General features: G+C 55.8%; 54 protein-coding genes (1 of these 54 running past the window's edge). 37 read left to right on the forward strand and 17 right to left on the reverse strand.

Going from position 1 to position 57,020, the window contains the following annotated elements; all coding sequences use genetic code 11:
• Positions 1-110 precede the first annotated feature (110 nt).
• The 15 genes from C5F52_RS24850 (at position 111) to C5F52_RS24920 (ending at position 19,296) form a co-directional block, all read left to right on the forward strand.
• The gene (locus tag C5F52_RS24850) at positions 111-2,585 is read left to right on the forward strand and encodes an adenosylcobalamin-dependent ribonucleoside-diphosphate reductase (protein WP_104801062.1); all 2,475 of its coding nucleotides are present in this window, start codon (positions 111-113) and stop codon (positions 2,583-2,585) included.
• Positions 2,586-2,660: 75 nt separating this feature from the next.
• Entirely contained in the window at positions 2,661-3,146 is a 486-nt protein-coding gene (locus tag C5F52_RS24855; RefSeq protein WP_104801063.1) for an Rrf2 family transcriptional regulator, read from the forward strand.
• Entirely contained in the window at positions 3,143-5,044 is a 1,902-nt protein-coding gene (locus C5F52_RS24860; protein WP_104801064.1) for a type IV pili methyl-accepting chemotaxis transducer N-terminal domain-containing protein, read from the forward strand. The genes C5F52_RS24855 and C5F52_RS24860 overlap by 4 nt, the downstream gene beginning before the upstream one ends.
• Positions 5,044-5,736: a response regulator gene (locus C5F52_RS24865; protein ID WP_104801065.1), complete on the forward strand. Its 693-nt coding sequence runs from the start codon at positions 5,044-5,046 to the stop codon at positions 5,734-5,736. Before C5F52_RS24860 ends, C5F52_RS24865 begins: the two co-directional genes overlap by 1 nt.
• Before the next feature lie 141 nt (positions 5,737-5,877).
• Positions 5,878-7,146, forward strand: a complete 1,269-nt coding sequence (locus tag C5F52_RS24870; RefSeq protein WP_104801066.1) for a nitrate/nitrite transporter — start codon at positions 5,878-5,880, stop codon at positions 7,144-7,146.
• A 23-nt stretch (positions 7,147-7,169) separates the two neighbouring features.
• Entirely contained in the window at positions 7,170-8,810 is a 1,641-nt protein-coding gene (locus tag C5F52_RS24875; protein WP_104801198.1) for an MFS transporter, read from the forward strand.
• Positions 8,811-8,859: 49 nt separating this feature from the next.
• Positions 8,860-12,654 (forward strand): nitrate reductase subunit alpha, encoded by a 3,795-nt coding sequence (locus C5F52_RS24880; RefSeq protein ID WP_104801067.1) that lies wholly within the window; start codon positions 8,860-8,862, stop codon positions 12,652-12,654.
• A gap of 11 nt (positions 12,655-12,665) precedes the next feature.
• A complete protein-coding gene (gene narH, locus C5F52_RS24885; RefSeq protein WP_104801068.1) occupies positions 12,666-14,198 on the forward strand; it encodes a nitrate reductase subunit beta in 1,533 nt (510 codons plus the stop codon).
• A gap of 13 nt (positions 14,199-14,211) precedes the next feature.
• Positions 14,212-14,892, forward strand: a complete 681-nt coding sequence (gene narJ, locus C5F52_RS24890) for a nitrate reductase molybdenum cofactor assembly chaperone (RefSeq protein WP_104801069.1) — start codon at positions 14,212-14,214, stop codon at positions 14,890-14,892.
• Positions 14,889-15,608 carry a respiratory nitrate reductase subunit gamma gene (narI, locus tag C5F52_RS24895; protein ID WP_104801070.1) on the forward strand — a complete coding sequence of 240 codons (720 nt, stop codon included), beginning with the start codon at positions 14,889-14,891 and terminating at the stop codon, positions 15,606-15,608. Before narJ ends, narI begins: the two co-directional genes overlap by 4 nt.
• Before the next feature lie 32 nt (positions 15,609-15,640).
• The gene (locus tag C5F52_RS24900) at positions 15,641-16,504 is read left to right on the forward strand and encodes a peptidylprolyl isomerase (RefSeq protein WP_104801071.1); all 864 of its coding nucleotides are present in this window, start codon (positions 15,641-15,643) and stop codon (positions 16,502-16,504) included.
• A complete protein-coding gene (locus C5F52_RS24905; RefSeq protein WP_104801199.1) occupies positions 16,504-17,187 on the forward strand; it encodes a carbonic anhydrase in 684 nt (227 codons plus the stop codon). The genes C5F52_RS24900 and C5F52_RS24905 overlap by 1 nt, the downstream gene beginning before the upstream one ends.
• Complete coding sequence (locus tag C5F52_RS24910; RefSeq protein ID WP_104801072.1) at positions 17,180-17,779, forward strand: nitroreductase; 600 nt, start codon at positions 17,180-17,182, stop codon at positions 17,777-17,779. The genes C5F52_RS24905 and C5F52_RS24910 overlap by 8 nt, the downstream gene beginning before the upstream one ends.
• Positions 17,780-17,859: 80 nt before the next feature.
• Positions 17,860-18,411: a hemerythrin domain-containing protein gene (locus C5F52_RS24915; RefSeq protein ID WP_255416398.1), complete on the forward strand. Its 552-nt coding sequence runs from the start codon at positions 17,860-17,862 to the stop codon at positions 18,409-18,411.
• 147 nt (positions 18,412-18,558) lie between these two features.
• Positions 18,559-19,296, forward strand: coding sequence for a Fic family protein (locus tag C5F52_RS24920; protein WP_104801074.1), 738 nt, complete (start codon positions 18,559-18,561; stop codon positions 19,294-19,296).
• A 222-nt stretch (positions 19,297-19,518) separates the two neighbouring features.
• Here the strand turns inward: C5F52_RS24920 and C5F52_RS24925 are convergent, their stop codons facing one another.
• Positions 19,519-20,001 carry an Lrp/AsnC family transcriptional regulator gene (locus C5F52_RS24925; RefSeq protein WP_104801075.1) on the reverse strand — a complete coding sequence of 161 codons (483 nt, stop codon included), beginning with the start codon at positions 19,999-20,001 and terminating at the stop codon, positions 19,519-19,521.
• A gap of 104 nt (positions 20,002-20,105) precedes the next feature.
• Here C5F52_RS24925 and mdeB point away from each other — a divergent pair, with 104 nt between their 5' ends.
• Entirely contained in the window at positions 20,106-22,712 is a 2,607-nt protein-coding gene (gene mdeB / locus C5F52_RS24930; protein WP_104801076.1) for an alpha-ketoglutarate dehydrogenase, read from the forward strand.
• 16 nt (positions 22,713-22,728) lie between these two features.
• Here the strand turns inward: mdeB and C5F52_RS24935 are convergent, their stop codons facing one another.
• Positions 22,729-23,637: a LysR family transcriptional regulator gene (locus tag C5F52_RS24935; protein ID WP_104801077.1), complete on the reverse strand. Its 909-nt coding sequence runs from the start codon at positions 23,635-23,637 to the stop codon at positions 22,729-22,731.
• A 109-nt stretch (positions 23,638-23,746) separates the two neighbouring features.
• On the opposite strand from C5F52_RS24935, the gene C5F52_RS24940 reads away from it, so the two are divergent.
• Entirely contained in the window at positions 23,747-25,099 is a 1,353-nt protein-coding gene (locus tag C5F52_RS24940; protein ID WP_104801078.1) for an NAD(P)H-dependent oxidoreductase, read from the forward strand.
• A gap of 144 nt (positions 25,100-25,243) precedes the next feature.
• Positions 25,244-26,080 carry a 2-oxo-tetronate isomerase gene (gene otnI, locus C5F52_RS24945; protein WP_104801079.1) on the forward strand — a complete coding sequence of 279 codons (837 nt, stop codon included), beginning with the start codon at positions 25,244-25,246 and terminating at the stop codon, positions 26,078-26,080.
• Here otnI and C5F52_RS24950 read toward each other — a convergent pair.
• A complete protein-coding gene (locus tag C5F52_RS24950; protein WP_104801080.1) occupies positions 26,064-26,846 on the reverse strand; it encodes an IclR family transcriptional regulator C-terminal domain-containing protein in 783 nt (260 codons plus the stop codon). The genes otnI and C5F52_RS24950 overlap by 17 nt on opposite strands.
• Before the next feature lie 137 nt (positions 26,847-26,983).
• On the opposite strand from C5F52_RS24950, the gene pobA reads away from it, so the two are divergent.
• Positions 26,984-28,168 (forward strand): 4-hydroxybenzoate 3-monooxygenase, encoded by a 1,185-nt coding sequence (gene pobA / locus C5F52_RS24955; RefSeq protein WP_104801081.1) that lies wholly within the window; start codon positions 26,984-26,986, stop codon positions 28,166-28,168.
• Between the two features lie 78 nt (positions 28,169-28,246).
• Here the strand turns inward: pobA and C5F52_RS24960 are convergent, their stop codons facing one another.
• Entirely contained in the window at positions 28,247-30,142 is a 1,896-nt protein-coding gene (locus C5F52_RS24960) for an FAD-dependent monooxygenase (RefSeq protein ID WP_104801082.1), read from the reverse strand.
• 100 nt (positions 30,143-30,242) lie between these two features.
• Between C5F52_RS24960 and C5F52_RS24965 the strand changes: the two genes are divergently transcribed.
• Entirely contained in the window at positions 30,243-30,926 is a 684-nt protein-coding gene (locus tag C5F52_RS24965; RefSeq protein ID WP_104801200.1) for a helix-turn-helix domain-containing protein, read from the forward strand.
• A gap of 3 nt (positions 30,927-30,929) precedes the next feature.
• Here the strand turns inward: C5F52_RS24965 and hpaR are convergent, their stop codons facing one another.
• Positions 30,930-31,379: a homoprotocatechuate degradation operon regulator HpaR gene (hpaR, locus tag C5F52_RS24970; RefSeq protein ID WP_104801083.1), complete on the reverse strand. Its 450-nt coding sequence runs from the start codon at positions 31,377-31,379 to the stop codon at positions 30,930-30,932.
• A 181-nt stretch (positions 31,380-31,560) separates the two neighbouring features.
• On the opposite strand from hpaR, the gene C5F52_RS24975 reads away from it, so the two are divergent.
• From C5F52_RS24975 to C5F52_RS25030, 12 genes are all read left to right on the forward strand, one after another.
• A complete protein-coding gene (locus C5F52_RS24975; protein WP_201747089.1) occupies positions 31,561-32,226 on the forward strand; it encodes a fumarylacetoacetate hydrolase family protein in 666 nt (221 codons plus the stop codon).
• Entirely contained in the window at positions 32,223-32,990 is a 768-nt protein-coding gene (locus C5F52_RS24980) for a fumarylacetoacetate hydrolase family protein (RefSeq protein WP_104801085.1), read from the forward strand. Before C5F52_RS24975 ends, C5F52_RS24980 begins: the two co-directional genes overlap by 4 nt.
• Positions 32,991-33,013: 23 nt before the next feature.
• The gene (hpaE, locus tag C5F52_RS24985) at positions 33,014-34,471 is read left to right on the forward strand and encodes a 5-carboxymethyl-2-hydroxymuconate semialdehyde dehydrogenase (protein WP_104801086.1); all 1,458 of its coding nucleotides are present in this window, start codon (positions 33,014-33,016) and stop codon (positions 34,469-34,471) included.
• Positions 34,472-34,473: 2 nt separating this feature from the next.
• Positions 34,474-35,400 carry a 3,4-dihydroxyphenylacetate 2,3-dioxygenase gene (gene hpaD / locus C5F52_RS24990; protein WP_104801087.1) on the forward strand — a complete coding sequence of 309 codons (927 nt, stop codon included), beginning with the start codon at positions 34,474-34,476 and terminating at the stop codon, positions 35,398-35,400.
• A gap of 16 nt (positions 35,401-35,416) precedes the next feature.
• A complete protein-coding gene (locus tag C5F52_RS24995; RefSeq protein WP_104801088.1) occupies positions 35,417-35,872 on the forward strand; it encodes a 5-carboxymethyl-2-hydroxymuconate Delta-isomerase in 456 nt (151 codons plus the stop codon).
• A 3-nt stretch (positions 35,873-35,875) separates the two neighbouring features.
• The gene (gene hpaH / locus C5F52_RS25000) at positions 35,876-36,697 is read left to right on the forward strand and encodes a 2-oxo-hept-4-ene-1,7-dioate hydratase (protein ID WP_104801089.1); all 822 of its coding nucleotides are present in this window, start codon (positions 35,876-35,878) and stop codon (positions 36,695-36,697) included.
• A gap of 11 nt (positions 36,698-36,708) precedes the next feature.
• Positions 36,709-37,515, forward strand: a complete 807-nt coding sequence (gene hpaI, locus C5F52_RS25005) for a 4-hydroxy-2-oxoheptanedioate aldolase (RefSeq protein WP_104801090.1) — start codon at positions 36,709-36,711, stop codon at positions 37,513-37,515.
• 16 nt (positions 37,516-37,531) lie between these two features.
• Complete coding sequence (locus C5F52_RS25010; RefSeq protein ID WP_104801091.1) at positions 37,532-39,001, forward strand: NAD-dependent succinate-semialdehyde dehydrogenase; 1,470 nt, start codon at positions 37,532-37,534, stop codon at positions 38,999-39,001.
• Positions 39,002-39,034: 33 nt separating this feature from the next.
• A complete protein-coding gene (locus tag C5F52_RS25015) occupies positions 39,035-39,805 on the forward strand; it encodes a class II aldolase/adducin family protein (protein WP_104801092.1) in 771 nt (256 codons plus the stop codon).
• A gap of 141 nt (positions 39,806-39,946) precedes the next feature.
• On the forward strand, positions 39,947-40,462 hold the full coding sequence (locus tag C5F52_RS25020; protein WP_104801093.1) for a TRAP transporter small permease: 516 nt from the start codon (positions 39,947-39,949) through the stop codon (positions 40,460-40,462).
• Complete coding sequence (locus C5F52_RS25025) at positions 40,459-41,781, forward strand: TRAP transporter large permease (protein ID WP_104801094.1); 1,323 nt, start codon at positions 40,459-40,461, stop codon at positions 41,779-41,781. Before C5F52_RS25020 ends, C5F52_RS25025 begins: the two co-directional genes overlap by 4 nt.
• Positions 41,782-41,804: 23 nt before the next feature.
• Positions 41,805-42,842 (forward strand): TRAP transporter substrate-binding protein, encoded by a 1,038-nt coding sequence (locus C5F52_RS25030; protein WP_104801095.1) that lies wholly within the window; start codon positions 41,805-41,807, stop codon positions 42,840-42,842.
• A 65-nt stretch (positions 42,843-42,907) separates the two neighbouring features.
• Here C5F52_RS25030 and C5F52_RS25035 read toward each other — a convergent pair whose 3' ends face one another.
• Genes C5F52_RS25035 through queE form a run of 6 tightly spaced genes read right to left on the reverse strand, consistent with a single transcriptional unit; the run spans position 42,908 to position 47,029 of the window.
• Positions 42,908-44,173, reverse strand: a complete 1,266-nt coding sequence (locus C5F52_RS25035) for an Hsp70 family protein (protein ID WP_104801096.1) — start codon at positions 44,171-44,173, stop codon at positions 42,908-42,910.
• Between the two features lie 8 nt (positions 44,174-44,181).
• Positions 44,182-44,892, reverse strand: coding sequence for a YebC/PmpR family DNA-binding transcriptional regulator (locus C5F52_RS25040; RefSeq protein WP_104801097.1), 711 nt, complete (start codon positions 44,890-44,892; stop codon positions 44,182-44,184).
• Between the two features lie 31 nt (positions 44,893-44,923).
• On the reverse strand, positions 44,924-45,328 hold the full coding sequence (locus C5F52_RS25045; RefSeq protein WP_104801098.1) for an RNA-binding S4 domain-containing protein: 405 nt from the start codon (positions 45,326-45,328) through the stop codon (positions 44,924-44,926).
• Positions 45,328-46,023, reverse strand: a complete 696-nt coding sequence (locus tag C5F52_RS25050) for a haloacid dehalogenase type II (RefSeq protein WP_104801099.1) — start codon at positions 46,021-46,023, stop codon at positions 45,328-45,330. The genes C5F52_RS25045 and C5F52_RS25050 overlap by 1 nt, the downstream gene beginning before the upstream one ends.
• Before the next feature lie 2 nt (positions 46,024-46,025).
• Positions 46,026-46,397: a 6-carboxytetrahydropterin synthase gene (locus C5F52_RS25055; RefSeq protein WP_104801100.1), complete on the reverse strand. Its 372-nt coding sequence runs from the start codon at positions 46,395-46,397 to the stop codon at positions 46,026-46,028.
• A complete protein-coding gene (queE, locus tag C5F52_RS25060; RefSeq protein ID WP_104801101.1) occupies positions 46,394-47,029 on the reverse strand; it encodes a 7-carboxy-7-deazaguanine synthase in 636 nt (211 codons plus the stop codon). The genes C5F52_RS25055 and queE overlap by 4 nt, the downstream gene beginning before the upstream one ends.
• Positions 47,030-47,082: 53 nt before the next feature.
• On the opposite strand from queE, the gene C5F52_RS25065 reads away from it, so the two are divergent.
• On the forward strand, positions 47,083-47,811 hold the full coding sequence (locus tag C5F52_RS25065) for an ABC transporter substrate-binding protein (protein ID WP_104801102.1): 729 nt from the start codon (positions 47,083-47,085) through the stop codon (positions 47,809-47,811).
• Between the two features lie 15 nt (positions 47,812-47,826).
• On the forward strand, positions 47,827-48,474 hold the full coding sequence (locus tag C5F52_RS25070; RefSeq protein ID WP_104801103.1) for a trimeric intracellular cation channel family protein: 648 nt from the start codon (positions 47,827-47,829) through the stop codon (positions 48,472-48,474).
• Positions 48,475-48,538: 64 nt separating this feature from the next.
• Here the strand turns inward: C5F52_RS25070 and C5F52_RS25075 are convergent, their stop codons facing one another.
• The 5 genes from C5F52_RS25075 to C5F52_RS25095 form a co-directional block, all read right to left on the reverse strand.
• Positions 48,539-49,417, reverse strand: a complete 879-nt coding sequence (locus C5F52_RS25075) for a 2-hydroxy-3-oxopropionate reductase (RefSeq protein ID WP_104801104.1) — start codon at positions 49,415-49,417, stop codon at positions 48,539-48,541.
• A 19-nt stretch (positions 49,418-49,436) separates the two neighbouring features.
• Positions 49,437-50,225, reverse strand: coding sequence for an HpcH/HpaI aldolase/citrate lyase family protein (locus C5F52_RS25080; protein WP_104801105.1), 789 nt, complete (start codon positions 50,223-50,225; stop codon positions 49,437-49,439).
• Positions 50,226-50,249: 24 nt separating this feature from the next.
• The gene (gene gudD, locus C5F52_RS25085; protein ID WP_104801106.1) at positions 50,250-51,581 is read right to left on the reverse strand and encodes a glucarate dehydratase; all 1,332 of its coding nucleotides are present in this window, start codon (positions 51,579-51,581) and stop codon (positions 50,250-50,252) included.
• A gap of 25 nt (positions 51,582-51,606) precedes the next feature.
• Positions 51,607-52,572, reverse strand: a complete 966-nt coding sequence (locus C5F52_RS25090) for a tripartite tricarboxylate transporter substrate binding protein (protein WP_104801107.1) — start codon at positions 52,570-52,572, stop codon at positions 51,607-51,609.
• A gap of 100 nt (positions 52,573-52,672) precedes the next feature.
• Positions 52,673-53,707, reverse strand: coding sequence for a LacI family DNA-binding transcriptional regulator (locus C5F52_RS25095; protein ID WP_104801108.1), 1,035 nt, complete (start codon positions 53,705-53,707; stop codon positions 52,673-52,675).
• A 99-nt stretch (positions 53,708-53,806) separates the two neighbouring features.
• Here C5F52_RS25095 and garD point away from each other — a divergent pair, with 99 nt between their 5' ends.
• Both garD and C5F52_RS25105 read left to right on the forward strand, forming a co-directional pair.
• The gene (gene garD / locus C5F52_RS25100) at positions 53,807-55,351 is read left to right on the forward strand and encodes a galactarate dehydratase (RefSeq protein ID WP_201747090.1); all 1,545 of its coding nucleotides are present in this window, start codon (positions 53,807-53,809) and stop codon (positions 55,349-55,351) included.
• 27 nt (positions 55,352-55,378) lie between these two features.
• Complete coding sequence (locus C5F52_RS25105; RefSeq protein ID WP_104801110.1) at positions 55,379-56,011, forward strand: glutathione S-transferase; 633 nt, start codon at positions 55,379-55,381, stop codon at positions 56,009-56,011.
• Here the strand turns inward: C5F52_RS25105 and C5F52_RS25110 are convergent.
• The gene (locus C5F52_RS25110; protein WP_104801111.1) at positions 56,008-56,874 is read right to left on the reverse strand and encodes an alpha/beta fold hydrolase; all 867 of its coding nucleotides are present in this window, start codon (positions 56,872-56,874) and stop codon (positions 56,008-56,010) included. The genes C5F52_RS25105 and C5F52_RS25110 overlap by 4 nt on opposite strands.
• A gap of 72 nt (positions 56,875-56,946) precedes the next feature.
• Here C5F52_RS25110 and C5F52_RS25115 point away from each other — a divergent pair, with 72 nt between their 5' ends.
• Positions 56,947-57,020 carry the beginning of a pseudouridine synthase gene (locus tag C5F52_RS25115; protein WP_104801112.1) on the forward strand. It continues 670 nt past the right edge of the window, so 74 of the gene's 744 nt are visible here — the first part of the coding sequence; its start codon is at positions 56,947-56,949; its stop codon lies beyond the right edge, outside the window.

Below are 57,020 nucleotides of genomic sequence, written 5' to 3' on the forward strand. Positions count from 1 at the left end.
TGGTTGCTTGATCAATGGCAAGCCAAGATCAACGATGTCCCGTTAGTCTTGTGCGCAGGATGCCTATTTCAACTGATTACCCGTTATATAACTCTGAAGGGAGTGGACGCATGAACCGTCACGTCGATCACCAAGTTTTGTTGGATGCAATTTCTACCATGCCGATACAGCCGATCAGCAAGGATGTGCTTCGAGAAAAATATCTCAAGCCAGGAGAGGACAACGTCAGTCAACTCTTTGACCGAGTGGCCCGCGCGTTGGCCAGCGTAGAACCGGTGGAACTCCGTGCCGAATTTGAAGTCTTATTCCGTCAAAATCTAGAAGCAGGGGCCATTGGTGCTGGCCGGATCATGAGTGCGGCCGGTACAGGAATTCAAGCCACACTGATTAACTGTTTTGTACAGCCAGTGGGCGATTGCATCCAAGGCGTGGACGGCGGCGGCTATCCCGGAATTTATGAAGCACTGCGAGAGGCGGCAGAGACCATGCGGCGTGGCGGGGGTGTGGGGTATGACTTTTCTCGCATCCGACCCCGTGGGGCGTGCGTCAAGGGAACGGCGTCAACGGCATCTGGGCCGTGCAGCTATATCAATGTTTTTGACCACTCATGCGCCACTGTAGAGAGTGCGGGCGCGAGGCGCGGCGCGCAAATGGGTGTGCTGCGCATTGACCACCCAGATGTGATGGAGTTCATCACGGCCAAGCGGACGCCGGGTCGTTGGAACAACTTCAACGTGTCCGTCGCGGTGAGCGATACCTTCATGGACGCCGTGCTGCATGACGGCCCTTGGGACTTGGTGCACATTGCAGACCCCGGCGCAGAGTTGTGCCAACACGGCGCACATCAACGTGAAGATGGGATGTGGGTCTACCAGACCTTAAGAGCGACTGAGCTTTGGGACACGATCATGTGCTCGGCCTACGACTTTGCGGAGCCTGGCATCTTGTTTCTTGATCAGATCAACCGAGATAACAACCTGCGAGCGATTGAGTCCATCAGCGCCACCAATCCTTGTGGTGAGCAACCGTTGCCGCCCTACGGTTGTTGCGACCTCGGCCCCGTCATTCTGCCGCGGTTTGTTCGACGTCCATTCGGACACGGCGGCAAAGCAGAATTTGACTTTGAAGCTTTTGCAAATAGCGTGGCCTTGCAAGTGCGGGCTTTGGACAATGTCTTGGACCTGACCCACTGGCCCTTGCCGCAACAACAGCAAGAGGCGCAGGACAAGCGCCGCATCGGCGTGGGTTTTACTGGCTTGGGTGATGCGTTGGTGATGTTGGGCTTGCGCTACAACGCCGATGAAGGGCGTGACATGGCGCGACGTATCGCTGAGTGCATGCGCGATGCGGCCTACATAGCGTCTGTGGCCTTGGCGCGGGAGAAGGGTGCCTTCGCCTTGTTTGATGCGCCAACTTATTTGGCCAAAGGGACATTTGCGAGTCGATTGCCCGATGCGTTGAAAGCCAGTATCCGCAAGCATGGTATTCGCAACAGCCACTTGTTGTCGATTGCCCCCACCGGCTCCGTGAGTTTGGCTTTCGCCGACAACGCATCGAATGGGATTGAGCCAGCGTTTTCATGGATGTACACACGAAAAAAACGTGAAGCCGATGGCTCGCGCACGGAATACGAGGTGCAGGATCATGCTTGGCGCTTGTACTGTGCGCTGGGCGGTGATACGGATAACTTACCGGCACAGTTCGTCGGTGCGCTGGAGATGACTGCCCATGAACACATCGCCATGATGGAAGCGGTTCAACCTTTTGTAGACACTGCGATTTCTAAGACGGTGAATGTGCCGGCCAATTACCTCTATGAAGATTTCAAGGACTTGTATCTGCAAGCTTGGCGCGCTGGGCTCAAAGGATTAGCCACGTATCGACCCAATGCCATCTTAGGTTCTGTGCTTGAACTCACGCCAGCGCCAGAAGCTAGCAAGCCCGTTGCATCTGTTGATGCCCTGGGCGCCGATCCGATGCGCACCGTGATCGAAAGCCGTCCCAAAGGGGCGTTGAGTGCGGTGGCTGAGAAAATCGAGTATTGGACCCATGAGGGGCACAAGACGCTGTATCTCATCGTGTCCTTTCTACCGGTCAAGCGGGCAGACGGCCATGGCACCGTGGACCGCGCGATTGAGTTTTTTATGCCTGTGGGTCAGAGCGGTGAATCGCAACAGTGGATCACAGCAAGCATGCGCCTTTTGTCTCTTGCCGCACGTGGTGGTTTTCTAGAGCGCGCGTTGAGTGACATGTGCAAGGTGGCATGGGACAGAGGGCCGGTACGTCATGGACACAAAACGCGTGAAGATGGCGCCCGTATTCCGCTTTGGCACGACTCTGAAGTGGCCGCCATTGCCTTCGCCGTACAGAACATTTTGGCGCTGAGAGTGTCCCACCCTGAAATGTCCACGTTGCCTGCGGCACTGGGCGAAGTTGGGGCGACCTCGTCGACCGTGTTTGCGTCAGAGGCACCCCAAACCGTCATGAAAGGTAAAAAGTGTTCCGATTGTGGTGCGCACGCAGTGATTCGAAAGGATGGCTGTGACTATTGCACGCAGTGTGGCTACTTGGGTTCGTGTGGTTAAAAACGGGTCACAGCATAAAATTCATTAAGAATGAATATTTGAGGGGTCATCCTCAAGAACTAGGACTATTGAACGATGCGACTTACCCAATGGACCGACTACAGTCTTCGTGTGCTGATGTTCTGCGCACAAAGCGAATCGCGGCAAACCGCCGCAACCATTCAGGAGATCGCAGAGCAACATGACATATCAAAAAGTCATCTGACCAAAATTGTGATGACGCTTGCGGCGGATGGCTATTTAATCACCAGTCGGGGGCGAGGCGGTGGCCTTCGATTGGGGCGGCCTGCGTCAGAGATCGTGATTGGCGAAGTTGTTCGAAAAACAGAGAGTGATTTTTCGATCGTTGAGTGCATTCAAGATGGGGTAAGTCACTGTGCATTGATGCCCAGTTGTCGTTTGAAAAATGTTCTCGCAGATGCTTTGAAAGTTTTTTTTGAAAAACTGGACAGCGTGACCCTGGCAGATTTGATGGCCGATGCACAGGATCCACCAGCGGTGATTCGCACCGTGGGATTTTCATTAAGCAAAAAAAAGGGCGCTTCGGTTAAAACTGCATGAAAAACACCGCATCACTGTCAACCAAACTCGTGCGTATAGGCACGGGCTTGTTGGTGATTGCCTTGATCTCCATCGGGCTTACGCTGTGGGTGACTTGGAAGCTGGGCGGGGGCGCAGCAGCGCTGAACGAAGCAGGGCGCATGCGCATGCAAACTTGGCGGCTGACCAGTGCTGTGCAAGCTCAATTGCCAGAACAAGAGATTCAGTTACTGACCGGTGAATTTGACCAAAGCATGGCGGTGCTCAAAAACGGTGATGCCGCTCGGCCGTTGTTTGTTCCGTGGGATAGCGTTGTGCATGCGCGTTACGCAGAAGTAGCGCATCTGTGGTCCGATCAAAAGATGCGCTTTACCGTGCATCCGCCCTTGGAACACCAACGCTTGGTCGAACATTCTGTCAATTTTTTGAATGCGATTGATCGCTTTGTGTTGTCGATCGAAAGTCAGATGTCAAGCTTGACCGCGATTTTGAATTTGTTTCAGATTGTGATGATGGCGTTGGCGATTGCTGGGGCGGTTGTCATGCTCTACACGGGTTATTTGTACGTCATCAACCCTTTGAGCCATTTGCGTGATGGCTTGCGAAAGCTTGAATCTGCACAATTTTCAGTGCGACTGGATGTGGTTTCCAACGACGAATTTGGACAAGTCACCTCTGGCTTTAACCGCATGGCTGCCACTTTGCAATCCTTGTATGGCAACCTCGAAGCCCAAGTGATCGCCAAAACCCAACGCATCGCGGCGCAGAAAGAACGGCTGGAAGGGCTGTATGGGGTCAGTGCTTTTCTTGCACAAACCAACGACCTCAGTGAATTAACACAAGGCTTTGCGCAGCGCGTGCGACGATTGATGAAGGCGGATGCGATTGCTCTGCGCTGGTCGGATGAAGATGCTTCTAAATTTTTCCTCTTAGCTTCTGATCAATTCCCTCAGGTTATGCAAGAGGAAGAGAAATGTTTGAGGGCCGGCGCCTGTGCCTGTGGCAATCCAAAACTAGACGCCCGTACCCGGGTGATCCCGATCACCAACAGTGACATCGCACCCTTTCAACACTGCGCCCGCATCGGTTATGAAAGTTTGATCTCTGTGCCTGTGCGCATGCACCACAAGGTGTTGGGTGAAATCAATTTGTTCTATAAAAGCCAGGTCAGTTTGGCGGCAGAGGAGTTCGAGTTGATGGACACGCTGGCCAGTCACTTGGCCACGGCTGTCGAAGGGATGCGCGCGGTGGCCTTGGACCGCGAGGCCGCGATTGCAGGTGAGCGGTCATTGCTGGCAAGGGAGTTGCATGACTCGATTGCACAGTCCTTGGCATTTTTGAAGATTCAGGCTCAATTGCTCCGTTCCGCTATTTCGAAAAACAACAGTGACAAAACAGATTTTGCGTTGAACGAACTCGACAGTGGCTTAAAGGAAAGCATTGCGGATGTGCGGGAGTTGCTCTTGCATTTCCGCACGCGTACCCAAGCCGATGACATCGACCGCGCCGTTCAGGAGACCTTGCAAAAATTTCATCACCAAACCGGTCTTCAGGTGAGCCGTACGGTGTCTGGAGACGGGCTACCACTGCCACAAGATGTACAGATTCATGTGTTGCATGTGTTGCAAGAAGCCTTGTCGAACGTCCGTAAGCATGCCAACGCTCAAGCCGTTGTGATTGAAATTCACAAAGGTGATCCATGGCGTTTTGTGGTGCGAGACGATGGCATTGGATTTGATGAACGTAACAACCGGTCTGAACTCCAGGTGGGTTTAAAAATCATGCGTGAACGTGCCGAGCAGATTGGCGCCAAAGTGGATGTTGTTTCTGAAGTCGACCAAGGCACCACCGTGACGCTGCGTGTGCCAGCCGCCAAGCCTTCAAAATTAAAAGAGGGACAGACAGCGTCGCTGTCGTGATGTTTATGTCTGAACCCATCCAACTGCTCGTGGTCGATGACCATCCTTTGTTTCGCAGAGGCTTGATCGCATTGCTGTCGCAAGATGATCGTTTTGAAATCGTCGGAGAGGCGGGTGATGTGGGCGAGGCTTTGCGGGTGCTTGCTAAGACGCAACCGGACTTGCTGTTGCTTGACAACCATTTGCCAGGCGTCAAAGGGGTGGACGCCATTGCATCACTCAAATCGGATCGCCCCAATCTACGTATTTTGATGCTCACCGTGAGTGAAGACGAGGAAGATCTGTCCAAGGCTTTGCAAAGTGGTGCCGACGGCTATTTGCTCAAAACATCTGAATCCGACCAATTGTGTGATGCGCTTGTCAAAGTACACGAGGGACATTCGGTCATCAGCCCCTCGATGCTGAATAAATTGGTATCAACGATGCGCCATCCGGCGAATCCAACGGCGGATGCTGTCGGAATCATGTCTTTCAGCAAGGCCGCAGCAATTCAGTCGCTCGACAAACTTTCTCCACGCGAGAAAGATATCTTTTTGTTGATCGCAAAAAGTCTCAGTAACAAACAGATCGCCCGCGATTTAGACATCGCAGAGACCACGGTCAAGATTCATATCCAACACATTTTCAAGAAGCTGGACCTGACATCTCGCGTACAAATCGCAGTCTTCGCAGCGACGCATGGCTTGAGTTGATCTAGATCAATTTCGATACTCCTAAAGGAGGATGAGGGCTTGGCCTTCATCCTCCTTTTGCTTTGCGTGACGTGGTCTTCAGGTGGATACCCAAAACTGCACCAAACAACCACACTGCATGCACGAGTTTGGAGAGTAGTTATGACAAATGAATTGATTCAACAACGCAAAGCATGGTCGGTGCTGATTGTGAGCACCTTGGCTTTTACCGTCTGTTTCATGGTGTGGATGATGTTCGGCGTGATCGGCATCCCGATTAAAAAAATGCTGGACCTCAATGCCACCCAATTCGGCTTGTTAATGGCGATGCCTGTGCTGACCGGTTCGCTGGTGCGGGTGCCATTGGGTATCTGGACCGACCGTTATGGTGGTCGTATCGTCATGGCCTTGTTGATGTCGGCCACAGTCCCTGCGATTTGGTTGATGTCCTACGCTACGGCGTATTGGCAGTTTCTTGTGATTGGGTTGTTTGTCGGATTAGCCGGCGGTTCTTTCTCTGTGGGAACACCGTATGTGGCGCGTTGGTTCCCTAAGAAGCAGCAAGGCATGGCCATGGGTGTGTATGGCGCCGGCAACTCTGGATCCGCTGTTAATAAATTTATTGCTCCCGTCATTCTGGTTGCTTTTGGTTGGACGATGGTTCCGCAGGTGTATGCCGCCATCATGGCTGGTACGGTGGTAGTGTTCTGGTCATTTAGCTACAGCGCACCATCGCATTTGGTGACGAGTCGTGAGTCTTTCAGAGACCAACTCAAAACGCTCAAAGACCCTGTTGTACTCAAGTACTGCCAGTACTACAGCATTGTGTTTGGTGGGTATGTGGCGTTGGCTTTGTGGATGGTGCAGTACTACATCGGCGAATACGGTTTAGACATTCGCGTGGCGGCGTTATTGGCTGCGTGCTTCTCTCTCCCTGGTGGTGTGCTGCGAGCGATGGGGGGTGTGCTCAGCGATAAGTATGGTGCGCACGCTGTGACTTGGTGGGTGCTCTGGGTTAGCTGGATCTGTTTGTTCTTGCTGTCGTATCCACAAACCGAATTCACTATTGCCACCGTCACAGGACCACAGACGTTCGTACTTGGCCTGAACGTCTACATGTTCACCGCGATCATGTTCATTCTCGGAATTGCCTTTGCCTTTGGCAAGGCCAGTGTTTTCAAGTACATCGCCGATGACTATCCACACAACATTGGTGCCATCAGCGGCATCGTGGGCCTGGCCGGTGGTTTGGGTGGCTTCATCCTTCCAATTTTGTTTGGTGCGTTGGTTGATTTGACAGGCATTCGCAGCAGCGCCTTCATGTTGATGTATGGCGTGGTCTGGGTGTCACTCATCTGGATGTATTGGACGGAAGTTCGCAAAACTAGCGTCATGGGTCGTCCCCATCCAGAGTCTGCGTTTCAGGCTTGAGTCTTCATTTATCAAGGATGGACATGAACACAAAACAAAACATCAACGCCGTTCAGGGCACAGATATCAGTGATTGGCGTCCCGAAGACGAGACGTTTTGGGAGAGCACCGGCAAGCGCATTGCTTACCGCAATCTTTGGATTTCGGTGCCTGCGCTCTTGTGCGGATTCGCCATCTGGGGCATGTGGGGCATCATCACGGTGCAGATGCTTAACTTGGGTTTCCCTTTCACGCAGGCTGAGCTATTCAGCCTCACGGCGATTGCAGGTTTGGCAGGTGCCACCATGCGCATTCCAGCGTCGTTCGTGATCCGTCTGTCTGGTGGCCGCAATACTATTTTCTTGACTACTGCCATGTTGTTGGCGCCTGCGTTGGGAACGGGCATGGCCTTGCAGCACCCCGAGTGGCCGTTGTGGGTCTTCCAGCTCATGGCACTTTGGTCTGGCGTCGGTGGTGGCAACTTTGCCAGCTCCATGTCCAACATCGGTACCTTCTTCCCTAAGCGTTTGCAGGGCACGGCACTGGGATTGAACGCCGGCTTGGGCAACTTTGGCGTGACCACCATGCAGATCGTTATTCCGCTGGTCATGACGGTGAGCTTGTTCGGCAGCTTGGGTGGTGAGCCCATGACCTTGGTGAAAGACAGTGGTTGGATCTTGGGCAAGATTGTGGCTGGCACGCCGACTTGGGTGCAAAACGCAGGGTTTGCTTGGGTCTTGACATTGGTTCCGTTGTCGGTGGCTTGCTATTTCGGCATGAACAACCTGACCACGGTGTCGCCCAACATCGGTGGCACCATTCCTGCCTTCTTAAAAATTATCTGGCTCTATACCTTGTCGTTTGTCCCCGCTGGTGTCGGTCTGTATTTGTACCTGCCTGCCCCTAGTGGTTTGGGCATCCTCAACATGTGGCTGGCGATGCCGCTCATCATCGCGAGCACGTTGATGGTGATGAAGCTCACGGCCTTTGGCACGATGAAGGACAACATCGCTGCACAGTTTGCTATTTTTAAGAACAAACACACGTGGTCTATGACGGTGCTCTACATCGTGACCTTTGGTAGTTTCATTGGGTTCTCGATGGCATTGCCTCTTTCCATCACCGTGATTTTCGGCATCAGCCATGTGCCTGATGCCAGCGGCGTGCTGCAGCACACCCTGAAAAACCCCAACGCCCCCTCCGCGCTGACGTATGCCTGGATTGGCCCTTTTGTAGGCGCCTTGGTCAGACCTATTGGTGGTTGGTTGTCAGACAAAACGGGTGGTTCCATCGTCACGCAGATCATCTCGGCCGTGATGGTGGTGGCCTCTGCCAGCGTGGGCTATGTGATGTGGTTGGCCTACCAGTCGGCATCGCCTGAGCAGTACTTTCTGACCTTTATGTTGTTGTTCGTGTTGCTGTTCACGGCCAGTGGCATTGGTAACGGCTCGACGTTTCGCACCATCGCTGTGATCTTTGACCGCCAACAAGCCGGCCCTGTGCTGGGCTGGACATCGGCCATCGCTGCCTATGGCGCCTTCATCGCGCCGGTGGTGATTGGTCAGCAGATCAAAGCGGGCACGCCTGAAGTCGCGATGTACGGCTTCGCTATTTTTTATACGCTGTGCCTTGTCCTGAATTGGTGGTTCTACCTGCGTGCAGGTGCCGAAATTCGTAACCCTTGAAGCTGTTTGAAAAGGGGTCGTTCATGACCCCAATGTATTGGAGAAACCTATGAGTCATTTTCTGGATCGATTGAATTATTTTTCAAACCCCAAGGAAGCTTTTTCTGGTGGACACGGCGTGACCACTGGCGAAGACCGCACATGGGAGGACGCCTACCGTGACCGTTGGGCACATGACAAAATTGTGCGTAGCACCCACGGCGTGAACTGCACCGGTTCGTGTTCGTGGAAGATCTATGTCAAGGGCGGCATCGTCACTTGGGAAACCCAACAGACCGATTACCCACGCACACGCCCAGACCTACCCAATCATGAGCCTCGCGGCTGTGCCCGAGGCGCATCGTATTCTTGGTATTTGTACAGCGCTAACCGCGTTAAGTACCCCATGATCCGTGCCCGCTTACTCAAGCATTGGCGTGCCGCTTTGGCCGTGGCTAAGAGCCCGGTTGATGCGTGGACCAGCATTGTTGAAAACCCCAACGCTCGCCTTGAATGGCAAGAGCAGCGTGGCTTGGGCGGCTTTGTGCGCAGCACGTGGGAAGAGGTCAACCAGATCATCGCGAGCGCCAACGTCTACACCATCAAACAATATGGCGCGGACCGCATCATCGGTTTTTCACCGATCCCAGCTATGTCCATGATCAGCTATGCCGCAGGTAGCCGTTACCTGTCTTTGATCGGTGGCGTTTGCATGAGCTTTTATGATTGGTATTGCGATTTGCCGCCCTCCAGCCCCCAAGTTTGGGGCGAGCAAACCGACGTGCCTGAATCGGCAGATTGGTACAACTCCACTTTCATCATTGCGTGGGGCTCCAACGTGCCGCAAACGCGCACGCCCGATGCTCACTTCTTCACCGAGGTGCGCTACAAAGGTGCCAAGACGGTCGCTATCACTCCCGACTATGCCGAGATCAGCAAATTGGCCGATCTGTGGATGCATCCCAAGCAAGGCACCGACGCTGCCATCGCTATGGCGATGGGCCACGTGATTCTCAAAGAGTTCTACTTTGACAAGCGCAGTGCTTATTTTGACGACTACGTGCGTCGCTACACCGACATGCCCAACCTGGTGCAACTCGAAGAGCGCACGCTGCCAGATGGTCGCAAGGTCACGGTGCCAGGTCGCTATTTGCGAGCCAGTGATTTCAACGGAAAACTCGGACAAGACAATAACCCCGAGTGGAAAACGGTCGCACTCGATCAGGCCGACCGCATGGTTTTGCCGAACGGTTCAATCGGTTTCCGCTGGGGCGCCGAAGGCCGCAGTGATGCAGGTAAATGGAACCTCGAGGACAAAGAGGCGCGCGGTGGCAATGAAGTCAAGCTCAAACTGAGCTTGATGGAAGGTGAGGGCGCTGACTACGAAGTGGGCGAGGTCGCTTTCCCGTATTTCGGCGGCATCGATACCCCCAACTTCAGCGCCAACAAACAAGCCAGCGCGGTAGACGATGTGCTGGTACGCAAGGTGCCCGTGCGTCGCATCAAACTGGGCAAGGCCGGTGAAGAGCGCTATGCCTTGGTCGCCACGGTGTTCGACTTAACGGCGGCCAACTACGGCGTGGGCCGTGGTCTGCCTGGCGAAGATGCAGCTGCCAGCTACGACGACGATACCCCTTACACACCTGCATGGCAGGAAAAAATCACTGGCGTGAAACGCGATCAAGTGATCGCTGTCGCACGCCAGTTTGCCGACAACGCGGACAAGACACGCGGCAAGTCCATGGTCATCATCGGCGCGGCCATGAACCATTGGTACCACAGTGACATGAACTACCGCGGCATCATCAACATGCTGATGATGTGCGGCTGTATCGGTCAAAGTGGTGGCGGTTGGGCGCACTACGTGGGTCAGGAAAAATTGCGTCCTCAAACTGGCTGGACCGCTTTGGCGTTCGCCTTGGATTGGGTGCGTCCACCCCGCCAAATGAACAGCACCAGCTTCTTCTACGCGCACACCGACCAGTGGCGTTATGAACGACTTGGCGTGGAGGAGATTTTGTCGCCCTTGGCAGACAAAACCAAGTTCGGCGGCAGCATGATCGACTACAACGTGCGTGCTGAACGCATGGGCTGGTTGCCCAGTGCACCGCAACTGCAAACCAACCCGATGCAGGTGGTCAAGGATGCCCAAGCCCAAGGCATGGACCCCAAAGAGTACGCAGTCAAATCGCTCAAAGACGGCAGTCTCAAGATGAGCTGCGAAGACCCAGACCACCCCTTGAACTGGCCGCGCAACATGTTTGTGTGGCGTTCCAATATTTTGGGTTCGTCTGGCAAAGGCCATGAGTATTTCCTCAAGCATCTGCTCGGCACCTCACACGGTGTGCAGGGCAAAGACTTGGGCGCTGAAGAGGCTAAACCCACCGAAGTGATTTGGCACGACAAAGCGCCTGAAGGCAAACTCGACTTGCTGGTCACGTTGGACTTCCGCATGAGCACCACCTGTTTGTATTCAGACATCGTGTTGCCCACCGCCACGTGGTACGAAAAGAACGACCTCAACACCAGCGACATGCACCCCTTCATCCACCCCTTGTCGACAGCGGTGGATCCAGCGTGGCAAAGCAAGAGCGATTGGGAGATCTACAAAGGGTTTGCCAAATCTTTCAGCGAAGTGTGCGTCGGTCATTTGGGTGTCGAAAAAGAGCTGCTGCTTACCCCTCTCATGCACGACACGCCTGCCGAATTGGCGCAAGCGTTTGATGTGCAAGAGTGGAGCAAGGGCGATTGCGATCTGATCCCCGGCGTGACGGCGCCACAGATCAATGTCGTCGAACGCGACTACCCCAACACCTACAAGCGCTTCACCGCATTGGGGTCACTGCTGGAGAAGCATGGCAACGGTGGCAAGGGCATTGGTTGGAACACGGACGACGAAGTGCATCAGCTGGGTGAACTCAATGGCAAGGTTCGCGCCGCTGGCGTGACACAGGGTATGCCAAAGATCGAAACCGACATCGATGCCTGTGAGGTGGTGTTGCAACTCGCGCCTGAGACCAATGGCCATGTCGCCGTGAAGGCTTGGGAGGCGTTGGGCAAGATCACAGGGCGTGACCACACGCATTTGGCCTTGCACCGCGAGGACGAAAAAATTCGTTTCCGCGATATCCAAGCGCAGCCGCGCAAGATCATCAGCTCGCCGACTTGGTCGGGACTTGAGAGCGAAAAGGTGTCGTACAACGCGGGTTATACCAACGTGCACGAATACATCCCATGGCGCACGCTGACGGGTCGTCAACAGTTTTATCTTGACCATCCTTGGATGTTGGCCTTTGGTGAAGGCATGACCACCTACCGTCCACCGGTGGACTTGAAAACTGTGGACGAGATGCTCAATCGCCGTCCCAACGGCAACAAGGAAATCTCACTCAACTTCATCACACCGCACCAGAAGTGGGGCATCCACAGCACCTACAGCGACAACCTGCACATGCTGACGCTGAACCGCGGTGGGCCTGTGATTTGGCTGAGTGAAGATGATGCGAAGAGCGCAGGCATCGTCGACAACGACTGGGTGGAATTGTTTAACAGCAACGGTGCGATTGCCGCCCGTGCTGTGGTGAGTCAACGTGTCAATCGTGGCATGGTGATGATGTACCACGCTCAGGAAAAAACGATCAACACCCCGGGCTCGGAAATCACCGGCATCCGGGGCGGTATTCACAACTCAGTGACGCGCATCGTGACCAAGCCAACCCACATGATTGGTGGCTACGCCCAGTTCAGTTACGGCTTCAACTACTACGGAACCATTGGCACCAACCGCGACGAATTTGTCGTGGTTCGCAAGATGCTCAAGGTCGATTGGTTAGATGACGAAGCGCCTGCAACGGTTCAGGCTTGAAGGAGATACATATGAAAATACGCGCACAAATTGCCATGGTCCTGAACCTGGACAAATGCATCGGTTGCCACACCTGTTCGGTCACGTGTAAAAACGTGTGGACCAGCCGTCCCGGCGTGGAATACGCTTGGTTCAACAACGTCGAGACCAAGCCCGGCATTGGCTACCCCAAAGAGTGGGAAAACCAAGACAAATGGAATGGTGGCTGGACCCGTAAGGCCGATGGTTCGATCGAACCCAAGCAGGGTGGCAAGTGGAAGCTGTTGATGCGCATTTTTGCGAATCCAAACATGCCTCAGATCGACGACTACTACGAACCGTTCACTTATGACTACGAGCACCTGCAAAGTGCACCCGAGTCCAGGGCCACCCCCACGGCACGTCCACGCAGCTTGATCACAGGTCAACGCATGCAGAAGATCGAATGGGGTCCTAACTGGGAAGAGATTCTGGGCGGCGAATTTAGCAAGCGTAGCAAAGACGCCAACCTCGCCAACTTCGACCAAGTCCAAAAAGAGATGGTCGGCCAGTTTGAAAACACCTTCATGATGTATTTGCCACGCCTGTGCGAACACTGTTTGAACCCGACCTGTGTGGCCTCGTGCCCGTCAGGATCGATCTACAAGCGTGAAGACGACGGCATCGTTTTGATCGACCAAGACAAGTGTCGCGGTTGGCGCATGTGCGTGAGCGGCTGCCCTTACAAGAAGATTTATTACAACTGGCAAAGTGGCAAAGCAGAGAAGTGCATCTTCTGCTTTCCACGCATCGAAGCGGGTCAACCCACGGTGTGTTCAGAGACTTGCGTGGGGCGTATCCGCTACCTCGGTGTGGTGCTGTATGACGCAGACCGCATCGCTGAAGCCGCTAGCACGGAGAACGAAAAGGACTTGTACCAAGCCCAGCTCGACATCTTCCTCAACCCGCATGATCCCAAGGTGATTGAGCAAGCACGCTTAGACGGCATCCCCGAGTCTTGGCTCGAAGGTGCGCGCAACAGCCCGGTCTACAAAATGGCGATTGATTGGAAAGTCGCGTTGCCACTGCACCCCGAATATCGGACGCTCCCGATGGTTTGGTACGTGCCACCGTTGTCACCCATCACGGCGGCGGCCAATGCCGGCCATGTCGGCATGAACGGCGAGTTGCCTGATGTGTCGCAAATGCGCATCCCCGTCCAGTACTTGGCGAATTTGCTGACAGCTGGCGACATTGCCCCCGTCACCCGTGCCCTCGAACGCATGTTGGCCATGCGCGCCTACCAGCGCGGCAAACATGTGGATGGTGTCGAGAACTATGCCGTGTTGGAGCAAACCGGGTTGACCGTCGCTCAAGTCGAAGAGATGTACCAAATCATGGCCATCGCGAATTACGAAGATCGCTTTGTGATCCCAAGCTCGCACCGTGAATATGCAGAAAACGCCTTTGATGTGCGTGGTGGCTGCGGCTTCTCGTTTGGCAATGGTTGCTCTGATGGGCAGTCCGATGCCAGTTTGTTTGGCGGTGACAAACGCCGCACGATTCCGATTCAACCTGTCGTCTAAATCGAGGTTCCCCATGAAACCCATTCGTTATTCCCTACGCGTGTTGTCGCAGTTGCTGTCGTATCCGGACGCTGAGTTGCGCCAGCAACTCCCCCTGCTGTTGCCGGTGCTCGAAGAAGAGAGCGCGCTTGGCTTGGCCCGTCGCACCGAACTGCAAGCCTTGGTCACGCACCTGTTGCGTCTCGACACATTGGATGCCGAGTCGCGCTACGTCGAGACCTTCGACCGTGGCCGTGCGACTTGTCTGCACTTGTTTGAACATGTGCACGGCGACTCTCGCGACCGTGGTCCGGCCATGATCGATCTCACCAAAACGTATGAGCAATCGGGCTTGCTCCTTGCCCCAGAAGAGTTGCCTGACCATTTGTGCGTGGTGTTGGAGTTCGCTTCAACCCAAACGCCTGAGGTGGCCAAAGCATTCTTGGGTGAAATGGCGCATATCTTGAACGCCATCTTCAGTGCCTTGCTCAAACGTGAAAGCCCCTACGCCGTGGTGGTGGCTGCCGTGCTCGAGCTGGCAGGTCACAAAGCCCAAGCCGTTGCGATAGCCGCGGAAGAGTCACTCGACGACAGCTGGAGCGAGCCCGAAGCCTTTGATGGCTGTAGCACGCGTGGCCAGGCCCGTCCGGGTGATGTCCAACCCATTCATTTCTTGAAAAAGGCATCCAGCCACACGCCGGGAGTTTCAGTATGAGCTACTTTGACCATTTCATTTTTGGCCTCTACCCGTACATTGCACTGAGTGTGTTTTTGCTCGGAAGTCTGATCCGTTTCGACCGCGATCAGTACACATGGAAGAGTGATTCTTCTCAACTCCTGCGCAGCGGTCAGTTGCGTTGGGGTAGCAACTTGTTCCATGTTGGCGTGTTGTTTTTGTTAGGCGGACACAGCGTGGGCATGCTCACGCCCCACTTCATGTATGAACACTTCGTGACTGCTGGCGACAAGCAACTGTTGGCCATGGTTTCTGGCGGTGTGTTTGGCGTGATGGGTTTCATCGGGGTAACGGTGCTGTTGCACCGCCGATTATTTGATGTGCGCATCCGTGTGAACAGCAAGCCGAGCGATATTGTGTTGTTGGTGTTGCTGTGGGTCCAGTTCGCTTTGGGCTTGGCCACGATCCCGCTGTCTGCACAGCATCTGGATGGCGGCATGATGCTCAAGCTCGCTGAATGGGCGCAACGCATCGTCACCTTCCGAGGTGGTGCGGTGGAGTTGTTGTCTGAAGCCAGTTGGATCTTCAAGGCGCACATGTTCTTGGGCATGAGCATCTTCTTCATCTTCCCGTTCACGCGGCTGGTGCACGTCTGGAGTGGCTTTGGTACCTTAGCCTATGTTGTGCGTCCGTACCAGTTGGTGCGCAGCCGTCGTATGGGCATGACGCCCCGCGTGCCATTCAGCCGTCGTTGAAATTTCGCACCCCACACATTCAGGACTCCACCATGACGATCCATACTTCCCATGAGAACCAGAGCAACACGTCAGAGGGCTGCGGCAGTGGCTCTTGCGGTTGTCAGAGCGTTGATGCTGCCGCGATCGCGATCGCCAGCATCAATGGCATTGCTTTGCAAGCGCCCGGCGAAAGCGTGGATCACGAAACCTTACGTGAGCGGGCCTATTCCGAATTGTTGCGTCAAGAGGCGGTCAGGCTCGGGCATTTGCCACCGTACACGGGCTTGATGGCGCCGACGTTGTTGGCTCAACAGCAAGACATCGTGGACCGTATGCTTGAGACCGAAGTCGTCTCGCCGCAACCCACACAAGAAGAAGCCAAACGGTATTACGAGGCACATCAGGCCCAGTTCACCGTGGGTCAGGAACGCTTGGTACGCCACATTTTGTTTGCCGTCACACCAGGTGTGAATGTGCAAGCGTTGGCACAACGCGCAGAGTCTGCCTTGCTTGAGTTATCGCACAAAGACGTGGCCCCTGAGCGCTTTGCCCAGTTGGCTGGCGAGTTGTCAAATTGCCCGACGGGCGCGCAAGGCGGCGCTCTCGGTTGGCTGACCCCTAACGACTGTGCGCCAGAGTTCGCCAAAGAACTGTTCTACCTGCAAGAGTCCAGCCAAGGGACCGGTCTGCGCCCCCGCTTGGTGCACACACGGTTTGGTTTCCATCTTGTCGATGTGCTCGATGTGAACCTAGGGCATCTGCCAGACTTTGAAACCCTGAAGGCGCAAATTGCATCCCGTTTGCAATGGCAGTCCCGCGCCACCGCGCTGGGGCAATACATGCGTCGCTTGGTGGGCTTGGCGCATGTCACAGGGATTGAGCTGGATGGGGACGCCTCGTCCTTGGTGCAATGATGCCACCCGCGCCGCCGGAGTCTTCTGATGAGCTGCTGCATCGCTTGCAGCGTTTTCACGCGGACTATTTCCCGTTGCACCAACAACGGTTTCAGGACTTGGTGGCGCAAGGACAGCATCCCAAAACTTTGTTCATCGGCTGCTCTGATTCCCGGCTGGTGCCCTATCTGCTGACAGGGGCAGGGCCTGGTGAGTTGTTCATCGTGCGCAATGTCGGTGCATTGGTCCCGCCCTATGACGGCTCGCATGGTCTACACGGCACCATGGCAGGGATTGAGTTTGCTGTCCTCATGCTGCACGTGAAAAGTATCATTGTGTGCGGCCACAGCCACTGTGGCGCCATACGCACAGCCTACGAGGGTGCCCCCGAAGAAGCCAAAGCATTGCAAAACTGGTTGCGCTTGGTGGATGAAGCCTTGTTACCTGTGCAACCTTGCCCTGAGGCGCTCTTGCGCACAGAGCAACGGTCGGTGGTGTTGCAGCTGGAGCGGCTGATGGACTACCCGATGGTCAGGCGCGAGGTCGAGGCAGGGAGCTTGAAGCTGCACGGTTGGCACTATGTGATTGAAGAGGGTGAGGTCCATGTGTTCGACGTACAGCGCGGCGACTTTGTGCCCGCATCGCGTTCGACTCACAGCGGAACGGGTCCTTTTACGCCTCATGTGGAGCATTTGAATGAGTGATGTCGAGAAAGAGAATCAGCTGCTCATGGTGAGCCAAGTGATGGCCACGCGACAAACCATCTTGCCAAAACGGCTCATCGAGCCAGGGCCGAGTGCTGTAGAAATAGAAAAATTGTTTTTGGCCGCGTCGACGGCACCAGACCACGACCTCATCAATCCTTGGCGATTCTTGGTTATCCCTGCGCACAAAAGAGAAGACTTGGGTGAGCTGTTCGTGCAAGCGCTCAGTGAGCGCGATCCAAGCGCGACCGATGAACAACTTGAACAAGCCCGCGACAAGGCGCGACGCTCGCCCTTGCTGATGGTGTTGATCGTGGATGCGGCTAAAGGCGACCCAGAGATTGACATGCATGAGCGTGTGTTGAGTGCCGGGTGCGCGGTGCAAAACTTCATGCTGCTGGCCAACGCCATGGGCTACGGCACGGGCCTGACGAGCGGTAAGGCGCTCAAGGCCCAATCGTTCCGATCGGGTTTGCAGCTGAAACGCTCTGAGCATGCGATTTGTTTTTTAAATGTCGGAACCGTGAGCTCGCGCAAGCCTTTCAAGCCACGGCCGGAGGTTCAGCAATTCGTTCAAGTTTGGAGAGATTGACCATGGTTCATTCAGTTGCGGTGGGGGGGGGGCTACCTGGGCATCGATCCCCCAGCGTTGGTTTTGAAGCACCGTTTGAGATGCTCAGCGCTTGCCACGAACGTGTGGAACGCATGTTGGCTTTGCTCGTCAAACTCCGACACCATTTGTCAGAAAACGGCTGGGACACCCACGCATCTAAGGCGGCCACCGACGTCATTCGTTATTTTGATATCGCGGCTCCGCATCACCACTTGGACGAGGAGATGCATGTGTTCCCGGCCGTCCTAGCGCTGCATGACACTACGCTAGATGCTTTGGTGCTTCGACTCAAGCAAGACCATATTGAAATGGAAAAGAGCTGGATCGTTGTGAAGCAATTGCTGGTGTCGGTGGTGAATGCTGATGTCAACTCTTGGGTCGCGTTCAACGATGCCGATAACGGCGCACTAGACTCCTTTGCTGCGGCCTACAACGAACACATCAACCAAGAAGAGTGGGATGTTTATCCCGCGGCCAAGCTTGCGTCTAGCAACGATCAATTAGATGCCATGTCGCATGAAATGATGCGCAGGCGAGGGCATTCTTCAGTCGCTTCCAACCATGGAATCGTCCCATCGCGACTGGGTAAACACAGCTCGCAGATTCGCTGAGGTGCTTGCGCGGTTTCATGCATTGGATATTGTTCGCGCTGAAGGACTGAAAGCTGCCATAGCAGAGCTTCAAGAAGCCTTAGATGAGCGACTTCGGACGTGGGTGTTGAATTGCTCCAATAGTGAGCCACCCCGGGTCAGATTTGGATGCAACTCAACAAGCCAGGGGACCTGCGACGCTCGCAAAATTGGATTGGTGGGACGCGTCCCGGCAACGCTGTTTTTGTTCCACCTCCTGCTTCGAGAGTTCCAGGGCTACTCAGTGACTTGGAAAAATTTATCCATGATCACTCGGTCGGCGGCCCTGCCGTGCAGGGCGAAGAGGGGACATTGCCTGTATTGGTCGTGATTGCATTGGTGCACGCACAGTTCGAAACGATTCACCCATTCTTGGATGGAAACGGACGAATTGGACGGCTGTTGATTTCTGCGTTGTTCGAGGACATGGGCGTATTGCCTGAACCGCTGATGTACGTGAGTGGCTACTTAAAACAGCATCAGATGGAGTACTACCGACTGCTGTCCGGTGTTCGCAACGACGGGGACTGGGAGTCGTGGATTGCGTTTTTCCTTGAAGGTGTGTGCGTTGCTGCAACCGATGCGGAGAAAAGCATTGTTCAGATTGCCAGTTTGGTAACGGCTGACCGTCGCAAGTTGCTTGATTCGCCCAAAGTCAATGCGGCAGCGTATAGGCTGTTTGAGTTGTTGCCGATGATGCCAAGATTTACGGTCGAGAGGGTTCGCAAGGTACTGGAAACAACTTTTCCGACAGCCAACGCGGCGGTCAAAACTCTGGAAGAGTTGGGACTCATTGGTGAGACAACGGGGAATAAAAAGAACCGGAGTTTCAGCTACTCGGCCTATATCACCTTGTTGTCTCAGTGAGTTTCGCGCCGCAGGGGAGCCTAGAAGTCGTATGGCACTGGGTTGGTACAAAAAAATGTGGACGCGGGTTCAAATCCAAACCGCTCATTCACGCTCTAGTACCACCCAGCATGATTGAGTGTGAATAGAAAGTTGCAAAGTCGTCAACCATCCACCACCATACACAAGGGCTCGGAAAATCTCCGAGCCCTTTTTCTTTGCTTCAAAGCCCTGTATTTGAAACTACAAGTTGTGCAAGGGAAGTGCAGTTTTGTAGCGCACCTGCTTGAGCGCAAAACTGGATCGAATCTTTTCAACCTGCGCGATCGGTGAGAGCTGTTCAAGGATGAAGCTCTCTAAGGCGGGCATGTCAGGAACTGCCACGCGCAAGAGGTAATCCTCATCCCCGGTCATCAAGTAGCACTCCATCACCTCATCGCGCAAGGTGATGCGCTCTTCAAACTCTTGAAGTGCCTGGCGACTTTGTTGCTTGAGGCTGATCGAGATAAACACGTTCAGATGCAGCCCTAAATGCTTGGCTTCAAGCAAGGCGACGTATTGCCGGATCAGGCCGCGTTCCTCCAACGCCCGCACACGGGCTAAGCAAGGCGACGGCGATAAATGAACCCGACGGGCAAGCTCGACGTTGGACAGACTTGAATCGGCCTGAAGCTCTTCAAGAATCTTTAAATCGGTGGCGTCAAAGTTTTTTGTGCTTTGATTCATTGCTTATTCAAAATTAAATGCCATATAAATTCGAATAATGCATGAATTCAACATCAACTGCCATGGCGTATTCCCTACAGTCTTCGCACGAGGAGACATTTGGAATGAACGACATGACCGAGCCACACCATTTCACACCATCAGCAGACATAGACAGCGATCCATCAGAAACCCAAGAGTGGCGTGATGCGTTGTTGTCACTTGCCACAAACGAGGGGCCTGTTCGCGTTCGACACATTCTTGATGAGTTGGTTCGCTTTGCCCGTACGAAAGGCATCGGTTGGCAGCCTGAGTTGAACACGCCCTACATCAACACCATCGGTGTAGATGCACAACCGACGTTTCCGGGCGATCTGGCTGTGGAAGAGCGTCTTGCTTCGCTCATGCGTTGGAACGCGCTGGCGATGGTGGTGCGTGCCAACCAAGCCTATGGTGAACTCGGTGGCCACATCGCCAGCTACGCGAGTGCCGCTGATTTGTTTGAGATGGGATTCAACCATTTCTTTCATGCACGCAATGAAACGCACCGCGGCGATTTGGTGTTTTTCCAACCCCACAGCGCACCCGGTGTGTATGCCCGTGCATTTCTTGAAGGCCGTTTGAGCGAAGCTGACTTGCTGCATTACCGCCAAGAAATCACAGCACCTGCCAGCGGTGCGCGCGGTCTGTCCAGCTACCCGCATCCATGGTTGATGCCCGACTTTTGGCAGTTCCCCACCGGCTCGATGGGCATTGGTCCGATCAGCTCGATCTATCACGCACGCTTCATGCGCTATCTCACACATCGTGAATTGCTGGACTGTGACACCCGCAAAGTCTGGGGCGTGTTTGGCGATGGCGAGATGGATGAACCGGAGAGCATGAGCGCGCTCACGCTTGCCGCCCGCGAAAAACTCGACAACTTGGTGTGGGTGGTCAACTGCAACCTGCAACGTTTAGACGGCCCTGTGCGCGGCAACGGCCGCATCATCGACGAGTTGGAAAAACTCTTTGCAGGTGCGGGCTGGAACGTCATCAAGTTGGTGTGGGGCAGCGACTGGGATGGTTTGTTTGCGCGCGACACGACAGGCGCCTTGGCGCGTGCATTTGCACAAACCGTGGACGGTCAAATGCAAACTTTCGCGGCCAAGGACGGCCGCTTCAACCGCGACAACTTCTTTGGCCAGAACGAGGAACTCGCTCGCTTGGTAGAGGGCATGACAGATGAACAAATCGATAACCTCAAACGAGGCGGTCACGACTTGGTCAAGATTCACGCGGCTTACGCAGCGGCTGCGGCCCATACAGGTCAGCCGACCGTGATCTTGGCGCAGACCAAGAAAGGCTATGGCATGGGTTCTGCGGGGCAAGGCAAGATGACCACCCACAGCCAAAAGAAATTTGATGAGACCGACTTGATCGAGTTCCGCAACCGATTCAACCTGCCTCTGAGCGACGAACAAGCGAAGGGTCTGGCGTTTTTCAAACCCGCAGAAGACAGCGCGGAGATGCGTTACCTGCGTGAACACCGAAGCGCATTGGGCGGGGCCATGCCCAAACGCGAAACCGCTTGCGATGTGGTGCCTGTCCCCGCAATAGACAGCTACGCGCAGTTCGCCCTCAAGGCGGATGGCAAGGAGATGAGCACCACCATGGCGTTTGTTCGCATGCTTGGCACGTTACTGAAAGACCCCACATTAGGCCCACGCATCGTGCCCATCGTCGCTGACGAAGCGCGCACTTTTGGTATGGCCAATTTGTTCAAACAAGTTGGTATTTACAGCAGCGTCGGTCAGCGCTATGCGCCTGAAGACATCGGCTCTGTGCTCTCTTACCGCGAAGCCTTAGAAGGACAAATTTTGGAAGAAGGCATCAGCGAAGCCGGTGCAATTGCCAGTTGGACGGCAGCAGCCACCAGCTACAGCGTGCACGGCATGGCCATGCTGCCGTTTTACATTTATTACTCCATGTTCGGCTTCCAACGCGTGGGTGATGCGATATGGGCAGCTGCCGATCAGCGCGCCAGAGGCTTCTTGTTGGGTGCAACTTCAGGCCGCACCACCTTGGCGGGCGAGGGCCTGCAACACCAAGATGGCAGCAGTCACTTGGTAGCTGCCACCATCCCCAACTGCAAGGCCTATGACCCAGCCTTTGCAGGTGAACTGGCGGTGATCGTTGACGCGGGCATGCGTGAGATGTTGGTGGAGCAGCAAGACGTTTTCTATTACGTCACGCTCATGAACGAAAACTATGCCAACCCCGATTTGCCAGAAGGCGCAGCCGAGGGGGTATTACGCGGCGGCTACCACTTTGGCAGCTATGGACCTAAGGCGGGGCAACGTGTGACCTTGCTGGGCTCGGGCGCCATCTTCACTGAAGTGGTGCTGGCCGCGCAGCAACTTGCTGAGCGAGGCATCGGGGTGGATGTTTACAGCATCACCAGTTGGAGCGAGTTGGCCCGAGATGGCATGGCGCACGAGAGCGATGGCGATACGCCTTACTTGGCCCAACTTCTCAGCCACAGTTCAGGCCCAATCGTGGCTGCGACCGACTACGTGCGAGCAGTGCCTGAGAGTGTTCGCGCTTATGTGCCTGCAGGACGCACGTACCGTACTTTAGGCACAGATGGTTTTGGGCGTAGTGACACGCGCGCGGTGCTGCGTTCGTTTTTTAATGTGGATGCTGAAAGCATCCTGGCTCGCGCATTGGCTGAGTTAGATGCGAGTGTCTGAGCCCTTTTGACAACGATTAAGCCAATTCGCTCATCCAATAATCCGAGCCGCGTGCGAACGCTTGTTCAGTTAAAAAATCACAGCATGCTCTGATGCGCGCTAGGTTGTGGGTGTCAGGGTGTGTGATGAGCCAGTACGCACGTGTCAGATGAATCTCCGTCGGCAAAACACGTGTCAGCACAGGTGACTGTCGTGCCATGAAGTGAGGCAAAACACCCAGTCCAGCACCGCCCTCAATCGCCGTCAATTGGCTGATGACGTTGGAGATGTGTAGCTTTGGTTGGATGTTGCGGTCCACCATGGGTAAGTAATCCAGCTCCGAAGTCCACATCAGATCCTCGACATACCCGATCCAACCGTGTGCGAGCAGATCTTGTCGCGTGGTAATCGGTGCGTGCGACGCCAAGTAGTTGCGGCTGGCGTAAACGCCCAATCCAAAGTCAATGAGTTTGCGTGCATAGACGCGACCTTGGTTGGGTCTAGCCATGCTGATGGCAATATCGGCTTCGCGCTTGGACAGGCTAAATGACCGTGGGTTGGCCACCAGTTCAATGTTCAGGTCTGGATGTTTGTGGCTCAGATGTGCAAGCTGCGGGGCGAGGAAATAGGTACCAAATCCCTCGGGCGTCCCCATCCTCACGTTGCCTGTTAATTTCGATGTGTCCGCGTGTAGTCGTGCACCCATGCGAACCGTCAGAGACTCGATTTCTTCCGCATCACCCAGCAATGCTTCGCCCTCTGGTGTCAGGGCAAATCCCTCCGGTCGTCGCTCAAACAGCTTGACGTGCATCGCGTCTTCGAGTGCGCTGATGCGACGACTCAGTGTCGAGTGGTCAACCCCCATGCGGCGTGCGGCAACGGTGAGTCGACCCGCACGCGCCATGGCGAGAAAGGATTGCAAGTTGTTCCAGTCAAAGTTGCTCATGTGAATTTGTGCACAGACAGGTTGAGAGAATACATATTCTCGTGCAAAAAAATGTGATGTATCTTCGCGCTCAGTTGTTCAAAGCGTAGAAAAACCAAAGGAGATAGGCATGTCGTTGATTCAAAAACTCAAGAAACGCGCGGCTGAGAGCCGCCCCGTGCGCGTGGCGGTCATTGGTGCTGGCAAGTTCGGCTCGATGTACCTGTCACAGGCACCGCGCACCCCTGGTATCCATTTGGTCGCTGTCGCTGACCTGTCGCCCGACCGGGCGCGTGCTTCGCTGGCGCGTGTGGGCTGGGAGTCTCCTCGCTTCGCGGCCACCTCGCTGGCGCAAGCTGCCAAAGACGGCAGCACATTCATCACAGACGATGCGCCTTCGGTCATTGCCAGCGACTATGTGGACATCGTCATTGACGCCACGGGTAGTCCTGCCGCTGGCATTGCGCACGCTTTGTTGTGCTGTGAGCATCGCAAGCACATCATCATGGTGAACGTGGAAGCCGATGTGTTGGCTGGGCCGTTGTTGGCACGTCGCGCCAAAGAGGCAGGCATCATTTATTCGATGGCCTCTGGCGATCAGCCTGCCTTGATTGCAGAAATGGTGGACTGGGCACGCACCATTGGCATGGAGGTGGTGTGCGCTGGCAAGGGCACCAAATACCTGCCCATCTACCACCAGAGCACCCCCGATACCGTCTGGGGCCACTACGGCTTCAATGCAGATCAGGTGGCGGGCGGGGACTTCAATGCGCAGATGTTCAACAGTTTCTTGGACGGCACCAAGTCCGCGCTTGAAATGGCAGCGGTTGCCAATGGCTGCGAGCTGACGCCCCCCAAAGATGGTTTGTACTTTCCGCCTTGTGGTGTTGATGATTTGCCGCACATCCTGCGTCCGCGTTCTGACGGTGGCATCTTGGCGCAAAAGGGCATGGTGGAAGTGGTGTCCTCAATTGAGCGAGATGGTCGCCCCGTTTTCCGTGATTTGCGTTGGGGCGTGTATGCGGTCTTTGAAGCGCCGAGCAAATATGTGATGGATTGCTTCCAGCAATACGGCCTCAAAACCGATTCGACGGGGAAGTACGCGGCGATGTACAAGCCCTATCACCTGATCGGTTTAGAGCTGGGCATCTCAGTGGCGAGCATCGCTGTGCGTCAAGAGGCAACGGGCGCAACCGGTGAGTGGCGCGGCGATGTCGGCGCGACAGCCAAACGTGCGCTTAAAAAGGGCGAAAAGCTGGATGGTGAAGGCGGCTTCACGGTCTACGGCAAGTTGATGCAAACCGAGGACTCTTTGCGACTGAATGCCTTGCCGATTGGCTTGGCGCACAACATGACTCTCAAGCGCGACATTGCGGCTGGCGAAGTCGTGACCTGGAATGACGTGGCGTTTGACGCGACCCAACAGGCCGTGGCTTTTAGACGCGAACAAGAGGCTGTGTTTCGCAAGGAAATGAAAGCGTGACCTTTCTGAAGTGACCAACAACCGCCTTCAGTGACGATCTATCCCAGCTCGTTTGGGGTTTTGGAAGCGGGTACATTGGTTTCATACGTTAGAGCTGCGCACCACCTTTGGTGCTCGCTGGTAAGACACATTCAAGGAATAACCATGCCCCGTTTTGCTGCCAACCTGACCATGATGTATTCGGATCTGCCTTTTCTCGAACGTTTCGAGGCCGCAGCGAAGGATGGTTTCAATGCTGTGGAATATCTTTTTCCTTATGCCTATCCCGCTGTTGAATTGGCAGCACGCCTGAAAGGCAACGGCCTGCAGCAAGTGCTTTTCAATACCCCGCCTGGTGGCATGACCTCAGATGATGCGCAGCGTTGTTGGGAGTCGGGAGATCGTGGCACAGCATGTCTACCCGGACGTGAGGCTGAGTTTCAGGCTGGTTTGTCGCTGGCGCTGGCTTATGCGGAGGTGTTGGACTGTCCTCGCATCCACGCCATGGTTGGTGTACGCCCCGCAGATTTGAGTGCAACGCAGGCAGACCAAACGCTCATTGGCAACCTCAAGTGGGCCAGCGAACAAGCTGCCAAAGTGGGTTGCGACTTGATGATCGAGCCCATCAATTCACGCAGCATTCCTGGCTTTCATTTGCAACGCCAAGACCATGCGCATGCCATTCTTGATTCGGTGAACGCGCCGAACTTAAAAGTTCAGATGGATCTTTTCCATTGCCAAATCGTTGAAGGCGACCTTTCAACCAAGATCAGTCAATATCTGCCCACAGCTCGGGTGGGACATTTTCAGATCGCGGATGCACCTAGCCGTCACGAGCCAGGTACAGGCGAAGTCAACTGGGCTCATGTGTTCGCGCTGATTGATCGCATCAGCCTTGACACCAATTGGAATGGCTGGATTGGTTGTGAATACATACCAGCCGACACAAGCAGTGGCGGGACTTCGCGTGGTCTTGACTGGCTGCTCAAATCAACGGCCTGAGGGCTTGCGCGGTTTGTTGCAGCAAAGGCAGCCAGCGCGTTGCTAAATCTGGTGCGTTGGGGGCTGCGCCTGAACGCACCAAGTTCAGCGCAGCCACCGTGTCGCCACGCTGATTGCGCAGCGGTACAGCCAAAGCGTCAACCCCTAATTCATGCTCTTGTGTCGCCAAGCAGTAATCTTGCTTGGCGATGCGCTTGAGTTTTTGTTTCAAGTCTTTCACCTGTGTGGCCGTGTGCGCCGTTAAGCGGCTCAATGGATTGATCTCTAGCCATGCTTTCATCTCTGGCGGTGTCAAGTTGGCCAGCAACACTTGACCCGTCGATGTGGCATGCGCGGGCAAGCGTGTGCCCACATGCAGGCCGTAGGCCAGTACGTTATGGCTGGCTTTGATGGACAAGTCTGGTCCTTGCCAAATACCTCTTGCCACGATGATCACCGCATCGTTTTGCAGCACCGCGACAGAGCACGACAGTTGCGTGGCCAAGCTCAGCTGATGCAAGGTGGGCTGAACCGCGCGCGGCAATCGAGCACCTGACAAATAACTCCCCGCAAACCCCAGCACTTTGGCGGACAACCAGTAATACTGACCATCGGTTTCCAAATATCCCAAGTGGGTGAGTGTGAGCAGATGCCTGCGTGCGGTTGCACGGGTCAGGCCGGTGCGTTGTGCTGTGAGCGTCGCGTTGAGGCGTTGGCGCTCGGTGTCAAAACTTTCTAACACGGCCATGCCACGGGCCATGCCTTCAATCCAGTCAGCTTTGTTCATGGTGCTTCGTTGTGGGTAGGTTGCGCGATGATCGTGCAATCATTCTAATCACCGCGCATGATTGCCTGTTGGACTTTGCGTTAAATCAAATACGCCTTTAATCTCACGGCACTTCTAAACACACAAGGATTTGAGACATGCGTACACAAGTGGTGATTGTGGGTGCGGGCCCTTCGGGTTTGTTGTTGGGGCAACTGCTGCACAAGGCGGGCGTGGATGCCATCATTTTGGAACGTCAAAGCCCAGACTACGTGCTGGGCCGCATCCGTGCGGGCGTGCTGGAGCAAGTGACCTTGGACGTGTTGGCTCAGGCGGGCGTTGACCAACGCATGAACAAAGAAGGCTTGGAGCATACCGGCTTTGATTTGCTGTTCAAAGGCGAGCGTCACCGCATCGATTTGGCCGGCCTCACAGGTGGTCAAAAAGTGATGGTCTACGGCCAAACCGAAGTCACCCGCGATTTGATGGATGCACGCCAAGCGGCTGGCTTGACCTCGATCTACGAAGCCGACGATGTGCAGATCCACGACTTTGACAGCGACCACCCCAGCGTCAGCTACAGCAAGGACGGCAAAAGCCACACCATCTCGTGTGACTTCATTGCGGGTTGCGATGGCTTCCACGGTGTGTGCCGTGCCAGCGTGCCGCGCAAGTCGATTCAAGAGTTTGAAAAGGTGTATCCCTTCGGTTGGTTGGGTGTGTTGTCCGACACACCACCTGTGCACGAAGAATTGATTTACGCCAACAGCCCCCGTGGCTTTGCCCTGTGTTCACAGCGCAGCCTCACACGCAGCCGTTACTACTTGCAAGTGCCGCTGACCGACAAAGTGGAGCAGTGGAGTGACGACGCGTTCTGGGGTGAGTTGCGTAACCGCTTGGACCCCGAAGCGCGCGACAACTTGGTGACTGGCCCAAGCATTGAAAAAAGCATTGCCCCTTTGCGCAGCTTTGTGACTGAGCCCATGCGCTTTGGTACGTTGTTCTTGGCAGGGGACGCCGCCCACATCGTGCCACCGACAGGTGCAAAAGGTTTGAACTTAGCCGCTACTGATGTGAAGTATTTGTCAGATGCACTGATTGAGGCGTGCATCGAAAAATCACACGCAGGCATTGACCATTACTCCACCCGTTGTTTGGCGCGCATCTGGCGTGCAGAGCGCTTCTCTTGGTGGTTCACCAGCTTGATGCACCGCTTCCCAGATCAAGGTGAGATTGGTCAGAAGTTCCAAGAGGCTGAGTTGGATTACCTCATCCACAGCGAGTCAGGTTCGCGCACGGTGGCTGAAAACTATGTGGGCTTGCCACTGAATTTTGGCGAATAAGCTCAGCAGAGCCCCAATGAAAAAGCCTGATGGTTGACCCATCAGGCTTTTTTTCAGTTCAAGAACTGTTGTGTGACCTTACTTCGCTGGCAACATGTGTTGCGCGAAAAACGTCTTCAGTTCATGGCGTGCACTGAGCGGGAAGATGCCTGCCACATACTGATCTGGGCGCACGATGACGATGGCGCCGTCCTGATGGATTTCGCGATCACGGAAGATGTCGCGCCCATGGCCTGATGCAAAGATCTGATTCACATCGACAAGACCAAACGGTGTTTTGATGGGCTTGAACACCGCAGGCACATCGCCTGGCTCCACCTGGGTGTAGTCTTGTTGGTAGATCACCTTGGTGTCGAAAATAGCATCTGTGTCGCTGTTGTGCGGTGTGTACTTGACGCGAGGTGACTCTGCGTCGTTCAGCCACCATTGTGCGAAGTCGGCTGTGGGCGTGCCTGAGTTTGCCGGTGCTGCGCCATCTGCAAACACATACACACGCCAGCGGCCATCGGCCTCATGCAAGTGGCCCAGGTGGCGCCAACGGTTGTCAGCGCGTCGCATCACCTCGGTGGATTTGAAACGTTTGCCAATCGGAAAACCTGTTGCCAAATGTTGGTGCTCAAGGCCTGCAACGATCTGGTTCTTGGGGTACTGCGTCATGAATCCCATGGGGAACTCAATCGTTTTCTCGTACCAACGCGCCAAGTCTTGCGGGTCATTCCATTCTTCGACAGGGCGGGCCATGAGTGTGGACCACTCTTTGTCGAAGTTGATGAGGTCTTGTGCAATCACGCGACGCTCGGACGAATACGTGTCGAGCAGTGATGCAGGTGCACGGCCTTCAAGCACCGCCGCGAGTTTCCAAGACAGGTTCCAGCCGTCTTGAATTGACACGTTCATGCCTTGGCCAGCTTTGGCCGAGTGTGTGTGACACGCATCGCCCATGATGAACGCGCGAGGATGTTGCTGACCGATGCGATCCGCAGGGACATTGTCAAAGCCTGTGGTCACGCGATGCGCCACTTCGTAGACCGACCACCAAGCAATGCTCTTCACATCCAAGGTGTAGGGATGCAAGATGGCATTGGCGCGACGGATGATTTCATCAAGACTGGTTTTGCGAATTTCACCCGCGTCGTTCTCATCAAGATTGCCGAGATCAACGTACAAGCGTGAGAGGTAGCCACCTTCACGAGGGATCAACAGGATGTTGCCTGAGCTGTGTGACTGAATAGAACACTTGACCTGAAAGTCTGGGAAGTCTGTGTTGCACAGCACGTCGATCACGCCCCAGGCATGCAGTGAGGCATCGCCTTCTAGCTTGTGCCCGAGTGCGGTGCGCACGTTGCTGCGTGCACCATCGCCGCCCACCAAATATTTGGCACGCACGGTGCGTACTTCGCCTTGGCGTGGGCCTGCGATGTATTTGATGCGAGCCGCCACTGGGTAGTCATGGCTCTCGTCAATTTCTAAGTCGACAAATTCAACGCCGTAATCGGGCAGAACCTTGCCCGGGGCTTGTTCTGCATAACCCAAGAAGTAATCTAAGACACGTGATTGGTTCACATAGATATGTGGAAACTCACTCACGCCATGGGCGTCATCGGGTACGCGCGAGACGCGCACAATGTTTTCGGGGTTCTTCTCATCGGGCTTCCAAAAACACATCTCGACGTTGCGGTAGGCCTCATCCACGATGGCATTGGCAAAGCCAAATGCTTGGAAGGTTTCGACTGATCGGGCCTGAATGCCGTCCGCTTGTCCTTGTGTCAAACGGCCTTCGCGTCGCTCGATGGCGCGCACGTTGATGCTGGGGAAATGGGCGAGCTGTGCCGCAACGGTCACGGCGGCGGGGCCTGTGCCAACGATGAGCACATCCATCTCATCAGGAATCTCTGTTGGGCGGTTGATGCCGTGGCCGGCGGCCGGTTTGATGCGGGGGTTTTCTGAAACGTAACCGCGATGGTGGAATTGCATGAGTGGTCTCCTTTGTCTCTATAATTGCAACATAATGTCAAATATAGAGATAGTCTAACCGAGGCATGACATTCAACGCAAGCATTCAATGGGTGACCTGATGACAAAACTACAAACCGTGAATTCCCGTGAGTCCAAAGCAGATGGCGGCTCTCAGACCTTGGCGCGAGGTCTGACTGCGCTAGAAATCATTGGCAGCGTGCCTGAGCCCATCAGCGTTGCGGCGCTGTCGCAGCAGTTGAACATCCACCGCTCCATGGGCTACCGCCTTGTCAAGACGTTGGAACAGAGTGGCTTTGTCGAACGCGATGTGTCGGGTGGACTCATCGTCGGTTCTAAGCTGGCCATCCTTGCGCGTGGCGTTGCCAAAGACTTGCGTTCGGCAGCAGCCCCTGAACTCGCAGCCATTGCCGAGGCGTTGGAGATGACTGCTTTTTTGGTGGCCTATGACGGTGAATTCGCCGTGACGTTGAGCAGTGCAGAACCTAAAAACTTAGAGACAACCTTGGGCAAGAAGCCAGGTAGTCGGCATGCCGTGGGGCAGGGCGCTCCGGGTAAGGTGATTCAGTCGCTGTTAAAGCCCAAAAAATTCCCACCGCAATCCTTTGAGGTGAGTGAAAACGAGGTGATCCATGGCATTGCGTCCATTGCGGCGCCCCTGCATCTCTCCAGTGGTCAGCCCGCTGCGATTGCGGTGCTTTACATACCGCACAAGGTGAACGTGGCCAAGGTGGCCAAGGCGCTCACGGCGGCAGCGAATCGCATTTGCGCGGTGATGGGCTAACCGTCAGTCGCCGATTTCTTCGTGGCTGTCGAGGTTTTGCAGCAAGGTGTCGAGCGTGTCATACACCTGCTGCAATTGCTTGACGCCCACTTTCTTTTCAAGCTCTAGGTATTCGCGCTCGATGATGGGGGCGATGCTTTTGCCCAGCTTTTTCGTGGCTGCTGTGACGGTCACTTTGACGCGTCGCTGATCGTGTTCCATGCGTTCACGTTTGATCAACCCAGCTTCTTCCATGCGCATCAGCACCCCGGCAATGCTGGGGCTGGAAATCAAGCAACGCTCGCACAACTGACGCGGCTCCAAGCCATCTTCGTCCAGCAGCACACGCAGAATTCGCCACTGCTGCTCGGTCACGCCGTGCTGATTCAGCACAGGTCGAAAACGGCTCATCAAGGCTTCCCTTGATTGCAGGAGGAGGTGGGGCAAATTCTTATGCCGAAGCGGGCTTTTCATAGGTTTAAATCAGGTTGACCGAGCGAACTGTACCGAATTCAAGACGAGCCTGAGGATTGGGCGGAAGGCAATCTAGGGATAACACTGATGAAAAAATCATCCAAGTTGGATTGACTTACTAATAAGTGAGTGTTTAAATTACGTACATGTTAGCAAAATGCATCACCTCAAAGAATTGACCATGTCGAATATTTTTCAAATGCCCCACGGGGGCACTGTGTACGGCACATTGTTGAACCATCGCGAAGCCTTGGCGGCTTTGGGTGATCAGGTGAATGTGGCGCCCTACAAGGCGCCACCCAAGGCACCGATTCTGTATATCAAGCCACGCAATACCTGGGCCCAAAGTGGCGATGCGGTGGTGGTGCCATCGGATGCGCCCGAGCTGCAAATGGGGGCAACGTTGGGGTTGGTCATTGGCCGCGTGGCTTCTAAGGTCAGCGTTGCGGATGCGTTGAACCACGTGGCTGGCTATGTGGTGTTGAACGACATCAGCGTGCCGCATGACTCGTTTTATCGCCCCTCCATGCGCTTCAAATGCCGTGATGGTTTTTGCCCCATGGGTGCCTATGTGCCGCGTGCGGCGGTGGCCAACCCTGACGCACTCGCCATGACCGTGGCGATTGATGGCGTGGTGGTGCAACACACGCACACGGGTGATCGCATCCGTTCGGTGGCTCAGTTACTCGCGGACGTCACAGAATTCATGACCTTGCATCCGGGTGACATTCTCAGCATTGGCATCTCTGCCAATGCACCCCTCGCACATGCGGGGCAACGCGTGACCGTCAGCATCGCTGGCGTGGGTCAAATTGAAAATACATTGGTCGCGGAGGAGTTGGTATGAATCGCGCAAAAGTAGCTTATGGCGGCGCCATTCATGAAGCCTACGAGCACCCTGCAGGTTTGAAGTTGGCCGATGGCCGCGTGGTCGCTGAAGACGCGGTGGTTTGGTTGCCGCCTTTTGAGGTGGGCACCATCATCGCTTTGGGCTTGAACTATGCAGACCATGTGAAAGAACTCTCCAAAGAGTTGACGGTCACCGCCAAAGACGAACCGCTGGCGTTTCTCAAAGGTCGCAGCTCTTTGATTGGCCATCGTGCGCAAACCCGTCGCCCTGAAGGCATTGCCTTCATGCACTACGAGTGCGAGCTGGCCGTCGTCATTGGTAAAACGGCCAAGAACGTCAAACGTGCAGACGCGATGCAATACGTCGCAGGCTACACCGTGGCCAATGACTATGCGATCCGCGACTACTTAGAGAACTACTACCGTCCCAACTTGCGCGTGAAAAACCGCGATGGCGGCACGGTGTTGGGGCCTTGGTTTGTGGATGCCGCAGATGTGGCTGATCCACACGCGTTGTCGCTGCGCACGTTGGTCAACGGGGTGGTCACACAACAAGGCAACACCGCTGATTTGATTTCGGATATTCCAACCTTGATTGAATATTTGAGCGGCTTCATGACGCTCAACCCTGGGGACGTGATCTTGACGGGCACGCCGGATGGTGTGGTCAATGTCAACGTGGGTGACGAAGTGGTCACCGAAATCGACGGCATCGGTCGGCTGGTCAACACCATCGTGGCAGATGCCACGTTTGGTCGTTAATTTTTTGGATGTAGGAGAAGCATATGCGTATCGAACACTTGATCAACGGCAAAGCCGTCAGCGCCAACCAGTACTTTGAGACGGTGAATCCAGCGACACAAGAGGTCTTGGCTGAAGTTGCCAGCGGCACCTCCGTGGAAGTCAATGCTGCCGTGCAAGCAGCCAAAGATGCATTTCCAGCGTGGGCTGCACGCCCCACGACTGAGCGCGCAAAAATCATGCGCAATCTGGGTGACTTGATTGCCAAGCACGTGCCCGAGATCGCACAAGCCGAAACCAAAGACACAGGCCAAACCATCAGCCAAACAGGCAAACAGTTGGTGCCACGCGCTGCCGATAACTTTTACTACTTCGCTGAAATGTGCACGCGTGTGGATGGCCACACCTACCCAACGCCAACGCATCTGAACTACACCTTGTTCCACCCCGTGGGCGTGTGCGCCTTGATTTCCCCTTGGAACGTGCCATTCATGACATCCACGTGGAAAGTGGCGCCTTGTTTGGCATTTGGCAACACGGCTGTGTTGAAGATGAGCGAGTTATCGCCTCTGACCGCAGCCCGATTGGGTGAGTTGGCCCTTGAGGCCGGCGTGCCTGCGGGTGTGTTGAATGTGGTTCATGGCTACGGCAAAGAAGCTGGCGAGCCGCTGTGTGCGCACCGCGATGTGCGTGCCATTTCTTTCACAGGTTCTACCGTGACGGGCAATCGCATTGTGCAAGCTGCGGGCCTCAAAAAGTTCAGCATGGAACTCGGAGGCAAATCACCGTTTGTGATTTTTGAAGATGCCGATCTCGATCGCGCTTTGGACGCAGCCATCTTCATGATCTTCAGCAACAACGGCGAACGCTGCACCGCAGGCAGCCGCATCTTGGTGCAAAAGAGCATTTATGCCGACTTCGCCGTCAAGTTTGCCGAGCGTGCCAAACGCATCGTGGTGGGTGATCCCTTGGATGACAAAACCATCATTGGCCCCATGATCAGCCAAGGCCATTTGGCCAAGGTGCGCAGCTACATCGAGTTGGGCACAAAAGAAGGCGCATCCATCTTGTGTGGTGGTTTGGATGCACCCGAGTTGCCCGCGCATTTGCAAAAAGGCAATTTCGTTCGCCCCACAGTGTTTGCCGACGTGGACAACCGCATGCGCATTGCGCAAGAAGAAATCTTTGGCCCCGTGGCGTGTTTGATTCCGTTCACCGACGAAGCCGATGCCATCCGCCAAGCCAATGACATTGAGTACGGTTTGTCCAGCTATGTGTGGACCGAGAACATTGGCAAAGCCCACCGCGTGGCCGCCGCCATCGAAGCAGGCATGTGCTTTGTGAACAGCCAAAACGTGCGTGATTTGCGCCAACCTTTTGGTGGCACCAAGGCCAGCGGCACAGGTCGCGAAGGTGGCACTTGGAGTTACGAAGTGTTTTGCGAACCCAAAAACGTGGCCGTGTCGATGGGCAGCCACCACATTCCACACTGGGGAGTTTGATCATGGGCCAACTCGCATTAGCCGCCAAAATCACACACGTGCCCAGCATGTACCTGAGCGAGCAGCCAGGTCCGCGCTTTGGCACACGTCAAAGCGCCATTGATGGCCACAAAGAAATCAGCCGTCGCTGTCGCGAAATGGGTGTGGACACCTTGGTGGTGTTTGACACGCATTGGCTGGTCAATGCGAATTACCACATCAACTGCGCGCCGCATTTCAAGGGCAACTACACCAGCAACGAATTGCCCCACTTTATTAATCACATGGCGTTTGAGGCACCAGGCAACCCCGAGCTGGGCCACCTGCTCGCCAAGGTCGCCAACGAGCAGGGCGTGGAAACACTCGCGCACGACAACACCACACTCGACCCTGAGTACGGCACGCTGGTGCCACTGCGCTACATGAACGAAGACCAGCACTTCAAAGTGGTGTCGGTCTCTGCGCTGTGCATGGTGCATTACCTGAACGACAGCGCTCGTCTGGGCTGGGCCATGCGCGAAGCCGTGGAAAAACATTACGACGGCAAGGTGGCTTTTTTGGCCAGCGGTTCACTCAGCCATCGCTTTGCACAAAACGGTTTGGCGCCAGAGTTTGCGCACAAGATTTGGAGCCCGTTCCTGGAGCAGCTCGACAAGCAAGTGCTGCAAATGTGGCATAACCGCGAATGGAAAGCCTTTTGCGAAATGCTGCCCGAGTACGCCAGCAAAGGCCACGGCGAAGGCTTCATGCACGACACCGCCATGTTGATGGGTGCACTTGGTTGGACGGCCTATGACGGTGAGGCGGACATCGTGACGCCGTACTTCGGCGCGAGTGGCACAGGCCAGCTCAATGCCATTTTTGATGTGACACCGCAAGACGGCGCTCAGGTGCCCAAAGCCGTGGCCAGCAGCGCGGATGGCTACACCGCCATCAGTTCACGTTTGTGATGTTTGCGAGAACGCCATGCCACACCTTGTGATTCTTTACACCGGCCAGCTCGATGCGGAAGTGAACATGACGACTTTGTGCCGTCAAATGGCTGACGCCATGTTGACCGTCAAAGACGAAACCGACAAACAAGTGTTCCCCACAGGGGGCACACGCGTGTTGGCCTATCCAGCGCCGCACTATGCCGTGGCCGATGGTGGCGCAGCAGGGCAAGCGGCGGCGCAGTTTGAAGGCAACCCACACGGCGGCTCTGGCGACTATGCCTTTGTGTACCTCAACGTGCGCATGGGCAAAGGCCGAAGCGAAGCCACACAGCAGCGCGCTGGACAAACCTTGGTCGAAGTGGCCAAGGCATTTTTTGCCCCCGTCATGGCACAACGCCACATCGGCATCACCTTGCAAATCGATGTGGGCTCCGAAGTGTTTGACGCCAAGCACAGCAATATTCACCCTTTGTTTCAAAAGAACTGAACGATGTCTGTTTTCACCGAAGCCCAAATTCAAGCACTGGCGCAAGAGCTGCATCAGTCTGAAAAATCACGCGTGCAAATTGAGCACTTCTCCAAACGTTTTCCCGGCATGACCATCGAAGACGGCTACCGCATCAACCGTGCGTGGATGCAACTGCAATACGCCGAAGGCCACCAAGTCATTGGTCACAAAATTGGTTTGACCAGTCGCGCCATGCAACAAGCCAGCCAAATTGACGAGCCCGACTACGGCACCTTGCTCGACTACATGCGTTACGAGTGCACCCCAGGTCAGGTGTTGGACATCCCCATGCACAACTTCATCGCACCCCGTGTCGAGGTGGAGTTGGCGTTCATCTTGAAGAAAGATTTGCGGGGACCCAACGTCACTGTTGAGCAAGTGTTAGACGCCACCGAGTACGTGACGCCTGCGATTGAAATCATCGACTCACGCATTGAACAGTTTGACCGTCACACCAAAGTGATGCGCAAAGTGTTTGACACCATCAGCGACAACGCCGCCAACGCTGGCATCGTGCTGGGCGCCAAGCGCGTGGATCCACTCACCACCAACTTGCCTTGGTGCGGTGCAATTTTGCGTTTGAACACCGTGGTGGAAGAAACCGGTTTGGCGGCAGGCGTGCAAGGCCACCCCGCCGTGGGCATTGCTTGGTTGGCCAACAAGCTGGCCCCTTGGGATGAGTATTTGAAGGCGGGCGAAATCGTGTTGGCTGGTTCCTTCACCAAGCCCGTGCCCGCCAAAGCCAGTGACGTGTTTGATGCTGACTACGGTGATCTGGGTCAACTGCAATTCCGTTTTGTGTAAGGCGACGCACCATGCAAATCACCAAAAACACATTCCGCGACGCGCTCAAAGCAGGCCAAAGTCAAATTGGTTTGTGGGTTGGCCTCGCTGACGCCAATGTGGCCGAAGCCTTGGCCGGTTGCGGCTTTGATTGGTTGCTGCTCGATGGCGAACACGCACCCAACGATGTGCGCACCGTGCTCGAACAACTGCGCGCCGTGGCGCCTTACCCCGTGCACCCTGTCGTGCGCCCCGTGCAAGGCGATGTGGCACTCATCAAGCAGTACTTGGATGTGGGCGCACAAACTTTGTTGGTGCCCATGATTGACACGCCCGAGCAAGCCGCGTTGATGGTCAAGGCCATGCGCTACCCACCCCATGGCATTCGTGGTGTGGGGGCTGCGTTGGCACGTGCTTCGCGTTGGAACCAAGTGACCGATTACCTCAAACAAGCCGACGACGAAATGTGTTTGCTGGTGCAAGCCGAAACCAGTTTGGCTGTGCAAAACCTCAAAGCCATTGCGTCGGTTGATGGCGTCGATGGTGTGTTTTTCGGCCCCGCAGATTTGTCGGCGTCGATGGGCTACCGCGGCCAACCTGCACATCCTGAGGTGGTGAAAACCATTGTGCAAGGCATTGCCACTGTGCGTGCCGCAGGCAAAGCCGCTGGCATCTTGATGGCCGATCAAAAAATGGCCCACATGTATCTCGAAGCAGGTGCGCAGTTTGTGGCCGTGGGTGTGGACACCACGTTGCTGGTGCGAACGGCCACAGAGTTAGCGGCTGCATTCAAAGGGCCACGCAACGCCGTGACCGACAACTCCCCCAAAGTTTATTGAAACGAAATTCCCCCACATGCACACGCTCCAACTCAAAGACACTGATCTGCTCAAGTCACAGTGTTACATCAACGGTTCATGGGTAGATGCCAGCAATGCCAGCACGATTGCTGTCTTGAACCCCGCGGATGGTTCGCACATTGCTTCCGTGCCCAATGCAGGCAAAGCGCTGGCACAACTGGCGATTGATGGTGCGGCCAAAGCACAAGCCGAATGGAAACTGCGCACCGCCGAAGACCGCGCGCGCATCTTGCGACGTTGGTACGAATTGATGTTGGCGCACCAAGATGATTTGGCGCTCATCATGACCAGCGAGCAAGGCAAGCCTTTGTCAGAAGCCAAAGGTGAAATCGCCTATGCCGCGTCTTACATTGAGTGGTTTGCCGAAGAAGCACGTCGTGTGTATGGCGAGATGGTGCCGTCGCCTTGGCAAGACAAACGCATCTTGGTCACGCGCGAGCCCGTGGGCGTGTGCGCCGCCATCACGCCGTGGAACTTTCCCGCAGCGATGATCACGCGCAAAGTGGCGCCCGCTTTGGCCGCAGGCTGCGCCATCATCGTGAAGCCCGCCGAGCAAACGCCGTTGTCGGCGTTGGCCATGGCTGAGTTAGGGCAACGTGCAGGCATTCCTGCTGGTGTGTTCAGCGTCATCACAGGTGATGCGCGTGAAATTGGTGGCGTGCTCACAGCCAGTCCTGTGGTGCGCAAACTGACCTTCACGGGCTCCACCGAAGTGGGTCGAATCTTGGCCGCGCAGTGTGCGCCCACGCTCAAGAAGATGTCGTTGGAGTTAGGCGGCAACGCGCCTTTCATTGTGTTTGACGATGCCGACTTGGACGAAGCCGTGCAAGGTGCGCTCGCGTCGAAATACCGCAACACCGGCCAAACCTGCGTGTGCGCCAACCGCTTGTTGGTCCAAGCCGGTGTGTACGACGCCTTTGCCGCCAAGCTCGCCACGGCTGTGCAAGCGCTGAAGGTGAGCCATGGTTTAGACGAGGGGGCCGCACAAGGCCCCTTGATTGACGAAGACGCCTTGGCCAAAGTAGAAGACTTGGTGGCCGATGCCGTCCAACACGGCGCACGCGTGCTGACCGGTGGTAAACGCCACGCCTTGGGTGGCACGTTTTACGAACCCACCATCTTGGGGGATGTGACAACCGCCATGCGCATTGCCAGCGAAGAGGTCTTTGGCCCTGTGGCACCGCTGTTCAAGTTCAACACCGAAGCCGAGGCCATTGCCTTGGCCAATGACACCGAGTTTGGTTTGGCCGCTTACTTTTATGCCAATGACATGGCCCGAGTGTGGCGCGTGGCAGAGGCTATTCAAGCGGGCATGGTGGGTGTGAACACAGGCGTCATTTCGACGGCAGTGGCCCCCTTTGGCGGTGTCAAACAGTCAGGCATGGGGCGTGAGGGTTCACACCAGGGCATTGAGGAATACATGGACACCAAATACATCTGTTTGGGTGGCGTTGGCGCACGTTGACCTCTCGTCATAAGAAGAGGCAAGGAGACAAAAATGAGCAAGTTTGAAACAACCTATCCCCGCCCCGAGCGCTTCAGCGAGGCCGAGTGGGCCGCACGCGTTGAACTCGCAGCGGCTTATCGCATTGCCGATCACTTGGGTTGGACCGAGTTGATCTACAACCATATTTCATTGCGCGTGCCCGGTGAAGACGGACACTTCCTCATCAATCCCTTTGGCTTGCACTACTCAGAAGTGTGTGCCTCCAACTTGGTGAAGGTGGATGTGCACGGCAACATCATGGGTCATTCTGACTGGCCGATCAATCCTGCGGGCTTCACGTTCCACGGTGCGATTCATGCGCGTGTGCCCAATGCGCATTGCGTCATGCATGTGCACACCACCGCCACGCAAGCGGTGTGTTGTTTGAAAGAGGGTTTGTCTTTCACCAACTTTTACGCGGCGCAGCTGTACGGAAAAATCGCGTACCACGACTTTGAAGGTATCACCGTCCATCTGGACGAGGGCATGCGCATTCTGGACAGTTCACAAGGCATGCCGGTGTTGCTCTTGCGCAGCCACGGGCCCGTGACGATTGGGTTTAATTTGGCCAATGCTTTTTCATTGATGTGGCTGGTCAACCGCGCATGCGAGGTGCAGCTGGCGTCTCAATCCATGGGCGAGACCTTGCCCATTCCTGTGCCCGTGCTTGAAAACTGTGTGCGCGATTCTTTGAACTTCGATCCCAAATTTGGCGGTGGGCAAGATGCATTTGATGCATTGCAGCGCATCGTCGATCGGATTGATCCAAGTTACCGCGGGTAAATAGAGGTTTTCTGATTTTGCATAGCCAGTAATGGGGTATGCAAAAATCAAATAACTGATAGAACGTAAATTCATGGACCAATTGGCAGACCCTAGCCAAAATAGGGGACTGAAATATAAAAAAATAATTGAGGAGAACTTATGAGTGAAAGCAAAGCGCCAAGCTCTGGCGTTGACCGTGTTCTAGAGCTTTTGTGCGATGCCAGTGCCACCATTGGTGGCTTGGTGTTGGTTGCCATCGCTTCTGTCACGGTGGTGAGCGTTGTAGGACGTGCCTTCTTTTCGCATCCCATTTTGGGCGATGTGGAGCTGGTGCAATTGGGTTGCGCGGTGGTGGTGGCTTCTTTCTTGCCCTACACACAGTTTCGCAACGCCAACATCATTGTTGACTTCTTCACGACCCATGCCTCGCAAGAGACCCAAACCAAATTGGATGGGTTCGGTACTTTGCTGTACACGCTGGTGATGGGCTTGATCGCTTGGCGTGTGGCTGTGGGCGGCATTGACATCAAGGCCAACCAAGAAACCTCCATGTTGATGGCCTTGCCACTGTGGATTCCCTACATGTTGATGGTGCCAGGCTTGGTGCTGTGTACCGTCATTGGATTGGTTCAAACCTTGGAACACTTCGGTTTGATTGAGAAGGAAAACGTATGAGCACGATGAGTATTGGCTTGTCCATGTTTGGCGCCATGTTGGTGCTGATGGCGGTTCGCGTGCCTATCGCGATTTCTATGTTTGTGCCAGGCGCGTTGGGCTACATGGCCTTGTCCGGCTGGTTGCCTTTGATGTCGCACCTCAAGGGCGCGGTGTACAGCCGTGTGTCGATTTACGACTTGTCGGTCATTCCTTTGTTCATGTTGATGGGTGCGTTTGCCGTACACGGCGGCTTGTCCAAAGCCTTGTTTGACTTCGCGAATGCGTTGCTCGGTCGCTTCAAAGGCGGCATGGCCATGGCGGGTGTGTTGGCGTGTGCGGCCTTCGGCTCCATCTCGGGTTCGACCGTGGCCACCACTGCCACGATCGCGCAAGTGGCTTATCCAGAAATGCGCCGCATCAACTACTCGGGCCGACTCGCCACTGCGGCGTTGGCCACGGGCGGCACGATGGGGGTGTTGTTGCCACCGTCTGTCACGTTGATGGTCTACGCCATCTTGACTGAACAGAACATCACCAAGATGTTCTTGGCTGCCTACATCCCCGCGTTGATCGCGGCTGTGGGTTACCTGATCGCCATCGCGGTGATCGTTCGCATCCACCCTGACCAAGCGCCTCAAGCCAAAGCAGCCACAGCCAGCGAGCTGATGACAACAGCGCTGAACGTGTGGCCCATTGCTGCCATCTTTTTGGTGGTGTTTGGTGGCATCTACGGCGGTGTGTTCACCGCGACCGAAGGTGCGGCCATTGGTAACGTGTTGACCTTTGCCATCACCTTGCTGCGTCGCGAGATGACGTTTGACAAACTGGTGGCGTCTATTCGCACCACGGCGCAAACCAGCGGCATGATCTTCTTGATCTTCATTGGTGCTGACATGATCAACGCCTCCTTGGCTTTGTCGCAACTGCCAGCGCAGTTGGCCGACATGGTGGGTCATTTGCAGATCTCACCGTTGGTGGTGATGGCAGGCATCATGATTTTCTACATCATCCTCGGTTGTGTGATGGATGAGATGTCCATGATCTTGCTGACCGTGCCCACCTTGTTCCCCGTGATTTTGGGTATGGACTTCTTTGGTTTGAATCCTTCCGACAAGGCCTTGTGGTTTGGTATCCTGATCCTCACCGTGTGTGAGATTGGCATGATCTTCCCGCCCGTGGGTTTGAACGTGTACATCATGAATGGCTTGGCCAAAGATGTGCCCATGGTCGAGACCTACAAGGGTGTCGTGCCGTTCCTCATCACAGACGGCATTCGTTTGGCGTTGTTGATTGCGTTCCCAGCCATCTCGTTGTGGTTGGTGCATTTGTTGACTTAAATTTTTATAACCTGGAGACAAAAATGAAGACTCGTTTTCTCAAAGTTGCAGCCGCTGCCGCGTTCACCGCAGCAGCCTTAGGACAAGCAGCATCGGCCCAAGAAGTGACGCTCAAAGTGCACCACTTCTTGCCCGCTTCGTCCTACGCACAAACCTTGTTCATTCAACCTTGGTGTGACCGCATCGCCAAAGAGTCGAACAACAAGATGAAGTGCCAGATTTACCCATCCATGCAATTGGGTGGCTCGCCCCCTCAGTTGTTTGAACAAGCACGTGACGGTGTGGCTGACGTGGTGTGGACACTGCCTGGCTACACAGCAGGCCGCTTCCCCTCGGTGGAAGTGTTTGAAATGCCCTTCATGATGCAAAGCCCAGAAGCCACCAGCAAAGCGGTGTGGGACTACGTGGACCAATATGCCAAAGCTGAGTTCAAAGACGTCAAAGCGCTGGCCTACCACGTCCACGGTGACGGCGTGTTTCACATGGTCAACAAGCCCATCCGCACTGCCGCTGATTTGAAGGGTGTGAAGCTGCGCGCTCCGACACGTGCCACCAACAAGTTCATCGCCATGTTGGGCGCAACCCCTGTGAGCATGCCAGTGCCTCAAGTGGGTGACGCGTTGTCCAAAGGCGTGATCGATGGTGCTGTGGTGCCTTACGAAGTGGTGCCCGCGGTGAAGATTCAAGAGTTGGTGAAGTTCCACTCTGAGACTGACCCAGCTGAGCCAGCCTTCTACACCTCTGTGTTCATCTTCGCGATGAACCAAGCCAAGTACGACTCGTTGTCGCCTGAGCTGAAGAAAGTGATTGACCGCAACAGTGGTCAAGCGTTGTCGGGTATGGCAGGCAAGGCGTTCTTCGAGGCTGATGCGGAAGGCAAGAAGCTGACCACCAAGAACACGACCAACGTGATTCCAAAGGCTGAGTTGGAGAACTGGAAAAAGTTGTCACAACCTTTGTTTGATGCCTGGGTGTCAGACATGAACGCCAAAGGCCACAACGGCAAGCAAATGCTCGATGGTGCAAAGTCTTTGATTGCCAAGCACGCTGCAGGCAAGTAAAGCGTTTTTCGCGCAACAAAATGGGGCCGTTCGCGGCCCCATTTTTTATTTGTGTGTTGTGTGAGTCAGTGGCGGCTGTAAACCAAGCCCGAGGCCACGCCGCCAAACAAATCGCCTTCGACCAAGGGCACACCCGCAAACTCAGTTTGCAGCGCTTGCTGAAACGTGCGTAGCGCCGATGAACCACCCGTGAGGTAAATGGCATCGGGCTTGCCGTGTGTGAGGCCTGCACGTTGCACGCAATCGCGTGCACACGCCACAGTGCTGGCCAGCAGCTGTGCCAAGTGCGCGTGTAGTTCGGCGGTGCTGAGTGATGCGACCAAGTTGGCTTCGAGATAAGACAGGTCTATTGCTGTGTCGCTGTTGGTTTGTGAGCAACGAATCTTGGCTTGCTCCAAATCGTGTGCCACGTGGTGGCCGTAGCGCTCGGTCAGCACGCGCATCAATCGGTCGTGCAAGCGCACATCGCTGTAATTGACTTGCAGAGTTTTGGCTTGTGCCAGGGCTTTGGGCTGGTACTGCCAGTTGATCAAATGCCAGGTGGACAAATCAAAGAACACGCGATTGGGTACTTCGCGCTTGTCGGGGCCTAAGTGGCCATAGCCCAGCAAGGGCATGACTTGTCCGAGGCTCAGCTTTTGGTCAAAGTCGGTGCCGCCAATGTGCACGCCGGTGGTGGCCAGCACATCGTCGGCACGGTTGGGCTTGTGCATCAGCGCTGGCCCCAAGCGCACCACGGTGAAGTCAGATGTGCCACCACCGATGTCGGCCACCAGCACGGTGGTTTCGCGCGTGAGGCGTTGCTCATAGTCCAGTGCGGCAGCGATGGGTTCGAGTTGAAACGCAATGTCTGTGAAGCCCACGGCTTCAGCCGCTTGGCGCAACGAACTTTCGGCTTGTGCGTCACGTGCTGCATCCTCATCCACAAAGTGCACAGGTCGACCCATCACCACACGCGTGGGTGCAGCGCCAAGGTGTTGTGCAGCACGCTTGCGTAACTCGGCCAAGTAGGTGGTGATGATGTCGGAGAAGTTCACCAACTGGTTGTTGATGACCGTGGTCTCCATTAGTAGCGGGCTGCCAAGCAAGCTTTTGAGCGAGCGCATCAAGCGGCCCTCTGTGCCCTCTAGGTAATGGGTGACGGCCTCGCGGCCAAAGTGCGTGCTGCCTTCTTCGGCGTTGTAAAACACAGCCGTGGGCATGGCCAGTGCATCGCCCTCTAAGGGGATGAGTTGGGCTGTACCTTGAGCCGATGCCCAAGCGATGGCGGAGTTGGAGGTGCCGAAATCAATGCCTAAGGTGCCAAGGCCATCCTGTGTTGCTACTGTCATGCGCGAAATTAACCTGCCAGCCCCACATAGACGTTTTGCACATCGTCGTTGTCGTCAATCGCAGAGAGGAAGGCTTCGACTTCTTCCAAAGCTTCTGGGTTCAGGTTGGCTGGGTCGACAGGGTTCTTTGGCTTGTAGCCGAGCTTGGCCGACAGCACATTGAAACCATGCGCGGGCAGGGCGCGGCTAACCAAGTCCAACTCAGTGGGTTCGGTGATGAAGACCGTGGAGCCCTCATCACCCGCTTCCACATCTTGAGCGCCTGCTTCGATGGCGGCCATTTCGGGGTCTGCGTCGGGTGAAGTGGGTTCGGCTTCGATCAGGCCGATGTGGTCAAAGTCCCATGACACTGAGCCTGATGTGCCGAGCTGCCCTTTGCGAAACAGCAATCGCATTTCAGGGGCGGTGCGCTTGACGTTGTCAGTCAAGCACTCGACCATAACTGCCACTTGGTGAGGCGCGTAGCCTTCATAAATCACACGTTCAAATTGCACCGACTCACCTGTGAGGCCCGCCCCTTTTTTGATGGCGCGGTCCAGTGTGTCTTTGGGCATAGACACCTTGCGGGCTTGCTCCATCACCATGCGCAAACGCGAGTTAGCAGCTGGATCTGCGCCGTTGCGTGCAGCCACCATGATGTCCTTGGCGAGTTTGCCGAACATGCGGCCTTTGGCGTTGGCGGCTAAGTCTTTGCCTTTGGCTTTCCATTGAGCGCCCATATGCGTATTCCTTTGAGTTTTATATTAGTGTTTAGTGGTCGGTACTCGCGCTCCAGCGCTCGTCCCATGCGTGTTCGATTTGTCGACGGTCGCGCTTGGTGGGCCGGCCGTGCTCAATGCTGTGCGCAGGCTCTGCGGCCATGCGGTTTTGTTCGGCCAGTTTTGCGCGCAGCGCGATGCTCTCTGGCGTTTCTTCGTAAAGCTGTTGCGCCACGGGCGCGGGGCCACGTGCGGCGCTGATGCCTTTGACGACGATAGTTTTAGTGATGTTGCCTTGGCGCACGGTGAGGGTGTCGCCAATCTTTACTTCGCGTGCAGGCTTGACATCTTGCCCGTTGATTTGCACGCGGTGTTTGGTCACTTCATCACACGCGAGGCTGCGTGTTTTGTAGAAGCGTGCTGCCCACAGCCACTTGTCGATGCGCAGGCTGTCCATCAGTGGTTGAACACGTCCAACACGCGCTTCAGGTCGTGGCCGGTGTAAGTGGGCTTGGGGCCGATGGCTTCAAAAGGCATGTGTTGGCGGTTCACCCACAGCGTGGTGAAGCCAAACCAAGTAGCACCCAGTGCATCCCAGCCGTTGCTCGACACAAACAAAATGTCTTGTGTTTCGGCTTGGATGGTTTGTTGCACCAAGCCATACGCTTCAGGCGAAGTTTTGAAGAGGCGAATCGGGTCAACCGAGATGACATGGTCAATCAAATCGGCCATGCCAGCACTCGATACCGCAGTGCTGAGCATCTCAGGGCTGCCGTTCGACAGAATGGCGGTGGTGATGCCACGCTCTTTCAGACTTTGCAACACGTCTAAGTTTTCAGCGAAGGGCGTGAGCTTGGCGTATTGGCCCATCAAGGCGTCGACGTGTTCGGGCTTGGCGTCTAACTTGAAGCGTTCGAGTGTGTAGAGCAAGGCACTGCGCGTGATGTCCCAAAACGATTGGTAGTAGCGGCTGCCTTCTGCGCGGTGCGGGTCAGACATGGTGATGAGCCGCGTGTAGTCAATCTGCTTGTCACGCCACAGCACCGAGATGGCCGCGCCTTGGCCCGGATACAACTGCTCGGCCAAAGCCCCGATCGAATACACATCAAACAAAGTGCCATAGGCATCGAACACAACCGCTTGGATGGCCATGCTCAGTCCTCGTTGGGCAGCAAGCAGCAGGTGTCGCCACTGGCGGGGCGCTCAATCTTGATGCGACGGATGTTGGGCAACGTGGCTTTCAGGTCGTTGTAGATGAAAGCGCACAGATTCTCTAAAGTGGCGGGGCCGAGGCCTGCCACTTCGTCAAGGAAATGGTGGTCGAGCTTCTCGCGCACTTTGTCGACCTCTTGGCGCAAAAAACCAAGGTCCATCATCATGCCGGACTCGGGGTCTGGCTTGCCTGCAAGGGTCACTTCGGCATGATACGTGTGGCCGTGGATGCGTAGGCTGCCTTCTGCATCAATTTTGCGGCGCAGGGTGTGTGCGGCTTCAAAGTAGAAGCGCTGGCTGAGTTCGTAGGTCATCGGATGCCAATCAACTTATGGGTTTGCACGCTCAAACGCCAGCGGGGGTTTGCTTGGCAATAGGCCACGGCAGCCGCGGTGTTGGCTGATGCGTTGGGCCCATCCATGGGTTGCAAATAAAAATGTTCGAAGTTCAAAGATTCATACAGCGCGGGCTCTGCACCCACTTGCGGAAACACCAGCTTGAGTTCTTGACCGGCTTCCACCACACGCTGGCTGCCTGCCTTGGGACTCATGCACAGCCAGTCAATGCCTTTGGGTGGTTGTACCGTGCCGTTGGTTTCCACCGCAATGGTGAAGCCTTGCGCGTGCAGGGCGTCGACCAAGGCCTCGTCCACTTGCAGCAAGGGCTCACCACCGGTCAGCACCACAAAGCGGTGCTGGGTGTCGCTGGCAGGCCAAAAGCTGGCAATGGCAGAAGCCAAAGCTTGGGCGTTGTCAAACTTGCCGCCGTGTGTGCCATCGGTGCCCACAAAGTCGGTGTCGCAGAACTGGCAAATGGCCGTGCTGCGGTCTTCTTCGCGGCCGCTCCACAGGTTGCAACCGGCGAAACGGCAAAACACGGCGGGTTGCCCGGCATTGGCGCCTTCACCTTGCAAGGTGTAGAACATTTCTTTCACGCTGTACGTCATCCCGCTATTTTCGCAGCAAGTTACGTGTCACCTTTTTGTGGGTCAATTGGGGCATGACCCACCTTTCTCAAACCTTCGCACCCACCGGTGAACTTCGCGTCGCCATCAACGTGGGCAACCCTATTCTTGCCCGCCGCCACCCTGACACGGGTGAGCCCGAGGGCGTGTCGATTGACCTGGCCACCCAACTGGCGCAGCGCTTGAGCGTGCCCTTGAAGCTGGTGGTGTTTGAAGCTGCCAGCAAATCGGTGGAAGCCGTGTCTGGCGAAGCGGCCGATGTGGGCTTTTTCGCCATCGACCCGCTGCGCGGTGCTGCCATTGCCTTTACAGCGCCCTATGTGCTGATTGAAGGCGCGTACATGGTCAAGCAAGATTCACCTTTGCACAGCAATGATGAGGTTGATCAGGCTCAACACACCGTGGTGGTGGGCAAGGGCAGTGCTTACGACCTGTACCTGAGCCGCGAAATCAAACATGCTCAGTTGGTACGCAGCCCCACCTCGCCCGAAGTGGTGAGCTACTTTTTAGATCACGGCCACGATGTGGCCGCGGGGGTGAAGCCCCAGCTCGAAGCCGAGTTGCCACGCATTCCCGGCTTGCGCATGTTGCCCGGCCACTTCATGGTGATTTCGCAAGCCATGGGCCTGCCCAAGAGCCGTGGCGAAGCAGCGGCCACCTATTTGCACCAATTCGTGGAAGACATGAAAGCCACAGGTGTGGTGGCCCAAGCCATGGCGCGTCACCGCATCGAAGGTGCGACACTTGCACCTTTGGCTAATTAACAAAAGGCTCGGGCGATGGACGTCTTGACGACGCAAACCCTGTCAGGGGTGCAAACAAGCATTGAGGTTGCAGGCACGGTGGCCTTTGCCCTCTCTGGTGTGATGGAAGCTGCCCGCAAAAAGCTCGATGCCGTGGGCGTGTGCGCTGTGGCCAGTGTGGCGGCCTTTGGTGGCGGCACCTTGCGCGATGTGTTGCTGGACCGCCGCCCCTTGTTTTGGATTGAGCAGTCTTGGTATTTGTGGACCGTGTTGGCGTTGTGTTTGGCCGCGATGTTGTTGATGCGTGCCAAACATTTCAAGCCCACTGAAAAATCCATACAGTGGCCCGATGCGTTGGGCTTGGGGCTGTTTGCGGCCAGTGGCACGCAAATCGCGCTCGGCATGCAAATGCCGGCCCTCATTGCTGTGTTGATGGGCGTCATCACCGCCACCTTTGGCGGCGTGTTGCGTGACATCGTGTGCAACGAAATCCCCACGGCGTTTCACGACCACCACCCTTACGCCGTGTGCGCGTTTGCGGGCGGCTGGGTGGTGGTGCTCTTGCACTACTTGGGCTTTGACCCCAATGCGGTGGTGGCGATTGGTGCCGCGACCGTGACGCTGTTGCGTTTGGCTGCGTTGCAGTTGGAGTGGCGCTTGCCCACGTGGAAGATTGAAGACTGAGCACCTGCCACCTGAAACAAACAAACCCGCCTAGGCGGGTTTGTTTTTTGTGTGCGGCTTGTGTTTACTTAGCAGCTACTTCGTGGGCTGCCATCAACTCCAGCGACTTCACCAAGGCTGAATGGTCAAGCTGACCCCAACCGTTGGATGCACAAGCTTGCATGAGCTGTGCCGCCGATGCGGTTTGTGGCAATGACACGCCAATGGCTTTGGCGCCGTTGAGGGCCAAGGCTAAATCTTTTTGATGCAAGGCAATGCGAAAGCCTGGGTCAAACGTGCGTTTGATCATGCGCTCGCCATGCACTTCCAAAATGCGGCTAGCTGCAAAACCACCCATCAAGGCGGCACGTACTTTGGCAGGGTCAGCGCCTGCTTTGCTGGCAAACAACAAAGCTTCGCCCACGGCCGCAATGTTCAAGGCCACGATGATTTGGTTGGCCACTTTGGTGGTTTGACCGTCGCCATTGCCGCCCACGAGGGTGATGTTTTTGCCCATCAATTCGAACAAAGGCTTGACGGTGTTGAAGGTGGCTTCCGCGCCGCCCACCATGATGGTGAGGCTGGCAGCTCTCGCGCCCACTTCGCCGCCTGAGACGGGTGCATCAAGGTACTCGCAACCGAGGGCATTGATTTTTTGTGCAAAGGTTTTGGTGCCCATCGGTGAGATGGAGCTCATGTCCACCACGATCTTGCCTTGGCTCAAACCTTCGGCAACGCCGTCTTTGCCAAACAACACTGCTTCCACATCGGGTGTGTCTGGCAGCATCAAAAAGATGATGTCTGCTGCGCGGGCCACGTCGGCATTGGTGGCACACACATGGGCGCTGGCCAATTCTGCGGGTACTTTGCTGCGTGTGCGAATGAACAAGTCGTGCTTGGCGGCCAACAAATGTTGAGCCATGGGTGAACCCATGATGCCTAAGCCGATGAAACCGATTTTCATGAAAATTTCCTTTGTGAAATTAGTAAGTGCCAGAAGACGAGGCTGTCTTCGAGGCGTGCATTTTTGAAATGATGTGTTGCGCGCCTGCGGCCATCAAACGTGCGTCTGAGCTGACGGTGACGAATTGAAAGCCTTTGGCGATGCGCTTGAGCGCAGACTCTGGCGTGCCGTTATGAATGCCAGCCACCACGCCGTGTGCTTTGGCGCGTGCCAAGATGTGGTCTACCGCCTCGGCGGCTTTGGGGTCGAGGTCGTCAAAGGTGGGGTTGCAGCCCAAGGCCAAGGACAGGTCGGAGGGGCCGATGTAAATCGCATCCAAACCTTCGACCGACAAGATGCCGTCCAGGTTGTCGAGTGCCGCAGCGGTCTCGATCATGGCGAAGGTGACGATGGTGTTGTTGGCGTGCTTGGGGTAGTCGGCACCGCCGTAGAGCAGGGCACGCACGGGGCCAAAGCTGCGTGTGCCTTGGGGGGCGTAATGGGTGTAGGCCACCAGTTTTTGAGCGTCCTCTTTGGTGTTGACCATGGGGCAAATCACGCCGTAAGCGCCTGCATCCAAGGTCTTCATCAAGATGCCGGGTTCCAACCAAGGCACGCGCACCACAGGCACGGTGTCGGTGGTGGAGATGGCTTGCAACATGGTCACCATGGCTTGGTAATCGACCACGCCGTGTTGCAAATCGATGGTGAGGGAATCCCAGCCTTGGTGAGCCATGGTTTCTGCGGAAAAGCTGTTGGGAATGGCGAGCCAGCCGTTGACGACGGCTCCGCCTGCTTGCCAAATTTCTCTGAGTTTGTTGGGGCGCATGGTGTGAGGTGTGTGTGAAAAAAGTTATCGAACCATGCAGGGGCGTTTGTGGTCAAACGTCCAGCCGGGAATGAGGTATTGCATGGCCGCGGCATCATCGCGTGCGCCCAAGCCGTGTTGCAGATAGAGCTGGTGGGCTTTTTCAACTTCGACCATGTTGAGCTCAACGCCAAGGCCTGGCTTTTTGGGCACTTCCACATGGCCGTTGACGATTTGCAAAGGCTCTTGCGTGAGGCCTTGGCCGTCTTGCCAAATCCAGTGGGTGTCGATGGCCGTGACTTTGCCAGGCGCTGCTGCAGCGACATGGGTGAACATGGCGAGCGACACGTCGAAATGGTTGTTGGAGTGCGAGCCCCACGTCAGACCCCAATCACGGCAGGTTTGCGCCACGCGCACCGAGCCGGCCATGGTCCAGAAATGCGGGTCTGCCAAGGGAATGTCCACGCTTTGCAGCGAGAGCGAGTGCACCATTTGTCGCCAGTCGGTGGCCACCATGTTGGTGGCGGTGGGCAAGCCGGTTTCGCGGCGGAACTCGGCCATCACTTCACGACCGCTGAAGCCTTCTTCTGCACCGCAAGGGTCTTCGGCATAGGCCACCACGCCGCGCATGTCGCGCATCAAACGCACGGCGTCTTTCAGCAACCAGCCGCCGTTGGGGTCTAGGGTGACGCGTGCTTGTGGGAAGCGTTGGTGCAAGGCAGTGACGGCTTCAATCTCAGTTTCGCCTGCGAGTACGCCGCCTTTGAGTTTGAAATCGTTGAAGCCATATTTCTCGCGTGCGGCTTCGGCCAAGCGGACCACCGATTCAGGCGTCATGGCCTTTTCGTTGCGCAAGCGGAACCACGCGTTGTCGGCATCGTGTTCGGTGCGGTAGGGCAGGTCGGTTTGGGTGCGGTCGCCAATGAAAAACAAATACCCCAACATCTCCACCGAGCTGCGTTGTTGGCCTTCACCCAAGAGCGCGGCCACTGGCACGTTGAGGTGCTGACCCAGCAAATCGAGCAAGGCGGATTCAACAGCGGTGACGGCATGGATGGTGGTGCGCAAATCGAAGGTTTGCAAACCACGCCCACCCGCATCACGGTCTGCGAAGCGAGTGCGCAGGGTGTTGAGCACCGCTTGCACATTGCCAATGCTTTGACCCACTACCAACTCAGTGGCATCTTCCAGTGTGGCTCTGATTTTTTCACCGCCTGGTACTTCACCAATGCCCGTGCGTCCGGCGTTGTCGGTGAGGATGAGCAAGTTGCGTGTGAAGAAAGCGCCGTGCGCGCCTGAGAGGTTCATCAACATGCTGTCATGCCCCGCAACGGGGATGACGCGTAACTGTGTGATGACGGGAGAGGAGTGAGGCATGGCGTGATGTACTTGAAAGGACGGTTTAGTCGGCTTTGATGTTGCGGGTTTCGATCAGCTTTTTCCAGCGTGCGAATTCGGCCGCTTGAAATGCGGTGAATTGCTCTGGCGTGTTTGCCACCAGCTCGAAGCCCAAATCCAACAACTTGGTTTTGACTTGTGGGTCGTTCAAACCGGCCACGATGGCAGCATGCAACTTGGCTTTGATGTCTGCAGGCAAACCTTTGGGCGCTGCAATGGCTTGCCATGAATACACATTGGCTTCTTTGATGCCCAGCTCTTCGAGTGAAGGGACGTTAGGCAAGAGCGGCGAACGCTTGGCGCTGGTAATGGACAGAGGACGTAACTTGCCTGCCAAGATTTGTGGCATGGCGGTGTTGATGTTCATGAACGACGAGTCCACTTGGGCGCCGAGCAAATCGGTCATCACGGGACCGCCGCCTTTGTAGGGAACGTGAATGCCTGTGGTACCTGTTTGTTGCCAGAACAACTCGGCGGTGAGGTGGTCACTGCTGCCGTTGCCTGACGAGGCGAAGGTCATTTTGTTGGGGTTGGCTTTTTGGAACGCGATCACATCGGCCATGGATTTGTGTGGCGAGCTGGCAGGCACCACCAACACATTGGGGGCTTGCACCGCGATGCTGATGTAGTCGAAGTCTTTCAGCGCATCGTAGGGAACTTTGGCTAGAAGGTGGGGCGCAATCACGTAAGGGCCAAGAGATGCAACCAGCAAGGTGTGGCCATCCGCAGGTGCACGAGTTACAAAGCCTGCACCAATCGTGCCGGTGGCACCGGCTTTGTTGTCGGTGATGAAACTACCGCCCAGTTTTTCTTGCAGCTTGGGGGCCAAGGTGCGGGCAATTAAATCGGTGGCGCCGCCCGGTGGGAAGGGCACGACCAAGGTGACGGGTTTGTCGGGCCAAGCGTATGCGGCACTTGTCATGACGAGGCCTAAAGCGAGGGCGATAAGTGAACGACGTTGATGTTTCATGAGAGGTCTCCGATTTGATTTTGGTAGCGCTACCATTTAAGGTGAATGGATGTTAGCCACGGCAAAACTGGCCGTCAATGCTTTTACGTCAGGGTTTTCGCTAGGCGCGGGTGCTGTCGCGCTCGATGATGGAAAAGCCCACATCCACGATGCGTGGCTCTACGTTACGGCCTTCGGCGCGGTCCATCAAAAAGCGGGCTGCGAGGGTACCAATTTGCCCGCCATTGATGCGCACTGTGGTGAGTGCGGGCACCATGTCGGCCACAAAAGGCACATCGCCAAAGCCCATCACGGCGATGTCGTCTGGCACGGTCAAGCCGCGCGCGCGGGCTTCGGTCATCACACCCAAAGCCAGCAGGTCAGAGCTGCAAAAAATGGCTTGCGCATCGGGGGCTTCGGCCAAGATGCGAGCCATGGCTTCGCGGCCACTTTTGAGTGAGCGCGAGGCGCCTACATTGGCCACAAACACAGGGGGCAAACCCAGTTGCGCCGCGGTTTCTTGAAAGGCTAGGGTGCGGCGCTTGGCGCGCTCATCTTCGGCGCGCACGATGGCAAATTTTGTGTAGCCTCTGCGCACCAAAAATTGGGCCACTTCACGGCCAATGTCCGAGTGAGAGAAGCCAATCAGCATGTCAATCGGTGTGGGGGTCAAGTCCCAGGTTTCGACCACCGGAATGCCCGAGGCCAGCAAGCGTGTACGCGCCTTGCCCGGCGGCAAAATGCCAGTGATGAAAATGCCATCGGGTCGGCGACCAATGATGGCTTCGAGCAGCAGCTCTTCACGTTCGGCGGAGTAGCCCGATTGGCCCAGCATCAGCTGGTAGCCGGCGTCAAACAAGGTGCCGTTCAAAGACTCGATGGTTTCCATGAACACCGACACCACCGTGCTGGGCACCACGGCCGCAATCAGGCGGCTGCGCGAGGAGGCCAAACCACCGGCCATGCGGTTGGGTACGTAGCCGGTGCGTTGCACCGCCTCTTGCACTTTGCGCAACACATCGGGCGAGACTTGGTTAGGCGTGTTGATGGCCCGCGACGCCGTGATGGGGGCCACGCCCGCGAGCATGGCCACATCGCGCAGAGTGATGGCACCGCTGCTGCGGCGTGAGCGTTTGGGCTGTTCTTTGTCGGTCATGAAATTCTTTGTTTTGCCTGACTTGCGTCTTTACAAATGGTACCGCTATCATTGCGTTTGTAAAGGTTTCGATGCGAAGCCGAATGATAGGAGACCTTGATGACCCCACTCACCATCCGCATGCAGCTCCGAGACAACGTGGCGATTGTGGCCAACCACGGTGGTTTGCCCGCAGGCACGGTGTTGCCAGATGGCTTGTGCTTGCGTGACGCCGTACCTCAAGGGCACAAGGTGGCGTTGGTGGATATTCCGGCGAATGGTGCGGTGCTGCGCTATGGCATTGCGATTGGCTATGCCTTGAAAGACATTCCTGCGGGCAGCTGGGTGCATGAGCGTTTGCTCCAAATGCCTTCCGCTCGCGAGTTGGACAACTTGCCTATGGCCACTGTGAAGCCTGAACCTTTGCCTCCGCTGGAGGGCTACACCTTCGAGGGCTATCGCAATGCCGACGGCTCGGTGGGCACGCGCAACATCTTGGCCATCACCACCACGGTGCAGTGTGTGTCGGGCGTGGTCGAGTTTGCTGTTGCGCGCATCAAGGCTGAGTTGCTGCCGAAGTTCCCCCATGTGGATGACGTGGTGGGCCTTGAGCACACCTATGGCTGCGGTGTGGCCATTGATGCCGATGGCGCAGAAATTCCAATTCGCACCCTGCGCAACATCAGCCTCAACCCCAACTTTGGCGGTGAGGTGATGGTGGTGAGCTTGGGCTGTGAAAAACTGCAACCCGAACGTTTGATGCCACCCGGTGCCATTCCCATCAACGACCAACGCGGTGAAGCGCTCGATGTGGTGTGTCTGCAAGACGATGCGCATGTGGGCTTCATGTCCATGATCGACAGCATCATGAAAACGGCAGAGCAACATTTGCAACGCTTGAACCAACGCCGCCGCGAGACGGTACCTGCCAGCGAGTTGGTGGTGGGCGTGCAGTGCGGTGGCAGCGACGCGTTTTCGGGCGTGACGGCCAACCCTGCTGTGGGTTATTGCACCGATTTGTTGGTGCGTGCTGGCGCGAGTGTGATGTTTTCCGAGGTGACCGAAGTGCGCGATGGCATTGACCAACTCACCTCACGTGCCACCACGCCCGAAGTGGCCGAGGCCATGATTCGCGAAATGGCGTGGTACGACGCTTATCTGGCCCGTGGTCGTGCAGACCGCAGTGCCAACACCACGCCAGGCAATAAAAAAGGTGGCTTGTCCAACATCGTGGAAAAAGCCATGGGCTCCATCGTCAAGTCGGGTTCTGCGCCGATTTCGGGCGTGTTGTCGCCGGGTGAAAAGCTCAAACAAAAAGGCCTGATTTATGCTGCCACGCCAGCCAGCGATTTCATTTGCGGCACGCTGCAATTGGCCGCAGGCATGAACTTGCATGTGTTCACCACAGGGCGTGGCACGCCTTACGGTTTGGCGGAGGTGCCTGTCATCAAAGTGGCCACACGCACAGACCTGGCCCGTCGTTGGCATGACCTGATGGACGTGAACGCCGGCACGATTGCAGATGGCACCCAGACGATTGAAGAGGTGGGCACCGAGCTGTTTCAGCTCATGCTCGATGTGGCCAGTGGCCGCAAAAAAACCTGGGCTGAACATTGGAAGTTGCACAACGCCTTGGTGTTGTTCAACCCTGCGCCTGTGACTTAAGGCCAGGGCTGCAACAATCTTGGCGTGATGCCCATTCTTTATTCTTTTCGCCGTTGCCCCTACGCCATGCGCGCACGCTTGGCCTTGCGTGCCAGCGGTGTGACTTATGAACACCGTGAAGTGGCATTGAAGGCCAAGCCCGTCGAGATGCTGGCGGTGTCGCCCAAAGGCACCGTGCCTGTGTTGTGCTTGGCGACAGGCGAGGTGTTGGAACAAAGCTTGGACATCATGTGGTGGGCACTGAAGCAAAGCGACCCACACGGGTGGTTACCCCTCACACCAGAGGCGTTGAGCGATGCGCAAAACATGATTGCCACCCTTGATGGGGATTTCAAAGCCAACTTGGACCGCTACAAATACCCGCAACGGTTTGGCTTGACGGAAGGTGTGCGTCACCGCGATGAAGCGGCGGCGTGGTTGCTGACACTCGATGTGTGTTTTCAGAGCCAAGCGTTCTTGTCTGGTCAACGGTGGGGCTGGTTGGATGCTTGTGTGGCGCCGTTTGTAAGGCAGTTTGCGCGCACAGACCGTGCATGGTTTGATACACAGCCTTGGTCGCAATTGGCGCAATGGCTGGTGGCGTTTGAAAACTCAGAGGCCTTTGCTGCCGTGATGCACAAGCACCCGCTGTGGGTGTCGCCGCAGGTGTCGCAGGCTTAGCTAGCCGCTTTCAAGAAATCTCTCACCAACTGCCATTGCGCAGGCACATTCAATGCAGGCGCATGGCCGCAACCGGCAATCTCTTCCGTGCGTAGCAAACCCTTTGCACCTGGGCCGCGCGTGCGCATGGTTTGGATGGTGTCGGGGGAAATTAGATCTGAATTTGCACCGCGCATCACCATCACGGGCATATCGAGTGTGTCGTACTCGGTCCACATGGGGTACTCGGGTACTTCGCGGAAAAACTGTTGGGTGATGTGGGGGTCGTAGTGCGGTGTCACGCGGCCATCCGGCAAACGGCGGGTGGAGCTTTCGCTCAAGTGCCGCCATTGCGCATCGGTGAGTGCGCCAAAGGGCGCATAGGCAGCGCGAAAGAACGCTTCTAACTCAGGCACGGTGTCAAACGCAGGAGGCTGGCCTGCATAGGCTTTGATGCGATCGACAGCGGCCACCGAAATTTCAGGTGCGATGTCGTTGAGCAAAAGACTGCGAATGCGCGCTTTGAAGCCAGGCTGTACCAAACCCGCCGCGCACACCAAGCCAAGTGCGCCGCCCATAGAGGTGCCAATCCAGTGGGCTTGATGGACGTTCAAGGCTTGCAACATGTCCCAGGCGATGCGGGTGTAGGTGACAAAGCTGTAGTCTTCTTTTGGGTCGCGCGCCCATTGGCTCAAGCCTCGGCCAATCGTGTCTGGGCAGATGACGTGATAGTCGTTGCACAGCTGCTCGGCCAACCAATCGAAGTCGCGGCCCGTGCGGGCCAAGCCGTGCCATGCAATGACGGCGGGTTGCGATGCATCGCCCCATGTGGTGACATGCAAGTCAAAACCGTGGCAGTGGAGGTAGTGCGAAGAGGGTTTCATGGCGTGCCTTATGAATCCAATGATTGTGCCCATGCGCCGATGGGCTAGGGCTCAGCGTTTACGATTGCACGTATGCAATTGCAAGATATTTTGTATTCCCAAGGTTTTGGCACGCGCCGTATTTGCGCGGGTCTCATTCAACAAGG

Source organism: Limnohabitans sp. TS-CS-82 (genome assembly GCF_002943475.1).

Bases quoted from the DNA above. Each gene is read 5' to 3' on its own strand.
- C5F52_RS24850 (WP_104801062.1), top strand. From the start codon at position 111: ATGAACCGTCACGTCGATCACCAAGTTTTGTTGGATGCAATTTCTACC.
- C5F52_RS24855 (WP_104801063.1), top strand. From the start codon at position 2,661: ATGCGACTTACCCAATGGACCGACTACAGTCTTCGTGTGCTGATGTTC.
- C5F52_RS24860 (WP_104801064.1), top strand. From the start codon at position 3,143: ATGAAAAACACCGCATCACTGTCAACCAAACTCGTGCGTATAGGCACG.
- C5F52_RS24865 (WP_104801065.1), top strand. From the start codon at position 5,044: ATGTTTATGTCTGAACCCATCCAACTGCTCGTGGTCGATGACCATCCT.
- C5F52_RS24870 (WP_104801066.1), top strand. From the start codon at position 5,878: ATGACAAATGAATTGATTCAACAACGCAAAGCATGGTCGGTGCTGATT.
- C5F52_RS24875 (WP_104801198.1), top strand. From the start codon at position 7,170: ATGAACACAAAACAAAACATCAACGCCGTTCAGGGCACAGATATCAGT.
- C5F52_RS24880 (WP_104801067.1), top strand. From the start codon at position 8,860: ATGAGTCATTTTCTGGATCGATTGAATTATTTTTCAAACCCCAAGGAA.
- narH (WP_104801068.1), top strand. From the start codon at position 12,666: ATGAAAATACGCGCACAAATTGCCATGGTCCTGAACCTGGACAAATGC.
- narJ (WP_104801069.1), top strand. From the start codon at position 14,212: ATGAAACCCATTCGTTATTCCCTACGCGTGTTGTCGCAGTTGCTGTCG.
- narI (WP_104801070.1), top strand. From the start codon at position 14,889: ATGAGCTACTTTGACCATTTCATTTTTGGCCTCTACCCGTACATTGCA.
- C5F52_RS24900 (WP_104801071.1), top strand. From the start codon at position 15,641: ATGACGATCCATACTTCCCATGAGAACCAGAGCAACACGTCAGAGGGC.
- C5F52_RS24905 (WP_104801199.1), top strand. From the start codon at position 16,504: ATGCCACCCGCGCCGCCGGAGTCTTCTGATGAGCTGCTGCATCGCTTG.
- C5F52_RS24910 (WP_104801072.1), top strand. From the start codon at position 17,180: ATGAGTGATGTCGAGAAAGAGAATCAGCTGCTCATGGTGAGCCAAGTG.
- C5F52_RS24915 (WP_255416398.1), top strand. From the start codon at position 17,860: ATGCTCAGCGCTTGCCACGAACGTGTGGAACGCATGTTGGCTTTGCTC.
- C5F52_RS24920 (WP_104801074.1), top strand. From the start codon at position 18,559: ATGCAACTCAACAAGCCAGGGGACCTGCGACGCTCGCAAAATTGGATT.
- C5F52_RS24925 (WP_104801075.1), bottom strand. From the start codon at position 20,001: ATGAATCAAAGCACAAAAAACTTTGACGCCACCGATTTAAAGATTCTT.
- mdeB (WP_104801076.1), top strand. From the start codon at position 20,106: ATGAACGACATGACCGAGCCACACCATTTCACACCATCAGCAGACATA.
- C5F52_RS24935 (WP_104801077.1), bottom strand. From the start codon at position 23,637: ATGAGCAACTTTGACTGGAACAACTTGCAATCCTTTCTCGCCATGGCG.
- C5F52_RS24940 (WP_104801078.1), top strand. From the start codon at position 23,747: ATGTCGTTGATTCAAAAACTCAAGAAACGCGCGGCTGAGAGCCGCCCC.
- otnI (WP_104801079.1), top strand. From the start codon at position 25,244: ATGCCCCGTTTTGCTGCCAACCTGACCATGATGTATTCGGATCTGCCT.
- C5F52_RS24950 (WP_104801080.1), bottom strand. From the start codon at position 26,846: ATGAACAAAGCTGACTGGATTGAAGGCATGGCCCGTGGCATGGCCGTG.
- pobA (WP_104801081.1), top strand. From the start codon at position 26,984: ATGCGTACACAAGTGGTGATTGTGGGTGCGGGCCCTTCGGGTTTGTTG.
- C5F52_RS24960 (WP_104801082.1), bottom strand. From the start codon at position 30,142: ATGCAATTCCACCATCGCGGTTACGTTTCAGAAAACCCCCGCATCAAA.
- C5F52_RS24965 (WP_104801200.1), top strand. From the start codon at position 30,243: ATGACAAAACTACAAACCGTGAATTCCCGTGAGTCCAAAGCAGATGGC.
- hpaR (WP_104801083.1), bottom strand. From the start codon at position 31,379: ATGAAAAGCCCGCTTCGGCATAAGAATTTGCCCCACCTCCTCCTGCAA.
- C5F52_RS24975 (WP_201747089.1), top strand. From the start codon at position 31,561: ATGTCGAATATTTTTCAAATGCCCCACGGGGGCACTGTGTACGGCACA.
- C5F52_RS24980 (WP_104801085.1), top strand. From the start codon at position 32,223: ATGAATCGCGCAAAAGTAGCTTATGGCGGCGCCATTCATGAAGCCTAC.
- hpaE (WP_104801086.1), top strand. From the start codon at position 33,014: ATGCGTATCGAACACTTGATCAACGGCAAAGCCGTCAGCGCCAACCAG.
- hpaD (WP_104801087.1), top strand. From the start codon at position 34,474: ATGGGCCAACTCGCATTAGCCGCCAAAATCACACACGTGCCCAGCATG.
- C5F52_RS24995 (WP_104801088.1), top strand. From the start codon at position 35,417: ATGCCACACCTTGTGATTCTTTACACCGGCCAGCTCGATGCGGAAGTG.
- hpaH (WP_104801089.1), top strand. From the start codon at position 35,876: ATGTCTGTTTTCACCGAAGCCCAAATTCAAGCACTGGCGCAAGAGCTG.
- hpaI (WP_104801090.1), top strand. From the start codon at position 36,709: ATGCAAATCACCAAAAACACATTCCGCGACGCGCTCAAAGCAGGCCAA.
- C5F52_RS25010 (WP_104801091.1), top strand. From the start codon at position 37,532: ATGCACACGCTCCAACTCAAAGACACTGATCTGCTCAAGTCACAGTGT.
- C5F52_RS25015 (WP_104801092.1), top strand. From the start codon at position 39,035: ATGAGCAAGTTTGAAACAACCTATCCCCGCCCCGAGCGCTTCAGCGAG.
- C5F52_RS25020 (WP_104801093.1), top strand. From the start codon at position 39,947: ATGAGTGAAAGCAAAGCGCCAAGCTCTGGCGTTGACCGTGTTCTAGAG.
- C5F52_RS25025 (WP_104801094.1), top strand. From the start codon at position 40,459: ATGAGCACGATGAGTATTGGCTTGTCCATGTTTGGCGCCATGTTGGTG.
- C5F52_RS25030 (WP_104801095.1), top strand. From the start codon at position 41,805: ATGAAGACTCGTTTTCTCAAAGTTGCAGCCGCTGCCGCGTTCACCGCA.
- C5F52_RS25035 (WP_104801096.1), bottom strand. From the start codon at position 44,173: ATGACAGTAGCAACACAGGATGGCCTTGGCACCTTAGGCATTGATTTC.
- C5F52_RS25040 (WP_104801097.1), bottom strand. From the start codon at position 44,892: ATGGGCGCTCAATGGAAAGCCAAAGGCAAAGACTTAGCCGCCAACGCC.
- C5F52_RS25045 (WP_104801098.1), bottom strand. From the start codon at position 45,328: ATGGACAGCCTGCGCATCGACAAGTGGCTGTGGGCAGCACGCTTCTAC.
- C5F52_RS25050 (WP_104801099.1), bottom strand. From the start codon at position 46,023: ATGGCCATCCAAGCGGTTGTGTTCGATGCCTATGGCACTTTGTTTGAT.
- C5F52_RS25055 (WP_104801100.1), bottom strand. From the start codon at position 46,397: ATGACCTACGAACTCAGCCAGCGCTTCTACTTTGAAGCCGCACACACC.
- queE (WP_104801101.1), bottom strand. From the start codon at position 47,029: ATGACGTACAGCGTGAAAGAAATGTTCTACACCTTGCAAGGTGAAGGC.
- C5F52_RS25065 (WP_104801102.1), top strand. From the start codon at position 47,083: ATGACCCACCTTTCTCAAACCTTCGCACCCACCGGTGAACTTCGCGTC.
- C5F52_RS25070 (WP_104801103.1), top strand. From the start codon at position 47,827: ATGGACGTCTTGACGACGCAAACCCTGTCAGGGGTGCAAACAAGCATT.
- C5F52_RS25075 (WP_104801104.1), bottom strand. From the start codon at position 49,417: ATGAAAATCGGTTTCATCGGCTTAGGCATCATGGGTTCACCCATGGCT.
- C5F52_RS25080 (WP_104801105.1), bottom strand. From the start codon at position 50,225: ATGCGCCCCAACAAACTCAGAGAAATTTGGCAAGCAGGCGGAGCCGTC.
- gudD (WP_104801106.1), bottom strand. From the start codon at position 51,581: ATGCCTCACTCCTCTCCCGTCATCACACAGTTACGCGTCATCCCCGTT.
- C5F52_RS25090 (WP_104801107.1), bottom strand. From the start codon at position 52,572: ATGAAACATCAACGTCGTTCACTTATCGCCCTCGCTTTAGGCCTCGTC.
- C5F52_RS25095 (WP_104801108.1), bottom strand. From the start codon at position 53,707: ATGACCGACAAAGAACAGCCCAAACGCTCACGCCGCAGCAGCGGTGCC.
- garD (WP_201747090.1), top strand. From the start codon at position 53,807: ATGACCCCACTCACCATCCGCATGCAGCTCCGAGACAACGTGGCGATT.
- C5F52_RS25105 (WP_104801110.1), top strand. From the start codon at position 55,379: ATGCCCATTCTTTATTCTTTTCGCCGTTGCCCCTACGCCATGCGCGCA.
- C5F52_RS25110 (WP_104801111.1), bottom strand. From the start codon at position 56,874: ATGAAACCCTCTTCGCACTACCTCCACTGCCACGGTTTTGACTTGCAT.